Here is a 56821-nt window from a genome sequence, read left to right as displayed (position 1 = left end):
TCCGACAACTACGCCGGCACCCACCCCGAGGTGCTCGCGGCCGTCGCCGCGGCCAACGACGGGTTCGCCGTCGCCTACGGGGACGACCCGTGGACCGCGCGCCTCGACGCGCGGGTGGCCGAGGTGTTCGGCCCCGGGGCGCTGGCGTTCCCGCTGGTCAACGGCACCGGGGCGAACGTGGTCTCCCTCATGGCGCTGTCCGAGCGGTGGGGCGGCGTCGTCGCCTCCGACCTCGCGCACGCCAACACCGACGAGAACGGGGCGCCCGAGCGGGTCGGCGGGCTGAAGATCCTCGCCTGCCCGTCGCGCGACGGACGGATCGTGCCCGACGACGTCGCCCGCTGGGCCGGGCAGCGCCACGACGTGCACCGCGCCCACCCCGGCGTGCTGACGCTGACGCAGTCGACCGAGCTCGGCACCGTCTACTCGATCGACGCCACCCGCGCCCTCGTCGAGGCCGCGCACGGGCTCGGCATGGCCGTGCACGTCGACGGCTCCCGCCTGGCCAACGCCGCCGCCTCCCTCGGCTGCTCCCTGGGCGCCCTGACCCGCGACCTCGGCGTCGACGTCGTCTCCCTCGGTGCTGCGAAGAACGGCGGGATGCTCGGCGAGGCCGTCGTCGTCCTGGACCCCGACGACGCCCCGCACGTGCCGGGGTCCGGGTACGACGGCGCCCGGCTGCGGCACGCCGCGGCCGCGGCGGTGCCGTACCTGCGCAAGGCGACGATGCAGCTCGTGTCGAAGACGCGGTACGTCTCGGCCCAGCTCCTGGCCCTGCTCGGCGAGCCGGGAGGCCCGGTGGACGCCGCGAGCGCCGAGGCCGCGAGCGCCGACGGTGCGACGGCGCCGCTGTGGCACCGCAACGCCGCCCACGCCAACGCGATGGCCCGCCGGCTCCGCGACGGGCTCGAGGCCGCCGACGCCCTGGACGTCACCACGCACGGACCGGACGCGGGCGAACCCGGCGAGCTCGTCGTCCCCCAGGGGGTCCGGGTGACCCGGCCCGTGGAGGCCAACGCCGTCTTCGCCACGCTGCCGCGCGAGGCCGCCGACCGGCTGCGGGCGCGGGCGCGGTTCTACGACTGGGCGCCTGGGGAGACCCCCGACCGGGTCGAGGTGCGGTGGATGTGCTCGTGGGACACCCCGGCCGACGCCGTCGACGCGTTCGTCGCGGCCGTCGCCGCCGAGGTGGCGTGACCCCGGGGCCCGCAGCCGACCCGCGCCTCCCCGGTCTTGTCCGCGCTGACCGGGGCCGGCTGATTCGGCGCTCTCAGCCGAGCAGGGTTAACGTCGTGCCGACGGGTCGCGACGGTGCGGTCCGGACCGCACCACCGGCCGAGGAGGCGCCATGACCGACGCAGGCACCACCGGACACACCGCCACCGCGTCCACGCACATCGCCGAGCCCCCGGAGCGGGTCTGGGCCGAGCTCATGCACCCCGGGGCCCGCTGGATGCTGGGCGCCAACATCGAGACCGACTTCCGGCCCGGCAGCCCGGTCACCTTCGAGGGGCACTTCTTCGGCCGGCAGTTCGCCGACAAGGGCCAGGTGATCGCCGTCGAGCGGCCCCGCCTGCTGCACTTCACGCACTTCTCCCCGCTCGGCGACCTGCCGGACGTGCCGGAGAACTACCACGAGATCCGCATCACCCTCGAGCCCGACGACGGCGGCACCCGGGTCTCGGTGGTCCAGCAGAACATCGACACCGCCGAGCACGCCACGCGGTCCGAGCAGCACTGGTGCGAGGCGCTCGCGACACTCGCCCACCGCGACGCCGCCCCGACAGCGGGGTCATGACGGGCGCGCGCCGGCGCGCGACGGTCCTGCTCACGACGGCCGTGCTCGCGCTGGCGGCCTGCAGCACCCCGGGCACGACGCCGGAACCCAGCGCGGGCCCGTCGCGCACGCCCGGACCGTCGGCGTCGCCGTCCGCCTCGCCGAGCCCGTCACCGAGCCCGGCGCCGTCGCCCACGCCCGGTCCGTCCAACGGCGCCGCCCCGGAACCCGACGACCCCGCCGCAGCCCTGTCGCTGGAGGAGAAGGTCGGCCAGCTGCTCGTCGCGGGCACGCCCGCCGCGGACGACGCCGTCAGCCCGGCGACACGGACCGCCGTCGTCGACCACCACGTCGGCAACGTGTTCCTGCACGGCCGCAGCGAGGCGGGTCTCGACGCCACGCGCGAGCTGGTGGACGCCGCCACGGCGCTCGCTCCGCCGTCGGCCCCGCCGATGCTGGTCGCGACCGACCAGGAGGGCGGCCTGGTCCAGGTGCTGCGCGGGCCGGGGTTCTCCGAGCTCCCCCGCGCGACCGAGCAGGCGACGTGGACGCCGGCGCGGCTCGAGCGGGAGGCGACCGCCTGGGGCACCGAGCTCGCCGACGCGGGCATCAACCTCAACCTCGCCCCCGTGATGGACCTCGTCCCGGCGGCCAACCAGTCCGCGAACGCGCCGATCGGCTACTTCTCGCGCAACTACGGCACCACGGCCCGCTCGGTGGTCGACTCCGCGACGGCGTTCTCGGCCGGCATGCAGGCCGCCGGTGTCGAACCGGTGATCAAGCACTTCCCCGGGCTCGGCCGGGTCACCGAGAACACCGACACCACCGAGGACGTCGTCGACGACACCATCACCGCAGGATCGGCGGACGTCGAGGTGTTCGGCGCCGGGATCGACGCCGGAGCCCGGTTCGTCATGCTGTCCAACGCCGTCTACACGCAGATCGACCCGGACCGCCCCGCGACGTTCTCCCCCGCGGTGGTGCGGATCCTGCGCGACGACCTCGGGTTCGACGGCGTCATCATCACCGACGACGTCTCGGCGGCCGCCGCGGTCGACGACCGGCAGCCGGCCGACCGTGCGGTCTCGGCCGTCGAGGCCGGGGTCGACCTCGTGCTGGCCTCCGCCGACCCGTCCGTCGTCCCGGAGATGGCCGACGCGCTGGTGGCTCGGGCGCAGGACGACCCGGAGTTCGCGGCACAGGTCGACGCCGCCGTCGAGCGCGTCCTCGCCGTCAAGGCCGACCTCGACGGCTGAGCACCGGGAGGGTCAGTCCTCCTGCGCCAGCCCCAGCACGTCCAGCGTCCAGGCGTGCTCGAACGCGATCTCCTCCCAGCGCGCGTACCGTCCCGAGACGCCGCCGTGGCCGGCCGACATCTCGATCTTCAGCAGCGCGGGGGCGCCCGCGGCCCGCAGCCGCGCGACCCACTTCGCCGGTTCGACGTACAGCACGCGCGTGTCGTGCAGCGAGGTCACCGCGAGGATGCGTGGGTAGTGCGAGGCGTCGTCGGGCACGTTCTCGTACGGGCTGTACGAGCGCATGTACGCGTACACCTCGGGATCTGCCAGCGGGTTCCCCCACTCCTCCCACTCGACGACCGTCAGCGGCAGGGAGGGGTCGAGGATGGACGTCAGCGCGTCGACGAACGGCACGCCGGCGAGCACCCCGGCGAACATCTCCGGCGCCAGGTTCGTCACCGCGCCCATGAGCAGCCCGCCCGCGCTGCCGCCGTCGGCCACCATGCGCTGCGGCGTGGTCCAGCCGGCGTCGACCAGGTGGTGCGCGCACGCGACGAAGTCGGTGAACGTGTTGCGCTTGTGCTCCAGCCGGCCGCCCTCGTACCAGGCCCGGCCCATCTCGCCGCCGCCGCGGACGTGCGCGACGGCGAAGACGACGCCACGGTCCAGCAGCGACAGCCGCGGCACCGTGAAGTACGGGTCGACGCTGATCTCGTAGGCGCCGTACCCGTACAGCAGCAGCGGCGCGGGGTCGGCGCCGGTCCCGGCCGAGTCCAGCGTCACGGCGTCGCGCTTCCACACCAGCGAGACCGGGATGCGGGTGCCGTCCTCGGCCGTCGCCCATTCCCGCTGCTGCACGTAGTCGGCGGGGTCGTAGCCGCCCAGCACGGGCTGCTGGCGGCGCACGGTGCGCTCCCCGGTGGCGACCTCCACGTCCAGGACGGTGGCGGGCGTGACGAACGAGGTGTACTCGACGCGCACCTGCGGGGCCGCGAACTCCGGCGTCTCGCCCGGCACCGCGCTGTAGAGCGCCTCGGGGAAGTCCAGCTCGCGCGGCGTCCAGGGGGCGTCCGGGGCGAGGGTCGCCAGCGTGACGACGGCGACGCGCGGGGTGGCGTCCCGCCGCACACCGAGCACGACGTGGTCGGCGAAGGCGTCCACGGACTCGAGCCGCACCTGCGGGTCGTGAGCCACGGCGACGCGCGCGGCGGCCGGGTCAAGCCCGTCGGCCGCCCCGGCGTCGCCCGCGGCCGGGCGCGGGGGCACGTCGGTCACGGCGAGCTCGAAGTTCTGCGCGCCGTCGTTGTGCAGCACGAGCAACGCGTCGCCGCGCCCGGGCAGGACGGCGTGCTCGACGGTGTACTCGACCCCCTCGCGGCGGCACCACACGGGGCGGAACGCACCGGTCGGGTCGGCGGCCTCCAGCACCCAGCACTCGCTGGTCATCTTCGAGCCGAGCTCGACGTGCAGGTACTGCTGGGAACGGGACAGCCCCACCCCCACCCAGAACCGCTCGTCGGGCTCGTGGAAGACCTGGACGTCGTCGGCCACCGGCGTGCCGACCTCGTGCCGCCAGACGGTGCACGGCCGCCACGCCTCGTCGACGGTCGGGTAGAAGACGTACCGGCCGTCGGGGGTGATCACGGCGCCGGGGAACGTGCCGACGACCTCGTCCGCCAGGTCGGCACCGGTGCTCAGGTCCCGGACGCGCAGCGTGTAGCGCTCGTCGCCCGTGGTGTCGACGGCGTAGGCGAGCCGCTCCCCCTGCGGGGCCACGGAGAACGAACCCAGGGAGAAGAAGTCGTGACCCGCCGCGGCCTCGTTCTGGTCGAGCAGCACCTGCTCGCCGGCGGGGACCTCCCCCGGCTCGAGCGCGGGCGGCGTCCAGTCGTCGGGGTCGGTCACCGGGACGCGGGCGCGCACCGGGTACTGCTGCCCCGCGGTGAACCGCCCGTAGTACCAGTGGTCGCCGAGACGGGTCGGGACCGACAGGTCGGTCTCCTGGGTGCGGTCCTTGATCTCGGTGAAGATCCGCTCGCGCAGCGGTCGCAGCCCGGCGAGCTGGTCCTGCGTCCAGGAGTTCTCGGCCTCCAGGTGCGCCAGCACCTCGGGGTCCTCCTTGGCACGCAGCCACTCGTAGTCGTCGACGACCGTGTGGCCGTGGTGGGTCCGGGAGATCGGTCGGCGGTCGGCGGTCGGCGGGGCGGCGAGCTCGTGCGGGCTCGCGGTGGCGGCGTCGTCGTGCACCCCGCCAGCGTACGGGTCGCGCGCCGGGTGCGGACCGCCGTCGGACCGCCGTCGGACCGGCCGGTGGACGACCGCGGCTGTGCGTGGCGTCACAGCGGTGCTGTGCCGCGCCGACGCCCCGCGGCCCGGCTTGATTACGGCTCAGCAACGGTTTCGACGCCCGGAGAGCCGCAGAAGGCCCGTCGCGACCGTTCTGTCCGGCCCGTCGGCCCTGTCCGACTCCCCGGTGTGATCTGGACGTGTCATCCAGGTCACAACTCGCCGCTACACTGCCCGGCACGTTGACACCACGACTTCGTCAACAGGGCCTTCAGCGGCGCTGTATGGCAGACGTCGGTGCAGCGCAGACCCGGGTTGCCCCCGGGCGCACGACCTGACCCACCGGAGGACTCGTCCGATGACAGCGGACCGACTCGACCTCGCGAGGAGGACGCGGCGCGCCATCACCGCCGTCGCCCTCGCGTTGCTACCGGCGATGCTCGTCGCACCACCTGCGACGGCGAGCACCGACGACGCCACCTGCCAGCCCGACGCCGACACGGCCTGCGTGGCCGGCATGGTGCTCAACGAGGACAACGACCAGGTCGGGGGTGTGGACCTCACCGTCACCGGCGAGGGCTTCACCGCGGACCTGGTCACCACGGACGAACGCCCCGTCGCGGTCGCCGTGCCCGACGTCGGCAGGTACGTCGTCGCCATCGACGCCTCGACGCTCCCGGACGACCAGCCGCTGCCGGAGGGCGCCGAGACCGAGATCGAGGTCGTCGCCCAGACCGGCGCCACGGCCCGCGCGGCCTTCCGCGTCGGTGCCGGCGTCGAGGCACCGGCCGCTCCGTCGGAGACGGCCGAGGACGGCGAGACCGCCGGAGCCGGCACCACGGGTGGCGACGACGGCGTGGGAGCCGCCCCCGAGGGCGACGCCTCCCTGGTGGACGTCAACTGGGGCCAGGTGTGGCAGCAGATGGGCTCCGGACTCCGGTTCGGGCTCCTGCTGGCGCTGGCCTCCATCGGACTGAACCTCGTGTTCGGCACGACCGGGTTGTCGAACTTCGCCCACGGCGAGCAGTTCGCGCTCGGCGCCGCGCTCGGGTTCATCACCGTCAACCAGATGGGCATGCCGCTGTGGCTCGGCGGGATCGTCACGATCGCCGTGTGCGGGCTGAGCGGCTACGCCCAGGACGCCGGCATCTGGCGGCCGCTGCGCAAGCGCAACGTGCCGGTGATGCAGCTGATGATCGTCTCGATCGGTCTGTCGATCACGCTGCAGTACGTGATCCAGCTGCTGATCGGCGGCGGGTCGGAGCGGATCCTCTCGTCGAACCCGCGGCCGCTCACCATCGCGGGCGTCACGCTGAGCGCCGCGTCATGGATCTCCATGGTCGTCGCGCTGGTGTGCGTGCTCGGCATCGCCTGGTTCCTCACCCGGACCCGCATCGGCCGCGCCACGCGCGCCGTGTCGGACAACCCGGCGCTGGCCTCCGCGACCGGCATCGACCCCGACAAGATCATCCGCATCGTGTGGGTCATGGCGACCGGCTTCGCCGCCCTGGCCGGCCTGATGTGGGGCGCCTCGTTCGGGTCCTTCAACTGGCAGCTCGGCGTCCAGCTCCTGCTGCTCATGTTCGCCGCCGTCACCCTGGGCGGCCTCGGCACCGCGCTCGGCGCGTTCGTCGGGTCGCTGCTCATCGGGCAGGTCGTCGAGCTGTCGAACCTCTTCATCCCCAGCGACCTGCGGTACGCCTCGGCGCTGGTGATCCTCATCCTGGTGCTCCTGTTCCGGCCCCAGGGCATCCTCGGCCGCCGCGAGCGGATCGGCTGAAGGGAGACACATCATGGACGAGTTCCTGCGCATCCTCACCCAGTCGCTCGGCGAGATCCTCGCCCCGACGACGGCCGCGATGGCCATCGCCGCGATCGGGCTCAACCTGCACTTCGGGTACACCGGACTGCTCAACATGGGTCAGGCCGGGTTCATGCTGCTCGGCGCCTACGGCTTCGGCATCACGCTGACCCTCGGCGGACCGATCTGGCTCGCCTTCCTCATCGCCGTCGCCGCCGGCGTCATGTTCGCGCTGCTGCTGGGCATGCCCACGCTGCAGCTGCGCGGCGACTACCTGGCGATCGTGACGATCTCCGCGGCGGAGATCGTCCGATGGTTCGGCCGCTCCACCCTCTGGCAGGAGTGGACCGGCGGCGCGTCGGGCCTCCAGGGTCGCTACTTCAAGGACCCGTTCCACGCCCTGTCGTTCCTGCCGGAGGGGCGGTTCGCCCTCGGGCCGTTCGAGTACATCAACACCGGCTCGGACTCCTGGTTCACCCGGATCTTCGCCTGGGGCCTGGTCGCGCTGCTGCTGCTGTTCGTCTGGCTCATCACGCGCAGCCCGTGGGGCCGCGTCCTCAAGGGCATCCGTGAGGACGAGGACGCCGTGCGCGCGCTCGGCAAGAACGTCTACTCGTACAAGCTGCAGGCCCTGGTCATCGGTGGCGCGATCGGCGCCCTCGGCGGCGTCGTCTACGCCATCCCGACGGCGATCTCGCCGGACGCGATGGGCGGCCGCACGATGACCTTCTTCGTGTGGACGATCCTGCTGCTCGGTGGCGCCGCGACCGTGTTCGGTCCGGTCCTCGGGTCGATGATCTTCTTCACCGCCTACATGTTCATGCGCACCGGCATGCGCACCCTGTCCGAGGACACGGCGCTCGGGAACTTCATCTCGACCACCCAGGTGGAGTTCATCGGCGGCATGCTGGTCGGCATCACCCTGATGTGCCTGGTGATCTTCCGACCTCAGGGCATCCTCGGGAACAAGAAGGAGCTGGCGTTCAATGTCCGTTGACGAGACGACGACGGCGGCCCGGAGCGAGGCTCTGGCGCACGTCGCCCACAAGCCCGGCGCCGCCAAGAACGACCCCATCCTCAAGGCCGACCACGTCGTGCGCCGGTTCGGCGGCATGACCGCGGTCGACGTCGACCACCTGGAGGTCCAGGAGGGCGTCATCACCGCCCTCATCGGGCCGAACGGCGCCGGCAAGACCACGCTGTTCAACCTGCTCACCGGGTTCGACACCCCGAACACCGGCGAGTGGAGCTTCCAGGGCCACTCGCTGAGCGGCAAGAGCGGCGCGGCCGTGGCCAAGGCCGGCGTGGTGCGCACCTTCCAGCTCACCAAGGCGCTGGGCCGCCTGACGGTGCTGCAGAACATGCTGCTGGCCTCGCCGAACAACCCGGGCGAGAAGCTCGGGCTGTCGTGGCTGCCGTTCCTGTGGAAGAGGCACGAGGCCGAGGCCACCGAGAAGGCCATGGAGATCCTGGCCCGGTTCAAGCTGGACGCGAAGGCGGCCGACTACGCCGGCTCGCTCTCCGGGGGTCAGCGCAAGCTCCTCGAGATGGCCCGCGCCCTGATGACCGACCCCACGATGATCATGCTGGACGAGCCGATGGCGGGGGTGAACCCCGCCCTGGTGCAGTCCCTGCTGGGACACGTCCAGGCGCTGCGCGACGAGGGCATGACCGTGCTCTTCGTCGAGCACGACATGCACGCCGTGCGGCACATCTCGGACTGGGTCGTGGTGATGGCCGAGGGCCGCATCGTGGCCGAGGGCCCGCCCAGCACCGTGATGAAGGACCAGGCCGTGGTGGACGCCTACCTCGGCGCGCACCACGACACCGACCTCGGGGACGACGCCCTGCTCGATCCCGAGGTCCTCGCCCGGCTCGAGGCCGAGGAGGAGAAGCGATGAGCCAGACCACCACCGCGCCGCAGGAGACGTCGATCGACGACGTGCCCGCGGACGAGCTGCTGCTCCACGCCGACAACCTCGTGGCCGGCTACCTGCCCGGGGTGAACATCCTCAACGAGTGCTCGCTCAAGGTCCGCCAGGGCGAGCTCGTGGGGATCATCGGCCCCAACGGCGCCGGCAAGTCGACCCTGCTCAAGGCGCTCTTCGGGCTGGTGAAGATCCACTCCGGCACCGTGACGCTGCAGGGCAAGGACATCACCGGGATGAAGGCCAACAAGCTGGTCGCCCAGGGTGTCGGGTTCGTGCCGCAGAACAACAACGTGTTCCCCTCGCTGACCGTCGAGGAGAACATGCGGATGGGCACGTTCCTCAAGCCGAAGATCTTCGCCGAGCGCTGGCAGTTCATCGGGGACCTGTTCCCGGTGCTGCACGACCGCCGGTCGCAGCGGGCGGGCGCCATGTCGGGCGGTGAGCGTCAGATGGTCGCCATGGCCCGGGCGCTCATGATGAACCCGTCGGTCCTGCTGCTCGACGAGCCGTCGGCCGGTCTGTCCCCGGTGCGTCAGGACGAGACGTTCCTGCGCACGCGGATGATCAACAAGGCCGGCGTCTCGGTGATCATGGTCGAGCAGAACGCGCGCCGCTGCCTGCAGATCTGCGACCGGGGGTACGTGCTCGACCAGGGCACGGACGCCTACTCCGGTCCGGGTCGCGAGCTGCTCAACGACCCGAAGGTCATCTCGCTCTACCTGGGCACGCTGGCCGAGGACGTCGAGGAGGCCGAGGCCGCGGAGTCGGCGGCCGCCGACTCCCGCGAGGCGGGTGACACCCCCGCGAAGTAGGCAACCCTCCGGCCAGGTAGGCAACCTTCTGGCGAGGTAGGCAGCTCTCCGGCGAGGTAGTACGACGGCGGCCCGCGGTTTCGACCGCGGGCCGCCGTCGTCGTCCCGGGGCCCGCGCGCTGACCAGGAACGCCCCGCCATCGCCGAGGTAGGCAACCTCGGCGCGAGGTAGGCGAGCTCCCGGCGAGGTAGGCGACCTCGGCGCGAGGTAGGCACCTTCCGCACCCCTTCGCCCGAGGCGAGTGGTCACGTGGTCCGACGGCGGCGCTCGCGCGTGCGGAACAGCGCCGTGTCGTACAGGCTCCGGAGCCGCAGGCCGAGCTGCTCGGTGTCGCGCAGTGCCGGCCAGCTGACGCGCACGAGGTCGACGCCGGCGGCCTCGATGTCCTCGTGCCGCTGCTGCTGCCGACGAAGCACATCGTCGGGCAGGCCGTACTCGCCGCCGGAGTACTTCACGTCGCCGTCGAACTCCACCCCGGCCCCGACCTCCGGCCACCCGAAGTCCACGTACCGGGTCCCCGAGCGCGTCTCCACCGGCATCTGGCACACCGGGCGGGGCAGACCGTCGTCGATGGCAGCCAGGCGGGCCACCGTCTCGCCGGGGGACCCGGAGCGCGGGTCGCACAGCTCGAGGAGCCGGCGAGCCTGCACCATCCCACGCTTGCCGACCGAGTCGGCCATGATCCGGCCCACCTCGGCCGGGTCGGCCCGCAGCCGGAACAGGGAGTCGGCGACGACCAGTGCCGCCGGGGGCCGCATCGTCCGGAGGCAGTCGACGAGCGTCCGCTCCTTCGACGTGACGGGGATCCCGTCGACGACGTCGCGATCGCGGGGCAGGAGCCGCGTGTGGTGACGCCGCACGTCGGGCTCGAGCCGCCGTCGGACGTGCGGGTTGGCCTCGTGCGTGACGTGCACGAGCGGCGGAGTCGCGTAGGTCCAGGCGCCGTGCAGCAGGGCCGCCGTGGAGTGGCTGAACCAGTGCTCGCCGCGCGCCGAGGCGGCGAGGCCACGCACCTCGCGCAGGATGAGCTCCTCGTGACCGTCGTCAGGCGACGCCGCGACGAGCGACCCGCGGACGGCCGACAGGTGACCGGTCTCGAGACGTCGTCGGATCGCGGCCACGTCCGCCAGCGCCGGCTCGACGGTCAACGGCACCTGCGGCGGCAGCCGGTCGGCTGCGAGCATCCCGCGCAACGGCGAGTCCGGTGCTCGCATCTGCGCGAGGATCGTCGTCAGACGGCGGACGGCGGGTGCGTGGGCGGGTTCGCGAGGGGCCATGAGGCGACTCTGGCCGAACCGCGCCGGGCAGGGACCGCCGTCGGGCGGCGCCTGTGGACAACACCACCCTGTGGACGAGCGCCGTACGGCCCGACGCCGTCGTACCGACCTCGCCTACCTGGCAAGAAAGTTGCCTACCTCGGCGGAGGGGCGCCTACCTCGGCCCGGACCGGCCTACCTCGTGGAAGATTTGCCTACCTCGGCGGAAGGTTGCCTACCTCGCGGGACGACGACGGCCCGGCCCCCTCCGCGGAGGGGACCGGGCCGTCGTGGGTCAGACCGAGAGGCGATGCCTCTCAGCGGGCTCGACCGGCGTCAGCCGCCGATCTGGCCCTCGATCTGCCGCACGTAGGAGTACGCGTTGCTGCCGTCGTACTCGTAGATGCCGATGAACGCGGACGACGGGTCGTTGTCCTCGTTCAGCGGGCCCGTGCCGGACGGACCGGTGTAGTTGATCTCCTCGCCGGCCTCGAGCGCCTCGACGCCCTCGGCGAACGTGGTGACCTCGGTGCCACCCTCCGAGCCGGAGACGGCGCGGATGTTCTCGGAGATGGTCACACCGTCGGTGCCCTCGCCACGCACGGCGGCCAGAGCCGCGAGGATCGTGGCGTCGTACGACTCGGCGGAGTAGGAGAACCCGTCGAGCTCCGCGCCCTCGTTCTCGGAGTGCCAGGTGTTCAGGCGCTCCTTGAAGTCGTCGTCGGCCTGAGCGCCCGGCAGGGTGCCCTGGATGCCGGCGAGGGTGCCCTCGTCGAAGTCCTCGGAGTAGTCGGACAGGTTGCCGTCCGTGAAGTACGTGGTGCCGTCGAAGTCCCAGCCCTGGGCGACGAGCTCGTTCACCGCGGCCACCGTCTCCTCGAAGGCGATGATGACGAGGGCGTCGGGCTCGGTCGCCAGAGCGGCCGAGACCTGCGAGCCGAAGTTCGTCTCACCGGGAGGGAACTCCTCGCCGGCGCCGTTGGCGCCGTAGACGACCTCGCCGCCGCCGGCCTCGATCGCGTCCTGCGTGTGGTCGCGCAGGCCGGTGCCGTAGGCGTCGTTGAGGACGATCATCGCGACGCTCTGGTGACCGCCGTCGAGGATCAGCGAGCCGAGGGCGGCGCCCTGGACGGTGTCCGGCGGCGCGGTGCGGGTGTAGAAGTCTCCGTAGCCCGACAGGTCCGCGGCGGTGTTCGCCGGGGAGATCTGCATGATCTGGGCCTCGGCGAAGGCGTCGACGACACCGAGCGACACGGACGAGGAGGCCGCACCGATGACCGCATCGGCACCCTTGTTCACGAGGTCCGTCACGGTCGAGTTGGCCACCGTCATGTCGGTGTTGTCACCCGAGTCGCCCCACTCGACCACGACGTCGTTGCCGAGCACGCCCCCGGCCTCGTTGATGTCGTCGATCGCCAGACCGACGCCGGCGATCTCGGGGGGCCCGAGGAAGGACAGCGTGCCGGTGACCGGCAGGATCGTGCCGATGGTCAGAGGCTCGGCTGAGCCTTCGTCCATCGACTCCTCGGTCGACTCGTCCGAGGAGGTCTCCTCGGCCGGTTCGTCGGAGCCGCAGGCCGTGAGGCCCAGGCTGAGAGCCGCAGCGAGGGCGAGGCCCTTGGCGGCCGTCATGCGTCGAGTCATCAGTTTCCCTTTCGGGGTCGGACGTGCCACGGCACTCAATGCCGCATGTAGTGGCGCTGAAACTAGTCCGGTTGTGTGACGTTCATGTGTCAGATGCGTCACTCCGGAAAGATCGTGACGAACCTGTGATCTGTCTCATCTCGAGAGACAGATCATGAGACGGACTCGCGGACCGACGCCGAGCTACACGGCCTCCATCGTCGCGGGGTCGGCTCCGGTGCGGCCCTCCGTGCCCGCCTCGAGAGCCGTCAGGGCGGCCATCTGCTCGTCGCTCAGCTCGAACGAGAACAGGTCGAGGTTGGTCTCCTGGCGGTGCGCCGAGACCGACTTGGGGATGACGACGATCCCCTGCTGCACCTCCCACCGCAGCACCACCTGGGCCGGCGTGACGCCCAGCTCGGCGGCGATCGAGGTCACCGCCGGCGCCTCGAGGTCGGCGCCGCGGCCGAGCGGCGAGTACGCCTCGACGGCGATCCCGTGCTCGCGGCACGCGGCCTGCACCGCGGCCTGCTGGAACCGCGGGTGGATCTCGATCTGGTTGACCGCCGGGACCACGGCCGTCTCGCTGACCAGGCGTTCGAGGTGCTCGGGCAGGAAGTTCGACACGCCGATCGACCGGACCGCGCCGTCGGCGAGCAGCTTCTCGAAGGCCTTCCACGTCTCCACGTAGCGGTCGAGGCTCGGCACCGGCCAGTGCACGAGGTACAGGTCGACCTGGTCGAGCCCGAGCTCGCGGCGGGAGTGCTCGAACGCCTGCAGGGCGTTGTCGTACCCCTGGTCGCCGTTGCGGAGCTTCGTGGTCACGAAGACCTCCTCGCGCGGCAGGCCCGAGGCGCGCAGCGCCGCACCGACGCCGGCCTCGTTGCCGTAGCCGGCCGCCGTGTCGATGTGCCGGTACCCGAGCTCCAGGGCGCTCTCGACGCACCGCTGGGTGCCGTCGTCGGGCACCTGGAAGACGCCGAGACCGACCTGAGGGATCTTCACATCGTTGTCGAGGGTGATGTTGGGGACACTCATGCCAGCAATCTTGCCGTTGTGCTGGTGCGACGTCATCCGCTCGCGTACCGTAAGGGCGTTGCAGTGTCTTGCTCGTACCGGACGGACCCCCGTCCTGCGTCGGGAGGCGGGGTCGTTCAGGATTGACCACGCACACCGGCGGACCTTGGTTCCACAAGAGTTTGACGACGAACACCGTGATGCGCGGTCCCCGACAGGCGGGGCCCGCGAGCTCTTGAAGGAGTACCCATGGCCACCGGTACCGTGAAGTGGTTCAACAGCGAGAAGGGCTACGGCTTCATCGCCCCCGAGGACGGCACCGCTGACGTGTTCGTCCACTTCTCCGCCATCCAGACGCAGGGCTACCGCACCCTGGACGAGGAGCAGAAGGTCGAGTTCGACGTCACGCAGGGCCCGAAGGGCCCGCAGGCGGAGAACGTCCGCCCGCTCTGATCTCGTCGGCGGGCCGCCTGACGGCGGCCCGCACCTGAGACTCGCACGGCCCGCACTCGCTGCCTCACGGCAGGGAGTGCGGGCCGTCGTCGTCTCCGCACGGGTCCGGGTCGACGCCGGGCATGCCGTCGGACGGGCCGCCGGGCGTGCCGCCGGGAACCCGCGGGCACGGCAGATCGTTCCTCCACCATGGGATTCCTCGACCGACTCCTCGGCAGGTCACGTGACGAGCGCTCCATCCCCGGCATGACCGGCGGAGGCACTCCGCGCGGGTACGGCCCGCCCACGCCCTCCGGCTCCGGCTCCGGGCCGGGCGCCGCACCCGCGGCGTCGTCGCACCGCTCGCCGGACGACGTGGCGATCGACCGCTACCGCTACCTGCTGCGCACCGCTCCCCCGGACGCCGTCGAACAGGCGCACGCCGAGGCGTTCGCCCAGCTCACCCCGGAGCAGCGGCGCCAGGTCCTCTCGGAGGTCGGCGCCACGGTGCCCGCGTCCGAGCGCGCCACCTCCGACGACCCGCAGTCGCTGGCCCGGATGGCCACGCGTGCCGAGACGCGCAGCCCCGGCACCCTGGAGAACACGTTCCGCTCCGGCGGCCCCGGTGCGATGGCGGGCGCCGGCGGCCCGAGCTTCGGGTCGATGATGGGGTCCAGCCTGCTCGGGACCGTCGCCGGTGTCGTCATCGGGTCCGCCGTGGCCAACGCGATGTTCGGCCCGGCGTTCGGCGACCCGACGACGCCGGTGGCGGAGGACGCGGCGGCCGGCGGTGACGCCGGCGGCGAGGGCGATCCCGGCGCCGGGGATCCTGGAGCCGACGGCGGGGACGGCGGAGCCTTCGCGGACGGCGGGGCCGACGCCGGTGGAGCCGACGCGGCCGGCGACGGCGGCATGTTCGGTGGCCTCTTCGGCGGCGACGACGGCGGCGGCGGTGGCCTCGGGGACTTCTTCGGGGGCGACGGCGGAGGCGGGTTCGACTTCTGAGCCCGTGCTACCTCGCAGGGAAGTTGCCTACCTCGGCTGAGCGTTGCCTACCTCGGCCGGAAGTTGCCTACCTCGCGGGAGAGTTGCCTACCTCGGCGGGGGAGGTGAGGCGCAGGAACGCGCCCAGCTGCTCCAGGTCCGTGACCGACGTCGGCAGGTAGTCCGTCAGCCGCGGTGAGCGGACGACGACGGCGCACCACTGGCCCCGCGAGACCGCCACGTTGAGCCGGTTCCGGCTGAGCAGGAAGCCCATGCCGCGCGGCACCTCGTCCGGTGACGACGCCGCCATGGACAGCACCGCGACCGGCGCCTCCTGCCCCTGGAACTTGTCGACCGTGCCGACCCGGACGTCCTCCAGCCCGGCCGCAGCCAGCGCACGCCGGATCGTGTGGACCTGCGCGTTGTAGGCCGCCACGACGATGACGTCCGCGGGCCCGAGCGCGCGCGGCTCCGCCCCGGCGGACCGGACCCACGGGCGCCCGAGCACCGCCCGGACCTGCCGGACCACCTCGTCCGCCTCCTCGAGAGACGACACCGCGCGACCCGCGTGGTCGACCAGCACCTCGTGCACGCCGGGCGCCACCGGGTCCAGCGTCCGGCCGTGGACCGTGGCGTGGGCGTGCAGCTTCCCGGAGTAGGCGAGCTCGGAGACCGCGGAGCACAGGTCGGGGTGCATGCGCCGCGACGCCGGCAGGAAGTAGCCGAACTCCTCGGGCAGCGTCTCGTGGCCGTCGGCCAGCCACCCGAGCGCCGACCCGGCGACCCCGGGGTCGGGGTGCGCGCCCTGGGAGACCTGCGGGAGCTGCTGCGGGTCGCCGAGCAGCAGCAGCCTCGACGCGGCCCGCGCGACGGCGACGGTGTTGGCGATCGCGAACTGGCCCGCCTCGTCGATGACGAGCAGGTCGAGCCCGTCGGGCGCCCAGCGCTCGTGCGCGAAGTCCCAGGCCGTACCCCCGACGACGCAGCCGCGCCCGGCGTCGTCGGCCTCGGCCGCGAACGTCTCGAGCCCGTCGGCGGTGACGTCCTGCCAGGGGGAGTCGGCCCGGGCCGACGAGACGGTCGACGGCCGCTTCTTGGCGACCTGCTCGGGCGGGACCCCTGCCCCGAGCACGCCGTGCAGGAGGTTCTCCACCACGGCGTGCGACTGGGCCACGACCCCGACCCGCCAGCCGTCGGCGACCAGCGCCGCGATGACGTGCGAGGCCAGGTACGTCTTGCCGGTCCCGGGCGGTCCCTGCACGGCGAGGTAGGACCGGTCGAGCGCCCGCACCGCCCGCTCGACGGCGGCGACGACGTCGGGTTCGCCGTCGGGACCGACGGGTGCCGCGGGCAGGCCACCGGCCACCCGGGCGGGACGTCGCTGCAGCAGGTCCGTCATCGGCCCGGCGGGCAGCCGGTCCGCCAACGGCGCGCCGGCCGTCTCCCCGGCACGCCAGGCCTCCAACGCGGCCCGGCCGGCCTCGGCCGTCGCCGTCTCCAACGGGCCGGGCGGCACGTGGCTGTTGACGCTCAGCGCGCACGGCAGGTCGTCGTGCGTCTCCTGGCCGCTGCCCACGTGCTCGCGCACCGTGAACACCTCCCACTCCTGCTCACCGTCGGCGACCCGCTCGACGTCGGTGATCGCCATCTTGCTGTGGAACCAGCGTTCCGCCAGCGGTCCGACGCCGGTCACCACCGGCGGGCACGGCACGTCGTAGAGCAGGAAGGCGTTCGCCCCGGCGCGCAGCTCGCTGCCCTCGACGGCCGCGCACCGCAGGGCCAGCATCCGCGACGGCGCCCGGCGTCCGGGCTCCTTCTCCCAGTCGCTCAGGACCCGACCGCTCTCGACGACGACGGCGGCGCGGCGACCCGGCCACTCGGCGGGCGGGAGCTGCATGCGGGAGAAGTGCGCCTGCCAGAACTGCTTGCTCTCGCGCCGGTGGTACCCAACGGCGGCACCGAGCAGGCTCAGTGCGCGTGCGGCCGCGCGGTCGGCGGGCTCGTGGGGATGGGCGTGCGCGACGGCGTCACGGATCTCGGCCTCGAGCGCCTCGCGGGCGGCCTTCTCCGGGTTCTCTGGCGGCTCCTCCAGGGGCAGCGGCTCGGCGACGGGACGTTCGACGGGTCCGACGACCTCGTCGTGCGCCCAGCGCAGCCAGTCCAGCAGCCGCAGCGTGGACAGGCAGTCGTAGCGGTTGTAGTCGAGGATCTCCTCGCGACGCTGGGCCGCCTCCTCCTGGTCCCCCGCGGCGAGCAGGTCGCAGTACTCCGCGTACTCGACCACCGACGTCGCCGCGTCGGTCACCCCGGAGCGCGCCGCCTCGTCGCCCATGTACAACGGCTCGAGCTTCTTGATCGAGCGGGACCGGTCCGAGATCCGGATGGCCGACCGGACCGTCGCGTACAGGTCGACGAGCACCCCGGAGCGCAGGAGCTCGTCGACCTCGTCCTCGTAGACCCCGTGCCGGGCGGCGATGGACAGCAGGTGCGTCCGCTCGTAGGCGGCGTAGTGGTAGACGTGCATGTCCGGCCACCGACGACGGCGCTCGGCCATGTCGTCGACGAACCGCACCAGCGCCTCGGCCTCCTCGGCCCAGGTGTCCGCCCACAGGGCGTGGAAGGCTGGCCGACCCTCGGCGTCGAGGTCGCGGGTGACCCAGCCGAACAGGTAGTCGATCCCCGACTCCCCCGGCGTCAGGGCGTCGTCGGGCGTCCACAGCGGGTCGCCCTCGAAGTCGAAGAACACGTCACCCTCGCTCGGCGGCGGCAGCCGCTCCACCGGCGCGGGGTCGGTCAGCGCCCAGCGCAGCTCGCGGGGGCCCTCGGGCGTCTCCAGCAGCACCGAGCCGTCACCCGGGTCGGTGCCCAGCTGCAGCGCGGCCTGCCGCTGCAGGCCGGCGAACCGGTCCGCCGTCATCCCCGCCGGCGGCTGCTCCGCGCCGGCCAGGTCCTTCATCGTCGTCAGACCGGACGCCGCCAGTCGCGCCCGCTGCGGGGCGTACACCCCGGCCACGAGCAGCACGTCGTCGTGCGCCGCCGCGGACTCGGCGCAGTCCGGGCAGGCCCCGAGCCGCTGGCAGGCCGCGTGCCCCGGGGCGTCCCACGCCACCGGTGCCTCGGCGTCGACGTGCCGGGCGACGACGTCGAGCAGCCGGTCGCGCCGAGCCCGGAACACCGGCAGCACCTCGGCCAGGGCGTGCTCGGTCAGCTCGCCCGTGCCGAGCACCAGGTGGGCGTGCTCGGTCGGGTCGATCCCGGCAGCGAGGAGCTGGTCGGCGTACGCCGCGAGCTGCAGCACCGCGCGCACCTTCTCCCGCTTGGCGAGCTTGGTGTCCCACACGGCGTAGCGCGGCCGCCCGTCCCGGGCCGCACCGGCGTCGCGCACCAGGAAGTCCGCCCGGCCGTGGAACCGCCCGTCGAAGAACGCCGCCTGGTAGACGACGTCGGCCCCCTGCTCGAGCGCGGCGAGCGTCGCCGAGTGCGCCGCGACCAGCCCGTCGTACGTCAGGTGCTGCGGCGGCGGGACCTCCAGCACCCCGCCCGGGCCGCCGTCGTCGGACGCCGTGCCGTACCGCGACCGGAAGTCCTCCAGGACGGCCTGCTCGTGCGCCTCACCGAGAGCGACGGTGCGCGCCAGCATCTCGTCGGTCTCGCGCGGCCGCTGCGGGACCCGCCCCAGGACCTCGTCGAGCCGCCGCAGCAACGCGTGCTCGCACTCGGCGGCGACCACCAGGTCGCTGGCCGAGTGCACGAGCCGGGACCCGTCCGGACCGTCCAGGAGGAACATGACCCAGGTCTACCAGCGGCCGCCGACATGGACCTGAGGGGGATGTTTCGGCCATAGTGGGGCCGCACGACGCCGAAGGAGACCCATGACCGTGCGATTCAACCCCCCGCCCGGCTGGCAGGTCCCCCCGGGATTCCGGCCCGACGCCGGCTGGACGCCCGACCCTGCGTGGCCGCCGGCGCCCCCGGGATGGCAGTACTGGGTGGAGGACGCCGCCCCCGCGCCGCAGCCTGCCCGCACCTCGACGATCCGCCCCGCGGGTGCCCCGCCCGCCGGTCGCGCACCCGACCCGTCGGCGACGACCGTCATGGCGCCCGTGCCCTCCGGGCCGACGCCGGCCGCGGCCGCCCCGCCGCCGCCCGGTCCTCCGTCGGGCGGAGACCCGCACCCGACGCTCCGCGGGACGGCTCCCGTCCCCCCGCCGCATCAGGCCGCCCGACCCGCACCCGCGGCCGCCCCGCAGCAGCCTGCGGCGACCCGCACCGAGTCGCGCGGCACCCGGTCGCGGCGTCCGACCAACGTTCTCGTCGCCGGGGTGGCGGTCGCCTGCCTCGCGCTGGGCGTCATCGTCGGGGTGATGTTCTCGATGGTGCAGACCTCCGACGCACGGCAGGCCATCGCCGACGCCGAGCGCGAGGTGGAGGCCGCCGCGGCGCTGGAGGCCGAGGTCACCGAGGACAAGGCGGCGCTCGACGAGCGGGCCGCCTCCCTGGACGAGCGGGAGAACCAGCTCAAGGACCGCGAGTCCGCGGTCGCCGAGAAGGAGTCCCAGCTCGTCAGCCGCCAGAACGAGCTCGACGAGCAGGCGGCCCAGGCCGAAGAGGATCGGCAGCAGCGCGAGCAGCAGGAGCAGCGCGACGACGACGGTGGCGGCGGCCAGTGGTGGTACTGGAGCTGCGACGACGCGCGGAAGGACGGTGCGGCCCCGATCCGGCAGGGCGAGCCCGGCTACCGCGGCGGTCTCGACCCGAACGGCAACGGCATCGCCTGCGAGGGCGGGGAGTAGCGGGCGCGCCGCCCGGTCGGTGATCCGGTCGGCAGTTCGTCGCCGGGTCGGCATGTCAAAGTGCCGCCCCGACGACGAACCGCCGACCGGAGACGCCGAGGCGCCGGCCCCGGCTCAGCGCCCGCCGGGGAACGGGATGACCGGGCAGGTGAACGACGCGACGACGCCGCCGTCGGACGCCACCCCGGCGTCGATCGCGGCGTGGACCTCCTCGACGGATCCGAGGATGCCGTCCCCGTCGGTGTCCCCGGCGGCCAGCACGGCGTCGAAGTCGTCGTACACCAGGGCGTGGACCTGCCACCGGCCGCCGTTGTAGTCGGTGTCGCCCGGCGCGGCCTCGGCGACGTTGGCCTGGGTGTCGGTGCCCAGGGCGTAGATGACGTCGAACGAGTGGTCCGGCGCCCCCGTGCCGGACAGGTCGTTCGGCGTCGCGACGGTGCGGTACGCCACCCCGTCGACGTAGAACGCAGTGCCCTCGCTGACCCCGGCCTGGGCGGCCGCGGCCGGCACCAGGACGGCTCCGGCGGCGAGCGCCACGGACCCGGCGACGGCGAGCGTGCGGTTGCGGTGCATGATCGTCCTCCTCGTGAGGGGCCGAGCCCCGGTGGCCGACCCGCTGCCTCCAGCCCACCGCGCAGGGTGGCCCAGGTCCATGACGGGGGTCTTACGGGGTCCTCACGGGGTCCTGACGCGGCCGGTCACGAGCCCCTGGGGCCGGGTGCGCGGCCTAGGCTGAACGCATGGTCCGGGTCCTCGTGGTCGACGACGACACCACCGTCGCCGACGTGGTGGTCGCCTACCTGGAGCGCGCCGGGATGACGGCCGAGCACGTGGCCGACGGCGTCGACGCCCTCGTCGCCGCCCGCGAGCGCCCGCCGGACGCCGTCGTCCTGGACCTCATGCTGCCGGGCCTGGACGGCATCGAGGTGTGCCGGCGGCTGCGCGCGGACCGCCCCCGGCTGCCGGTGCTCATGCTCACCGCCCGCGGCGAGGAGGACGACCGCATCACCGGCCTGGAGGTCGGCGCCGACGACTACGTGACCAAACCGTTCAGCCCCCGCGAGCTGACCCTGCGGGTGCAGTCGGTGCTGCGGCGCGCGGGCACCCCGGCCGACGGCGGCACGCGGCCCGACGACGGCACCCCGGCGGGCGGCACCCCGGCCACCGCCGGACCGGGCGCCACCCACCCGGCGCCCGCCGCGCCGTCGGGCACCCTGAGCGACGGCGACCTGACCCTGGACGTCGCCGCCCACCGGGTGCTGCGCGGCGGCGACGAGCTGGCGCTCACGGCCCGCGAGTTCGACCTGCTGGCCTGGTTCCTCGCCCACCCCGGCCAGGTGCACGACCGCGAGGCGCTGCTGCGCGAGGTGTGGGGCTGGGAGTACGGCGACCGGTCCACGGTGACGGTGCACGTGCGGCGCCTGCGCGAGAAGGTCGAGGCCGACCCGTCGGCCCCGACGCGGCTGGTGACCGTGTTCGGGGTCGGCTACCGCTGGGACGCCCGCGAACCGTCCGTCCAGGCGCAGCCCGGGAGCGCCCCGTGACCCCGCTGGAGGGTGTCGTCCTCTCGGCCGGGGTCGCCGCCGCCGTCGGGCTCGCCGGGGCGGCCGGGGTGCTGGCGCTGGGACGACGGCGCCCCTCGGCGGCCGCCGTGCTGGCCCCGCTCGTGGTGGTCGCCTCGGTCGCGGCCGGCGTCTACGCCAGCGCGCGGGCGATGTTCCTGTCCGAGCAGGACTCCACCACCGTGCTGTGGCTGCTGCTGGCCACGGTGCCGGTCGCGCTCGTCATCGGCCTCGCGCTCGCACGGCGCACGCACCATCTCGCCACGGAGCGGGCCGCGGCGGTCGCCGCCCGCGACCGGGACCGGGAGGTGGAGGCCCGACGCCGCGAGCTGGTGGCGTGGGTGTCCCACGACCTGCGCACCCCGCTGGCCGCCGTGCGCGCGCTGGCCGAGGCGATGGAGGACGAGGTGACCCGCCCCGCCGACGCCGCGACCGGCATCCTGGCGGAGAACCGCCGCATGAGCGACATGGTCGACGACCTGCTCGCCCTGTCCCGGCTGCAGTCGCCCGGGTTCGAGCTGACCCGCACCCCGACCGACGTCGGCGACCTCGCCTCCGACGCGCTCGCGGCCGCCGGACCGGCCGCCGAGGCCGCCGGGGTGCGCCTCACCGGGGAGGTGGCTGCCCCCGTCGTCGTACCCGTGGACGCCCGCGAGGTCGCCCGGGCGCTCGGCAACCTGCTGTCCAACGCGGTGCGGCACACCCCGGCCGGCGGCACCGTCCACGTGCGGGTGTCCACCCGCGACACCGACGGCCCCGCCGCCGTCGTCGAGGTCACCGACGGCTGCGGCGGCATCCCCGCCGACGACCTGCCGCGCGTGTTCGAGGCCGGCTGGCGCGGCACCGCCGCCCGCACCCCCGGCTCGGGCGGGGCGGGCATCGGGCTGTCCATCGTGCGGTCGGTCGCCGCGACGCACGGCGGCGGCGTCGAGGTCCACAACGTCGAGCTGGCCGACGGCGGAGGCGGCTGCCGCTTCACCCTCACCCTGCCGGCCTGACCTCCAGCGGGACCTCCTCCGTCGTGCCGTCGGCGTAGGTGACCTGCGCGAGCGCGGAGAAGGTCTCCTCCCCCGGCGCCCACAGCGCGAACCAGCCGTCGTCCACCGACGCCGCGACCTGCTCGCCGTCGGCCGTGGCGACCGTGACCGCCTCGATCTCGTCGCCGACGCGGCCGAACGCGGCGGTCACCGCGCCCTCCCCGTTGGGACCGTCCGACCAGGACGCCGTCCCGGACTCCGCCACGACCAGCTCGCGCGGTCCCGGCTGCGGGACGGGCGTACCGCCGACGGACTCCGAGGAGTACACCTGGGAGGAGCCGTCCGTCGTCGTCACGAAGCACTCCGCCAGCGCCCCGTCCCCGGACAGCAGCACGTAGGTGTAGTCGCCGCGCACCTCGGCCAGCACCGGGTCCACCGGGATCTCGGTGATCGGCGACCCCTGGTCGGCGGCGTCCTCGTCGACGGCGTGGGCCGCCGTCGGGCACGAGGCCGCGTCCTGCACCGCGGCGGCAGGGTCGACGACCTGCGGGGTCGGCGTCCACGACGCGTACGCCTCGGGGCCCCCGAACGTCGTCGTCACCACGACCCCCGCGGCCACGGCCACCGCGACCCCCGCGACGGCGCCGGTGGCCACCGCGGTCCGCGAGCGCCGCACCGGGGCGCGGTACCGGTCCGGCACGGTCCGGTCGGCGGCCAGCACCCGTGCCAGGGCGGGGTCGTCGGGGTGTCCCGGGGCACGCAGGTGCCGTGCCGGGTCCAGGCCGCTCAGGTCGTCCAGCAGCGGTGACCTCATGGCCTCTCCTCCTGCAGTCTGCGCAGCACGGTCGCGGTGTCGCGGCGCACCTCGGAGTACGCCAGCAGCCGCTTGCGGGCGCGGGTGAGCCGCACCGAGAACGTGGAGGGGCGGCACTCCAGCACCTGGGCGGCCTCCCGCGCGGAGAGTCCGTCCCAGGCCACCAGCGCCAGGACCTCCCGGTCGGCGTCGCTGAGCAGGTCCCAGGCGCGGCGCAGGTCGGCGCGCTCGGCCGCGGTGTCGTCCGCCCCCGGCACCTGCGCCGTCGGCTCCCGCTCCAGCCGCACCCCGAGGGCCTGCCAGCGGCCCCGCGTGCGGACCTGGGTGGACAGGACCTTGCGCGCGACGCCGAACAGCCACGCGCGCGCTTCGGTCGGCACGTCCTCCACCCTCCGCCAGGCGACCAGGTAGGTCTCCGAGACGACGTCGTCGACGATCTCCGGCGCGGCCCGGCGCGCGACGAACCGCACCACCTGCTCGCGATGGTCCACCCACAGGCGCGTCAGGCGCTCGCGGGCCGAGGCGTCGTCCACGGTCGTCCTCTCGATCCCTCGTCCCGTTCATGGCCGGCAGGGCCGGTGCTGCTACACCGTACTGGGAAACGGTTGCCCCTCTCGACGCCCTCGCTACCCTCGTGCAGGACGGCGGACGCCGACGCGCGTCCTCGACGACGACGTGAGGAGCGTCAGGATGCGCACGAGACTTTCCCGGACCGTGGCTGCCGGCGTCGGCGCGACGGTGCTGGCCCTGGGGACGGGCCTGGTCGCCACGGCACCGGCGATGGCGGACATCGGCGAACCGATCGGCACGATCGGCGAGGGGTCGTCCGACGGCGAGAACCTGCCCGACGGGAACCTGCCCGGCGTGCCCGAGCCCGGCAGCGCCGCGGACGAGTGGGTCGCCTGGGCCGCCGCGGAGCGCGCCGAGGCCGAGGCCACCGACTGGGAGGCCGACTCGGCCGCCCGCGGGTGCGAGCTGGTGGAGGTCTCGATCGTCGACGAGGTCGACGCCGCCTACAACGAGGCGATGGGCGCCCCGGCCGACCTGGCCACGCACCGGGTCGAGATGGTGGAGAGCTGCGAGGGCCCGGCCGAGTCGGGCGGGATGACGCTCGAGACCGGGGACGGTACGGCGAGCACGACCGCGATCGGGTCCGGCAGCGACTGCGACAGCACCAAGGGCCCGGGCACCATCTGTATCTACAAGTCCAGCGGGCGGATCTACTCCTCGTGGAAGTACCGCGGGTCGGGCAGCGTCTCGGGGTTCCTGCGGATCTACCAGATCTCGACGTCGGCCTCGAGCTGCTACCGCGGCAGCACGTGGCTCACGGGCCCGTCGCGGACGTGGAGCAGCGGCATGACGCGCAGCATCTCCAAGACGCGCACGACGTACTCGGGCTACTCGGCGCACATCTGGAAGAAGGTGTGGCACGGGCACACCGACTGGGGCAGCACCTGCTCGAAGCTCTGAGCGGCCCTCCCCGGCGCCGCGGTCGTGGAGCACCGCGGCGCCGGGGTCGGCTCACAGGACGTGGGCGAGGAACTCCTGCAGCCGCGGCTCGGTCGGGTTCTCCAGCACGGCACCCGGCGGCCCCTGCTCGACCACGACGCCGTCGTCCATGAACACGACGTGGTCCGCGACCTCGCGGGCGAACCCGATCTCGTGGGTCACCACGACCATCGTCATCCCGGACCGGGCGAGGTCCTGCATGACGGCCAGCACCTCGCCGACGAGCTCGGGGTCCAGCGCCGAGGTGGGCTCGTCGAAGAGCATCAGCTCGGGCTCCATCGCCAGCGCCCGGGCGATGGCGACCCGCTGCTGCTGGCCGCCGGAGAGCTGGGCCGGGTAGTGGTCGACCCGGTCGGACAGTCCCACCCGGTCGAGCAGCTCGGCCGCCCGCTCGCGCGCCGCGGCCTTCGACAGCCCGCGGACCTGCACCGGCGCCTCGGCCACGTTCTCCAGCGCGGTCATGTGCCCGAACAGGTGGAACCGCTGGAACACCATCCCGATCCGCGAGCGCTGCGCGGCGATGCGGTGGGGGTGCAGCCGGTGCAGGACGCCCTGGGCGTCGTGGCGGTAGCCGAGCAGCTCGCCGTCGACGTGCACGGAGCCGGCGGTGATCTGCTCCAGCTCGTTGAGGCAGCGCAGCAGGGTGGACTTGCCGGAGCCCGACGGGCCGAGCACCACGGTCACCGACCCCGGCGGCACCACGAGGTCGACGCCCCGCAGCACGTGCAGCGCGTCGGCGCCCTGGCCGAACACCTTGTGGACGCCGCGTGCCTCGACCATCGGCGTCTCGGCCATCGGCGTCGCGTCCGACGGCGAAGCGGTCGTCGCGCTCATGGGGTCACCTCCGCGAACGGGTCGTCCTTCGTGGTGCCGGCACCGCGGATCGTCGCCTGCCGGCTCAGTCGCCCGGCCCGCCGACCGGAGCTGCCGGAGCCGCCGGCGCTGCCGGGGCCGCGCCGTCCGGCACCGCGCCGCGGTCCGGTGGCGCCGCCGTCGAACCCGCGCCCGTAGTACCGCTCGACGTAGTACTGGCCGACCATGAGCACCGACGTGATGAGCAGGTACCACAGCGCTGCCACGATGAGCAGCGGGATGGGCTGGAAGGTGCGGGTGCCGATCGCGGACGTGGCGTAGGTGATCTCCAGCGTGAACGGCACGGCGACCACCAGGGACGTCGTCTTGAGCATGGAGATCGTCTCGTTGCCGGTGGGCGGCACGATGACGCGCATCGCCTGCGGCAGCACGATGCGGCGCAGGATGCGCGGCTCCTTCATCCCCAGGGCGCGGGCCGCCTCGGCCTGGCCGGGGTCGACCGAGCCGAGCCCCGCGCGCACGATCTCGGCGAGGTAGGCGGCCTCGTTGAGGGCCAGCCCGATCAGCGCCGCCCAGAAGGCGGTGATGACGTCGCGGGTGTCGAACACGAAGAACTCGGGCCCGAACGGGATGCCGAGGCTGAGGCGCGGGTACAGCACCGAGACCAGTCCCCAGAACACGAGCTGGGTGTAGATCGGGGTGCCGCGGAAGAACCAGATGTAGGCCCAGGAGACCGAGCGCATCACCGGGTTGTCGCTGCGCCGCATGATCGCGAGCAGCACCGCGAGCACGACGGCGATCGCCATGGAGCCGAAGGTCAGCACGAGCGTCCAGCCCACCCCGCGCACGACGTTGACGTCGCGCAGGTACAGCCAGACGGTGTCCCAGCGGAAGTTCGGGTTGGTGACCAGCGCGTGCACCACCATCGCGGCGAGCACGAGCAGCACGGCGGCCGACAGCCAGCGCCCGGGGCGCGGGACGGGCCGGGCGCGCAGGGGCGCGGGCAGGTCCGACGACGGCGCCCCGGTGTGCGGGGAGCCGGTGACGTGCGTGGTCATCGTCAGACGCCGGGGTCGAGCTCGGCGGTGGCCAGCGCGCCCTCGGCGTTGCCCCAGCCGGCGAGGATCTCGGTCAGGGTGCCGTCGTCCATGAGCTGCTGCAGCGCGCCCTGGATCGCCTCGGCGAGCGCGTCGTCGTCCTGGGCCACGACGACCCCGTACGGCGCGGCGTCGGCGATCTCGCCGAGCGTCTCGATCGAGCCCTCGGTCTGCTCCACGGCGTAGGCCGTCACCGGGGAGTCGGCGTACATGGCCTGGACCTTGCCGCCGACGAGGTTGGTGGTGACGTCGGCCTGGGAGTCGTAGGGCAGCACCTCGACGGGCTCGGCGCCGTCGGCCTCGCAGCTCGCCGAGACGTCCTCGAGCGCGCCCTGCTGGACGGTGCCGGTCTGGACGCCCACGGTGACGCCGCACAGGTCGGCGGGGTCCACGCCGTCCGGGTTGCCGGTGGCGACGGCGAGCTGGGAGCCGGCGTCGAAGTAGCTGACCATGTGGGCGACCTGCAGCCGCTCGGCGTCGATGGTGAAGCCGGAGATGCCGACGTCGTACTTGGTGCCGACGGCCGGGATGATCGCGTCGAACGTGGACGGCTCGATCTCGGCCTCCAGGCCGAGGGTGGCGGCGACCGCGTGGGCGATGTCGACGTCGAACCCGACCGGGGTGACGCCGTCGGACGCGAGGAACTCGGCCGGGGCGTACGAGAGCTCGGCGCCGACGGTGAGCACGCCGTCCTCGGCCACCGCGGCGGGGACCAGCGCGGCCAGCTCGTCGTCGGCCTCGACGGTCGAGGCGTCGAACGCCGCGGCCGGCGCGGCCGAGGAGCCGTCCGACGCGGCGTCGCCGGTGGCGGAGCCGAGGTCCTCCGAGGCGGTGGTGCAGCCGGCGAGCAGGGCGACGACGGCGACGGCGGACAGGGGCAGGACGGTACGGGCGCGCATGACGGCTCCAGGGATCGCGTGGAGGGGGACGACGCCCGCGCCCGGTCAGGGCCTCGGAGCGTCTATGCGGCAGTATGCATACCTATACATAGCGTTCCCAAACCCGAGCCCCATGACATCGATCACGCACCCCCGTCACCTCCCGCCCCGCGTGGCCGTCTCGAAAGCCCGGCCGTCGCCGCACCGCGTCGAGCGAGACACGCCCCGGCCCGGCAGCCGCGACAAGCAGGCCGGGGACGGACGACAAAGGTCCGGGTCCTTCCGTGGCGCCGTCGTCAGACGGGAAGCGCAGGGCGCGCAGCGCCCGTGAGCGCGGCGGCGCCACGGAAGGACCCGGACCTCGAACGGACCTCGGAACCGGAGCGAGACCTACGTGTCGTGCTCGATGATCCCCATGTCCTCGCGGTGGTCGTCCTCGCCGCCGGGCGGGAACTCCGTCCGCTCCGGCCGGCTGCGCAGGGCCACGATCGCGAGGATCAGGCCGCCCCAGACGACGATCAGGGCGACCGCCATCATGATGATCGCGGTGGTGCTCATCGCGACGCCTCCTTCCGCACGGCGGGGTCCTCGACCGGCGGGTACGGCGGCCAGGCGCGGTACAGACCCGGTCCGCGCCAACGGAACGCCCAGAAGGCGAGCGACCCGACCACCAGCAGCGCCACGGTGCCCCAGCCTGCATAGAGCAGGTACGTCTCATCGTATCCCTCGTAGGGCTCACTGATGCGCACCCGGACCGTCTGGACCAGCATGATCGTGAGCATCACGGGGATGATGACGCCGACGCAGGCGTACCACCACGCGCCGAGCTGCGTCGTCGAGACGGCGTTGAGGTGGTAGCGCAGCTCGGGCGCCCGGCGGTAGACCCACACGACGAAGACGCACATGAGGATCGCCGAGGCCACGATGCCCATGTTGTTGACCCAGTGGTCGACGGTGTCGAGCAGGAAGAGTCCCGTCGTGGTGCTGAAGCCGACCACCGAGACCACGCCCAGGACACCGCCGAGCCACAGCACGGCAGCGGTCCGGGACAGGGCGAACTTCTCCTGCAGGGCCGCGGAGACGACCTGGAGGATCGAGACCAGCGACGTGAACCCGGCCATCACCAGCGAGCCGAAGAAGAGCGCACCGAACAGGGCGCCGGCCGGCATCTCGGAGACGATCGCCGGGAACGTGATGAACGCGAGGGTGACTCCAGTGAGGTTCAGTTCCTCCAGTGCGACTCCCTGCTCCAGGGCGAGGAAACCGAGAGCGGAGAACACGCCGAGGCCGGCCAGCATCTCGAAGCCGGAGTTGGAGAACGCCACCACCAGGCCGGGGCCCGTCATGTTCGACCGACGGCGCCGGTACGAGGCGTAGGTGATCATGATGCCGAACGCCACGGACAGCGAGAAGAAGATCTGCCCGTAGGCGGCGATCCACACCTCAGGGTCGGCCAGCGCGTCCCACTGCGGGGTGAACAGCGCGTTCAGGCCGTCGCCGGCGCCGTCGAGGAACAGAGCCCGGACCACCAGGGCGCCGAACGAGACGAGCAGCAGCGGGATGAAGACGATGTTGGCGCGCTGGACCCCCTTGACCACGCCCGCGGCGAGCACCGCGACGACGACCAGCCAGACGAGTGCCAGCGGGATCAGCACGGCGGCCACGAAGTCGAAGGTCAGCCACGGGTCGGCCCCCCCTGCGTCGGCGAGCTGCAGGTGCTCCCCGATGAAGAACGTGGCGGGGTCGTCGCCCCAGTCGAGGCCGAAGGAGTAGACGAAGAAGCTCGCCGCCCACGCCACGACCGCGGCGTAGTAGACGGCGATGACGATGCAGATCATCACCTGGAACCAGCCCAGGGTCTCCAGCCAGCCCTTGATCCGGCGGAACGCCTGGGGGGCGCCACCGCGGAACCGGTGACCGATCGCGTAGTCGAGGAAGAGGATCGGGATGCCCGCCGTCAGCAGCGCGATGAGGTAGGGCACGAGGAACGCGCCGCCACCGTTCTCGTAGGCCACGCCGGGGAACCGCCAGATGTTGCCGAGACCCACGGCCGAGCCGATCGCCGACAGGATGAACCCCACCTGCCCGGTGAACTGCTCCCGCGGGGCGGACTTGTGTTGTGCACTCACGGGTCACACACCTTCCGCGCTGGTCGCCGCTTCGTCAAACCGTTCTCTCCTGGTGATCATGCGCGACATCGCGGTCCTCGGCATGTCGAGGCGACAGGTGCGTCGGCGCCGGTCAGCCGAGCAGTCGCGCGACGTACCCGCCGCGCAGCCGGCCCTGCGGGTCGAACCGGTCGGCCAGCGCGCGGAAGTCCTCGAACCGCGGGTACGCCGCGCGCAGGGCGACGGGGTCCGCGGCGAACACCTTGCCCCAGTGCGGCCGGGCGCCGAACGGCGCCAGGGCGTCCTCGATCACCGGCAGCAGCCCCGCGACCTCGGCACCCCGGGGGTGCCAGGTGAAGTGCAGGCCGATCGAGTCCTCGCCGAAGGGGCTGAGCCAGAGATCGTCGGCGGCGACGGTGCGGATCTCCCCGGTCAGCAGCAGCGGCCCGACCCGGGGCCCGAGGGCGCGCATCGCCTCGATCGCCTCGGCGGCGTACCGCCGCGGCAGCAGGTACTCGCTCTGCAGCTCCTCCCCGGCCGACGGCGTGTGGTCGAGCCGGAAGTGGCTGAGCCGCTCGTGCGAGGGCCCCGGTACGCCGTGCTGCGCGGTGCAGGCGGCCGGGTCGACGCCCGGGACCGGGTGCACGTCCTCGTCGGCCCACCGCAGCCCGGGCACGGGCTCGGGGCGACGGCCCGCGCCGTCGGCCACGACGGACTTGAACCAGGCCGCCCGGACGGCGGGCTCGTCCCAGCTCGTGAAGAGGCTGACGGAGTAGGCCGACCCGGTCACGGCGTCGAAGTGCTCGAGCACCGTCTGCCACGGCAGGTCGAGGGCGACGTCCTGGCGCACCTGGAACGCGGGCACCGTGGCGAGCTCCAGGCGCGTGACGATACCGAGCGCACCGAGGGACACGACCGTGCCGGCGAAGACCTCCGGGTCGGTGTCCCGGGTGATCCGGCGCAGCTCCCCGGCGGTGGTCATCAGCTCGAGCCCCACGACGGCGCTCGCCAGCGACCGGTTGGCGTCCCCGGACCCGTGCGTGGCCGTGGCGACCGCCCCGGCCACGGAGATGTGCGGCAGGGAGGCCAGCTGGGTCACCGCGCGCCCCTCGACCTCCAGGGCGCGCGACAGCTCGCCGTACCGCAGTCCCGCGTTGACGGAGACGACGCCGGTACCGGTGTCCAGGTCCACGGCCGGACGGCCGTCGTCCAGCCCGTCGACCTGCACGTGCGTCCCGGTCGTGTCGGCCAGGTCGTTGAACGAGTGGCGCGACCCCAGCGCGCGCACGGGCCCGCCGACCGCCAGTACGTCAGCGAGCTCCTCCAGGGATGTCGGGCGCACGAGGTCGTGCGCGGCGTAGGCGAGGTTCCCGGCCCAGTTCCGCATGGGCCCCAGGGTGCCATGGCTGGTCAGGGCGCGCGCAGGAAGTCCGCCAGTCCGACCGCCGTACGAGGTGCCAGGCGGACCGGCCACCCCCGCCCCGCCCTGTGGGCAGGAAATCTGCAGGTCCTCAGGGGTGTGAGGGTGCAGATTTCCTGCCCACAGCGCCGGGGAGCGCCGGGGCGGGGAGGGGCTGGGCTGGGCTGGGCTTGCCTGGGTCAGGCGAGCGTGAGCGACACCGTGGCGTAGGAGTGCGCCGGGAGCGTCACCTCGAGCCCGCGCTCGTGCGGGCGGACCGACTCCAGGGCCACCGGGGCGACGGCGTCGGGCGCGTCCGGGCTGTTGTGCGTGGCCAGCTCCGGCGCGGTCAGGACCCGACCCTCGTGCCCCGTGACCTCACGACCGCGCAGGTCGAGCACGATCGTGCGCTCGGCCTCGGCGTCCAGGTTGGTCAGCGACACGGTTGCACGGTCCCCCGAGACCGAGGCCGACGCCGAGACCAGCGGCAGCTCCGCGCCGTCCGTCGTCCGCGTGGGCGCCCCCTGCAGGTGGACGGCGAGCGAGTCCGCGTCGTGGTGCGGGGTGTTCATCGCGAAGACGTGGTAGCTCGGGGTCCGCACGAGGGCGCCCGTCTCGGGGTCGGTGAGCAGCATCGCCTGCAGCACGTTGACCGTCTGGGCGATGTTGGTCATCACCACACGGTCGGCGTGCCGGTGGAAGGCGTCGAAGTGCACCGACGCGACCAGCGCGTCGCGCAGGGTGTTCTGCTGGTACAGGAACCCGGGGTTGGTCCCCGGCTCCACGTTCCACCAGGTGCCCCACTCGTCCACGACCAGCCCGATGCGCCGGTGCGGGTCGTAGCGGTCCATCACCTGGCCGTGGCGGGTGAGCAGGCGCTCCATGAACGCGGCGCGCTGCAGGGCGAGGTACCACTCGTCCTCGCTGAACTCGGTCGCGCTGCCCTTGTCCTGCCACGGCCCGGTCATCGTGTAGTAGTGCAGCGAGATCGCCTGGAACGGGTCGCCGGGCTTGTCCGCGTCCGCGGGGTCGTCCAGGGCGTCGAACGACCGCATGAGGACCTCGGTCCAGTGCAGGTCGGCGTCGGAGGCGCCCGCGGCGATCCGGTACGTCGTGTTCTCGCCGTGGTTGCGCACGTAGGTGGAGTACTGGCGGGCCAGCGAGGCGAACTGCTCGACCCGCAGGTTGCCGCCGCAGCCCCACGCCTCGTTGCCGATGCCGAAGAACGGCACCTTCCACGGCTCGTCGCGCCCGTTCTCGCGGCGCAGGGCCGCCATCGGCGAGTCGTCGGCGCGGGTGAGGTACTCGATCCACTCGCTCATCTCCGCGACGGACCCGGACCCGACGTTCCCGCTGATGTAGGCGTCGGCGCCGAGCAGCTCGCACAGGTCCATGAACTCGTGGGTCCCGAACGAGTTGTCCTCGACGACGTCGCCCCAGTGGGAGTTGACCATGCGGGGGCGCTGGTCGCGCGGGCCGATGCCGTCGCGCCAGTGGTAGTCGTCGGCGAAGCAGCCGCCGGGCCACCGCAGGTTGGGGATCTGCAGGGCCCGCAGCGCCTCGACGACGTCGGTCCGGATCCCCCGGACGTGCGGGACGTCGGCGTCCTCCCCGACGTAGAAGCCGTCGTAGATGCAGCGGCCGAGGTGCTCGGCGAAGTGGCCGTAGACGTGCCGGGAGATGCGCGGGCCCGGGACGTCGAGGTCGATGATGGCGGTGGACTGGTCCTGCGGCATGGTGCTCCTGGAGTTCTGGGGTGGGTGGTGCGTGCTCGTCAGCCCTTGACGCTTCCCGCGAGCAGTCCGCTGACGATGTGTCGCTGGGTGAAGACGAAGAAGATCACCATCGGGATCAGGGCGATCACCGTGATCGTCATGAAGGCCGGCCAGTCGGTCGTGAACTCCGAGACGGCGCTGTACACCTGGAGCACGATGGTCTCCTTCTGCGGCGAGGACAGGAAGACCGTCGGCAGGAGGAAGTCGTTCCAGACCCACATGGTCTGGAACACGCCCACGGTCACCAGGATCGGCTTGATGAGGGGCAGGACGATCCGCCAGAAGATCTGGTTGGTCCCGGCCCCGTCGATCCGCGCGGCCTCGATCACCTCGTACGGCAGGGTGCGCATGTAGCCCTGGATGAGGAAGAAGCAGAAGATCGCCCCGCCCATGTACATGATGACCAGGCCGTTCAGGCTGTCGACCAGCTCGAAGCCGACGAGGGTCCGGTAGAGCGGGATCATCGTGGACTGCGGCGGGATGATGAACCCGACGAGCAGCAGGCTGCCGAGGATCCTGGTCGTCCGGTTGCGCGCGATGATCATGGCGTACGCGGCCATCGCCCCCACGAGGAGCTGCGCCAGCACCGCCAGGACCGTCACGTACAGCGTGTTGCCGAAGGCCTGGTAGATCGACATGTCGCCCAGGGCGGACGACCAGTTCGCGAACGACCAGGTCTCCGGCAGACCGAGCGGCGAGGACACCATGTCGGCCTGGGTCTTGAACGTGTTGATGACGATGTAGTAGAGCGGCACACCGATGATCAGCGCGAGCGCGATCATCCCGATGCTCAGCAGCGTGCGCCGCCAGAGGGCCGTGGTCATGCGAATCGCCTCCCGATGCGGCTCGTGATGCGGAGCTGGGTGAACCCGATGACGCCGACCGCCACGGTGAACATCACGGCGAGCGCCGACGACAGCCCGTACTCCCCCTGGCCGACGCCGGTGACGACGAGCGACTGGGTGATGGTGTACGTCGCGAACCCGGGTCCGCCGTTGGTCAGCGTGTACGGCAGGTCGAACACCTTCAGACCGTTGGTGAGCAGCAGGAAGGAGCTGACCACCATCGCCGGCATCAGCAGCGGCAGGGTGATGGCGAAGAACTGCTGGCGCGGCGACGCACCGTCGATCTTCGCGACCTCGTAGTACTCCTGCGGGATCGACTGGAGGTAGGCGAGGTAGAGCACGGCGTGCCAGCCGGTCTGCGCCCACACGCCGACCATGATCACCGAGAACCGCGCCAGGGTGTTGTCCGACAGCCACGAGACCGCCTCGATGCCGAACCAGTTGGACAGCAGGGTGTTGAGCACCCCGGACGGCAGCGGGGACAGGATGTAGCTCCAGACCAGGCCCAGGATGGCCATGCTGGGCACCGCCGGGAAGAACCAGAGCGAGCGCACGACGTTGCGCCCGACGAAGGCCTTGTTGAGCTGCACCGCGAGGGGGATGGCCAGGCAGGTGACCAGCAGGGTGGTGCCGACGGCGAACAGCAGCGTGAAGGTCAGCCCCGAGAGCATCGAGGGGTCGTTGAGGATCTGGACGTAGTTGTCCCAGCCGATGAAGTTCGCCTCGGGGCTGTAGCCGGTGAAGTCCGTGAAGCTCCAGTACAGGCCCTGGAGCAGCGGGACCACGAACAGGAAGACGAAGACGACGATCGCAGGGATCAGGAACGCCCTGTTGATCGTGATCTGCTTCCAGCCGCCCTCGACGGATCGGCGTCGGCGCTTCCTGGCGGTGGGCGCGGACGCGCCACTCGACGTCGGAGTCGTCAGTGTCGTCATGGGGTGACCTCTCTCGGCGAGCGCCCGGGGCCGTCGGCCCCGGGCGCTCGTGGACCCGATCGGCTCAGCTCGAGAGCTTCGCGTCGAGCGCAGCCGCGACGTCCTCGGGGCCGATCTGCCCCTGGATCATGCGCTGGACCTGCGCCACGGCCTCGACGTTCAGGACGTCCTCGTCACGCTGCCAGGCGATCATCGGCAGGTAGAGGTCGCCGTCCCGGATCGGCTCCACCATGGGCTCGAAGACCGGGTCGACCTCCGGGGTGAAGTTCTCGGTCACCGTCACGTCGTTCGTCGCCTCGTGGAACATCTCCACGCCCTGCTCGGAGGCGAGCCAGGTCAGGAAGGTCTTGGCCGCCTCCTGCGTCTCCTCGTCCGAGCTCGCGCTGATCGCGTAGCCGGGGGCCGCCGCTCCCGCCTGGAACGGCATCCCGTCGGGCAGCCCGGGGACCTGGCCGAACTCCCAGTCCAGCTCGGGGTTGGCCTCCTGGACGGCGTTGATGATCCAGGGACCGGCGTTGATGACGGCGACCCGCTCGTTGGCGAACTCGTCGCGCACCTGGTCGCCGTCGAGCGCGACGACGTCCGCGGAGACGAGCCCCTCGGTGTAGAGGCGGTTGTACTCCTCGAGGATCGGCGTCCACTGCTCCGCGAAGGTCGACGAACCGTCGAAGATCTGGTCGTCCACGCTCGGGTCGCTCTGCGAGGTCTTCGCGCCGAGCATGGCCGAGACGGTGGTCGGCATCTGGTCGACGCTCTCGAGGAACGGCGTGTAGCCGGCGTCCTGGAGGTCCTGGAGCATGACGAGGAACTCGTCCCAGGTCTCGGGGATGCCGTCGTACCCGACGTCGGCGAGCATCTCCTTGTTGTAGGCGTAGCCCGCCGCCCAGGAGGACAGGGACAGCCCGTACTCGGCCCCGTCCCTGCCGTAGGTGTCGAGGTTGAACTGCTGGATGCCCTCCATGAAGGGCTCGCCGCTCAGGTCCACCACGGCGCCGGCCTCGATGAGGTTGGTCTTGTTCTCGGCCGCCACGACGAACACGTCCGGCGCGGTGCCCGACAGCACCCGCGTCTGGAGGGTCTGGATGTACTCGGCCACCGGGGGCGAGTAGGAGGCTTCGATCGTGACGTCGGGGTTCTCCGCCTCGAACGCCTCGATCATCGGCTCCATCTGCTCCTGGCCGGTCCAGGAGAGGAACGAGACCGTGGTGGTGCCGTCGGCCTCGCCGGAGTCGCCGCTGCAGGCACCGAGCGAGCCTGCGAGCGCCGTCACGGCGATACCTGCGACCACCATCCGCATGGGTGACTTCATCTTCGAACTCCTTCGATCGGGCGGCTGTGCCCTGAACGGCTGAGGTTTATCGTTATACCCCAGTGATGAGACACTGTAACCCCACAGCGCCCAAGGCGCCAACACCCGCTGGAGAAGGGGAGCCATGCCCACGATGAGCGACGTCGCCCGTGCCGCCGGCGTCTCCGTCATGACCGTCTCGAACGTGCTGAACGGCAAGCCGCGGGTGGGAGCCGAGACGCGTCTGCGCGTGCTGGAGGTGGTCGACGAGCTGGGCTACGAGATCAACCTCAGCGCGCGGCGGCTGCGCTCAGGACGCACGGGGGCGATCGGGCTCGTCGTCCCGCGGTTCGACCACCCGTACTTCGGCGATCTCGCCGCGCGGCTGTCGTCGGCGCTCGCGTCCACAGGACGCCACCTCGCCGTCGAGCAGAGCGACGCGAGCAAGGAGGGCGAGCTCGCCGCGCTCTCGCTCGCGCGCCTGCAGACCTACGACGGCGTCATCCTCAGCGTCGTCGGCCTGGGCTACGACGACATCGACCGGATCCGCCCGTCGTTCCCGGTGGTGCTCCTGGGCGAGCAGCACATGCCGCCGCGCTTCGACCAGATCCACATCGACAACATCACGGGCGCCCGGCTGGCGACGGAGCACCTGCTCGACCGCGGCGCACGACGGATCGTCATGGTCGGCGGCGGCGACGAGGGCCACGCCTCGATGGTCACGCTCAGGACGCGGGGCTGGGAGCTCGCGCAGCAGGAGCGGGGCGTACCCGTGGACGACGCCGCGGTCCTCCCCCTCGACCGCTTCGAGATGTCGAGCGCCCGGATCGCGGTGCGGGCGCTCCTCGCCCGCGACCCGTCGATCGACGCGTTCTTCGCCATCACGGACCAGGTCGCGATGGGCGTGCTGGCCGGCATCCACGACGCGGGCCTCCGCGTCCCGGACGACGTCCAGGTCGTCGGCTTCGACAACCTCGCGCTCGGGGAGTTCACGATGCCGGGCCTGACGACGATCGACCCCAGCAACGCCTGGATCGTCGAGAACGCGGTGGCAGCGCTCGACCGTCGGATCGCCGACCGGGACAGCGCGCCCCAGCATCTCGTCAGCCCGGTGCACCTGGTCGAGCGGGGGACGTCGCGTGCATCGCGGGCGGCCCCGTCGCCGTGAACCGCCGGCCGCGCGTCAGGTGCCGGCGGGCTGCTCCTCGGGGATCACGGGGATCCGCCCCGCCATCCCGACCATCTCGAGCACCTCGGTCACGGCCTCCGACGGTGCGAGGAGCTGGACCGGAGCACCCATCTCCTGGCCGAACATGTAGATCTGCAGGACGAAGGCGACGCCCGAGGAGTCGATGAAGCTCACGTCGCGGGCGTCGAGCACGATCGGGGCCGCCCCGGGCCGGGCCGCCACCGAGGCCATGGCGTCGCTGGCCGACTCGCGCAGGGCAGCGTCGACCTCGCCCCACAGCGTCAGCAGGGTCCCGTTCTCATCGTGCTGGCAGGAGATACCGGACCCTGCGTCAGGGTCCAGATCCGTCGCGCTGTCGATATCCATCGGGGTGTCGTACTCCTGTCGTGCCAACGGTGGCCACGTGACCGGGGTGCCCCCACCGCCCGGACCACGGATCGAGTGTTCACCCCCCGCGCCGATGCGTCCAGTGGAACACGGTCAGGAAGTGGAAGAAGTTCACGCGGGTGATGCCTCGGGGTCGGTCACGTCCGCCACCCGTGCGTCGAGCACCCGTAGCAGGACATCCGCGTCCAGCGTCGCCCCGACACCGTGACCGCCGGCCCCGACAGACACGGTACCCCCTGCCGGGATGCTCGCATCGGCCACGACCGGCCAGCGGTGCCACGACCCGAACGGCGTGATCGTGCCGCGTTCGTAGCCCGTCACCTCGCGGGCCACCTCGGCGTCCGGCAGGGAGAGCCGGTTCACCCCCAGCAGCGCCCGCAGCCGCGGCCAGGAGATCGTCCGGCCCCCGGGGACGAGGACGAAGAGGTAGTCGTCGGCGGCCCGGCGCACCACGATCGTCTTGAGCAGGCGGTCCGGTGCGACGCCGCGCGCGGCCGCCGCCTCGGCCAGGGAACCCACGCGTCCGTGGCGCGTGATGACGAACTCCGCGCCGGACGCCTCGAGGGCTTCCCGCGCGCGGCGTTCCGGCTCCGGCTCGCCCCCGGTCACGGGGACTCGCCGAGCGCGCGGTCGGCGATCTCCACCGCGTCGGGTTCCGGGTCGTGCTCGGTCCGCTCCGTGCGCCAGTACTCGGCACCGTCCCGGGTCCGGCTCACGAGCCCCAGGTCGACCATGGCACGGCGCAGCGCGACCGGGTCGCGCGCCAGCTCGGCGAGGCGATCGGTCAGGTCCCGCTCGGAGATCGGCTCGAGCAGCCGCGGCATCGCCACGGTCGCCAGGTACCGGGTCACCGCCACCTTGTCGCGCCACCGGCGCGGGCTGCGGTCGAGGCGTCCGTCGACGAGGAACCGCCGCGGGTCGTCGGCATGGCCCATCCGGCTCACTCGGTCCCGTCGGCCCCGTACGCCACGGCACCGTCGTCGGTGCTGTCCACGGACCCGTCGCCGGACGAGTCGTCGCCGTCCCCGGAGGGAAGCGCGTCGCCCTCGTCACCGCTGCCGTCGGTCCGCGAGCCGAGCATCTCGTCCTCGCGCTGCGCCACCTCGCTGTCGCCGGTCGGCGCCGTCGCGTCCTCACCCGAGGTCGAGGACTCCGTGCTCGAGGTCGCCGTGCTCGACTCGGTGCTCGACGACTCGGTGCTCGACGTGGTCGAGCTCGACGACTCGGTGCCCGAGGTCTCCGTGCTCGACGACTCCGGGTCCGACAGCTCGGTGCTGCCCTCGTCACCGGCCCCCGCCGTCGGCGACGGCTCCGAGGACGGCTCCGGCGAGGAGTCCGTCCCCGGGGACGGACTGGCCGAGGGCTCCGGGCTCGGGCTCGTGGACGGCTCCGGCTCGGCCGACGGCTTCGGCGACGGCGACGGGCTCGCCGAGGGCTTCGGGCTCGGGCTCGTGGACGGCTCCGGCTCGGCCGACGGCTTCGGCGACGGCGACGGGCTCGCCGAGGGCTTCGGGCTCGGGCTCGTGGACGGCTTCGGAGTCGGCTTCGGCTTCGGCTTCTCACCGTCGGCCTTGTCGCCCTTCGAGCCCTTGCCCGTCGTGTCGCCCTGCGAGGTTCCCTTCGCGCCGCCGTCGCCCTTCCCGCTCGGGGCCTTCGCACCGGAACCCTTCGACGAGCCGGACCCGGTCGACGAGCCGCCGGACGATCCGGACCCGCCGGCGGTGGTGACGTCGGCGTGCGACGTGGCGCGGTCGGGGACCGGGCCCGCGGCGAAGAACTCCCAGTGCCACGGCTCGGGCTTGCTGCCGTTCGGACGGGCCCAGACGGGGTTGTCCCACCCGAAGTCCGGGGCGTGCACCCGCAGCCAGACGTACTCGGCGGAGTGCCCGCCGGAGATCGGCGTGCTCAGGTCCAGGGCCAGGCCCCAGCCGTGGTTCGACGTGCCGGGCACGGCCGCCAGGTGCGGCTTCGCGGCGCGGACCGCGACCTGCGCGTCGTACGACCGGTAGGAGTCGGTGAGCGGGATGTCCACGCCGAAGCGGTCCCGGTACTCCGCGTTGAGCGCGGCGAACTGGGCCGCGGCGTCGCACCGGAGCATGTGCCCGGGGGCCGTGGTGATGCTGCACAGCACCGAGGTCGGGATCCGTCCGTTGCTGTAGCCGGCGGTCGAGGAGGCGTGCTGGCCCACGACCGCCTGCAGGGTCGCGGACAGCGAGCCGCTGCCGGCGGCACCGCTCGCCAGCGGCAGGCCGTTCGAGGCCACGGCCACGCCGTCGTCGGAGACGAAGCTGCCGTCGGGCAGCTGGGTGACCGCGGGTCGGACGTCGACGACGACGGAGGCGGTGGCGGGGTTCAGCAGCGAGGCCAGGTGGGTCGCCGCCACGACGATGTCGTCGAAGGTGATGCGCTCGTCGCCGTGCGCGTGGTCGTGCTCCTCGCCGTCCTCGGCGTGCGCGAGCTCCAGCCCGGCGTCGGACGTCGTCTCGTCGTCGGTGGCGACGTCCTGGTCGAACCCGTTGCCGACCTGGAACGTGCCGTCGCCCCCGACGAGACCCTCCCAGGTGGGCAGCTGCAGCCCGGCGCCCTGGAACGTCCCGACCTCCTGCGGCAGCGGGGCCAGGTCGTCCACCTCGGCGGGTGCGTCGTCGACCGGTCCGCGCGGGCCGCCGGCCTGCAGCACGTCAGCGTCGTCGTCGGGCGCGGCCGACGGCTCCGGGGCGACGGACGGCTCCGCCGACGGGGCCGCAGATGCTGAGGGTGCCGGTGCGTGCGAGGGTGACGGGGACGGCGTCGGCATGGCCTCGGCCGGCGGGCGCAGCGGGTCTCCGGGCGTGCTCTCCGGCGGGTCGAGGTGCTGGTCGTCCGACGACGGCGGTCCGGCCGGCGGGATCTCGTCCGGTACCGCGGGGGTCGCCGGGTCGGGAGCCTGCGGCAGGTCCAGGTCGCCGAGACCCGGGACGTGGTCGGCCTGCTGCTGGGCGACGTAGGTGGTCAGGAGGGCCCCCAGCTCGGCGGCCGCCTGCTGCACCTCGGGGCCGAGCTCACGGCCGCTCTCGAGAGCGGCGAGCTCGGCGTCCTCGATCACGCCGAGGAGCTGGTCGATCGACGTCGGACCCGTCGGAGAGGCACCGCCGACCACGCCGAGCTCGAGCGGTTCCGTCTCGACCGGCGCGGTAAAGGTGGGGTGCTGGGAGAAGTCGTTCCAGGGCGTGCTCGCCACGGAGCCGACCATGAAACCGGCTGCGAGGACGAGGGCGCCGGCACCGGCGCCGACGACACGCCAGCCCCGGCGCGGGGCACCTCGACGCGAGGCGACGGCGCGGGCGTCGCGGGGCGCTTCCGCCCGCACCGCGTGCCCGCCGTCGATCTCCGTCGATTCGCCCTCGTCCGCCACGTCTACCCTTCTCGCCCGCCGCCCGTTCTGGCTGGTCGCATCCTCGCACAGGATCTCGAGGATACGTGGCCGCTGTCACATTCCACCACCCACTCTTGTGGACGGCTGTGACGTACGCCACCCGGTCGCGCCCGGGGAGCGGGCGAAGTCTGTCCTCGCGCCGGACGGGGCACACTGGCGATATGAGGACGTCCGACGCGACCGCCCCGCGGAGCATCGACCTGAACAGCGACCTCGGCGAGGGCACCGACCCCGCGGAGCACGCCGGCGACGCCCGCATGCTCGAGATCGTCTCGAGCGCGAACGTCGCCTGCGCCTTCCACGCCGGCGACCCGGCGACGATCCACCGCACGGTGCACGCCGCCGTCCGGCGCGGGGTGTCCGTGGGCGCGCACGTCGCCTACAACGACCGCGAGGGGTTCGGGCGCCGGGACCTCGCCGTCCCCAGCGACGAGCTGCGCGCGGACCTCGTCTACCAGCTCGGCGCGATCCGCGAGATCGCCCGCACCGCCGGCACCTCGGTCCGCTACGTGAAACCGCACGGCGCCCTCTACAACACGGCGGCCGTCGACCCGCAGGTCGCCGAGGACGTCGCCGCCGCGATCGTCACGGTGGATCCCGAGCTCGTCCTGCTGGGCCTGCCCGGCAGCGTCGCGCTCGACGCCGCCCGCGCGGCCGGCCTGGTCACGGCGAGCGAGGCGTTCGCCGACCGGGCCTACACCGCCGAGGGCCGGCTCGTGCCCCGCGGCGTCGAGGGCGCCGTCCTGCACGACCCCGAGGAGGTCGCCGCCCGCATGCTGCGGCTCGTCCACGAGGGTGTCGTCCGCTCGATCGAGGGCACCGACGTGCAGGTCGTCGCCGACTCCATCTGCGTGCACGGCGACACGCTCGGCGCCGCCGCGATGGCGGCCCGCCTGCGCGAGGTGCTGACCGGGGCCGGGGTGAGCCTGCGGCCCTTCGTCACGCCATGACGTCGCAGGTCCGCCCCGCCGGCGACGACGCGCTGCTGGTCACGCTGGACACCGCCGAGGCCGCCGTGGCGCTGCACCGGTCCCTGCGCGCCCGTCCGGTGCCCGGCGTCGGCCCCACGGTGCCGGGGGCGCGCACGCTGCTCGTCCCGTTCACCCCGGGACGCACCGACCCCGCCCGGCTCGCCCGGGAGCTGCGGGCCCGCATCGCGGAGCCCGCCTCCGCGGGGGCCGCGCAGGTCCGCCGGCACGAGATCGCGGTGGTGTACGACGGCGAGGACCTCGCCGTCGCGGCCGAGCTGCTCGGCTGGTCGGCGGACGAGCTCGTCCGTCGGCACACCGCGGCCACCTGGCGGGTGGCGTTCATGGGGTTCGCCCCGGGGTTCGGCTACCTGAGCGGGGACGACCCGGCACTGGAGCTCCCGCGCCGCTCCTCGCCGCGCACGCGGGTCCCCGTCGGGGCGGTCGCGATGGCGGGCGGCTACAGCGGCGTCTACCCGCGCGAGAGCCCGGGCGGGTGGCAGCTCCTGGGCCGGACCGACGCCGTCGTCTGGGACGTCGCCCGCGAGGCACCGGCGCTGTGGGCACCCGGCGACGCCGTCCGCTTCCGGCCGGCCCGCGAGCTCGTCACGGTGGCCCGGCCCGCGGCGTCCGCCCCGCCGTCGACCCCCTCGCCCGCCGACCCGGTGCTCGAGGTGGTGTCCCCGGGCCTGCAGACCCTGGTGCAGGACCTCGGCCGCCCCGGGAGCGTCGACGTGGGCGTGTCCGCCTCCGGGGCGGCCGACCCCCGCAGCGCCCGGGCCGCGCAGCGGGCCGTCGGCAACCGCACCGACGCCGCCGCGCTGGAGACGCTCGGCGGGCTCCGCCTGCGGGCCCTGCGGACCGTCGTCGTCGCGGTCACGGGCGCCCCGGCCGACCTCGAGGTGGTGTCCGACGACGCGCCCCCGCGGATGCCGCCCCTCGGCCGGCCGTTCGTGCTGGGCGCCGGTCAGGAGCTGTTGCTGGGATCCCCCCGCCGGGGCCTGCGCACCTACGTGGCGGTGCGCGGCGGCCTGGACGTGGCGCCGGTGCTGGGATCGCGCTCGGCGGACGTCCTCGCCGGTCTGGGTCCGGCCGCCCTGGCCACCGGGGACGTCCTGGGCGCGGCACCGGACGACGTCGGCGCCGTCGCGACCGCAGACCCGGGGGCCCCGGACCCGGACCGCCTGCCGGCCCCCGGCGAGGTCGTCACCCTGCCCGTCGTGCCGGGCCCGCGCGCCGACTGGTTCCCGGCCGACGCCCTCGCCCTGCTCACGAGCCAGGAGTGGGAGGTCACGCCCCGGTCGGACCGCATCGGGCTGCGGCTGCACGGGGAGCGCCCGCTGACGCGGACGGCCGCCACGCGGGACGCCGAGCTGCCCAGCGAGGCCGCCGTGACCGGGGCGTTCCAGGTCCCGCCCGACGGGCAGCCGGTGCTGTTCGGTCCCGACCACCCCCTGACCGGCGGCTACCCGGTGATCGCCACGGTCGCGGCGTCGCACCGGTGGCTGCTCGGGCAGATCCCGCCGGGGGCACGGATCCGCTGCCGGGTGGTCGAGGCGTGACGACCTCCGCCTGACCTGTGCGCAGGATCTCCACGAATCGCACCGCAGAACGGCTGGGGATCCCGACGCTGACCAGGCAGAATCGGTCCATGACGTCAGTGCCGACCACTCAGACCGCCCCGACGAGGCAGCGCGGGGCCACCACCCGGTTCGCCGCCGCCAGTCTCGTCGCCCTGGCGATGATGCTCGGCGCCTGCTCCGCCCCGACGGACGTACAGCAGTTCATCGACGACGCGCAGGGCCAGGCCGAGGCCATCGAGGGTGACCTGCGCGAGCTCGAGGAGCAGGTGACCGGTGTCCCCGACGAGCTGCAGGGGTCCGTGACCGACGCCGTCGCCTCGGCGCAGGCCGCGACGGACGAGGCGCGCGGCGCTCTCGAGCAGGCCGCCGAGTCCGAGGACGGCGCGATGGTGGCGCTGCAGGACGCCCAGGTGGCGCTCGAGGCCGCCTCGGCCGAGGTCAAGCACGTCACCGAGGAGGCCCGCACCGCCGGCGCCGACCAGGTGGCGGACCTGCTGGCGCAGCTGCAGACCCAGATCGACGAGCTGCGCGGCGAGACCGAGGACGCCGCGGCCTGACGGCTCCGGCGGCCGGGCTCAGTCCAGCCACTCGGTCGCCGCGGCGACCAGCAGCGCGACGCCGAGCCCGAGCGTCGGTCCCGCCACAGGCGCGAACCGCGGGGAGTGGTTCGGGGCGACGCCGTCGGGCAGGGATCCCATCCCGGTCGCCGCCCCGGGGTCGAAGCCGGCGAACAGGGCCGGGTCGAACCCGCCCAGGTGCCAGTAGACGAGCGGCGCCCCCGCGGCGGTGGCCAGGTCGCCGACGTCCTCCGACCCCGCCAGCGGCGGCAGCGCGACGACGGTGGGCACGTTGCCGGCCTCCTGGATCGCCTCGCGGTGCGCACCGAGGGCGGAGGCCAGGACCGCTCCCGTGCGCTCGGAGGCCGCCGGGTCGTTGACCAGCAGGTGGAACGTGGCGATCTCCTCGTACTCCGGGGCACGCGGGGCGCCGGAGGCCGCGGCCTCGGCGTCGACGATCCGGCGGACCGCCGCGAGCACCCGCTCGCGCACGCCCTCGTCGAAGGAGCGGACGTTGACCAGCAGCTCGGCCCGGTCGGGGATGATGTTCGCCCGGGTCCCCGCCCGCAGCGACCCGACGGTGACCACCGCCTTCTCCCCCGCCCCGACCTCGCGGGACACGATGCCCTGCAGCCGCTGCACCGTCGCGGCGGCCATCAGCACCGGGTCGACGGTGCCCTCCGGGGACGAGCCGTGCCCGCCCTTGCCGTGCAACGTGATGCGCAGCGAGTCCGCGGCGGCCATCGCGGGCCCCGGCGTGAGGCTCACCGTGCCCACGGGGAACGGCATGACGTGCTGGCCGAGCACGACGTCGGGGGTCCCGACGCGGTCGTACAGGCCGTCGGCGAGCATCGCCCGGGCGCCGGCCCCGACCTCCTCGGCGGGCTGGAACAGCACCTGCAGCGTGCCCGACCACTCCGCCCGGCGCCCGGCCAGCTCGGTGGCCGCGCCCAGCAGGCAGGTGACGTGCACGTCGTGGCCGCAGGCGTGCATGGTGCCGGCCTCGCGCGAGGCGTACGGCAGCCCGGTGTCCTCGGTGACCGGCAGCCCGTCCATGTCGGCGCGCAGCAGCACCGTCGGGCCGTCGCCGTTGGCCAGCACGCCCACGACACCCGTGCCGCCGATCCCGGTGTGCACCGTGAAGCCGTCGCGGCGCAGCCGGTCCGCGACGATGCCCGCGGTGCGGTGCTCGGCGAAGGCGAGCTCGGGGTGGGCGTGCAGGTCGGTGTAGACGGCCGTCAGCTCGGCGGTGGTCAGCGCAGTCATGGGCGCATGATGCCGTGCCACGGGTGCGACCGCCGACCGCCGGGGCCACCATGGCACCGTGCCCCAGGACGACGACCTCACCCTGCGCATCGGCCACGAGGAGCTCGTGGTGCGCCAGCGCTACGAGACCCTCAGCATCGTCAACGACATCCTCATCGGCCTGTGGTTCGTGGTCGGCTCGGCCCTGTTCTTCTCCGAGTCCACCGCGACCGCCGGCACGTGGCTGTTCCTCCTCGGCAGCGTGCAGATGCTGCTGCGGCCCGGCATCCGGCTGCGGCGCCGCCTGCACCTGCAACGGCTCGGGTCGCCGCACGCCGAGACCGCCCGGGACTTCTGACCCTCCCGTCCGGCCCCGGAGGGTGCCCGGCGCTCAGTCGGGGTCGGCGGGGTCCAGGGGCTGCTCGTGGTCGTGGTTGACCGTGCCGCGCCGCCAGTAGCCCGCGACCGACATCCGGTCCGCGTCCAGACCGAGCTCGCGCCGCAGGTGCCGCCGCACGGGCACCAGGTCGCCGGCCTCGCCCAGCGCGACGACGAACTCGCCGTCCTCCGGCATCCCCAGGGAGCGGACCGCTTCGGCGAGCTGGCCCGGCCCGTCGGTCCGGTACAGGATCTCGACGTCGGCGTGGCCGAGCTCGGACTCGACCACGTCCTCGGCGACGTCGTCGCCGATCTCGACGATCGCGGTCACCCGGACGTCGGGGCCGACGGCGGCGGTCCAGCGGGCGGCGGCGGGCAGGCCGGTCTCGTCCACGGCGACGGTGAGCCGCCCGACGCCGTCGGGGACGCCGACGCTGTGCCGCGGCCCGGCGAGCACGATCTCGTCGCCGGCGGCGGCGCGGGACGCCCACGCCGCGGCCTGCCCGCCGCCGTCGTGCACCACCCAGTCCAGGTCGACCTCGGCGACGCCGTCGACGGTGCGCACGTCCCGGACCGTGAGGTCCCGCGAGATCGACACGCCCGTGCTGGTGCGCTGCAGCCCGCCGTCGGGGGCGAGCGTCGGTGCGTGCAGCTCCCCGGTGGCCGGGTCCGGCAGGAAGACGGTGACGTGGTCCTCCGGGCCGGGGGCCCGCAGCGCGGCGAGGGACGACGGCGCGTCGGGGTCCGCGCCGGGCACGTCGCGGAAGGTGGTGCGGACCAGCGAGCCGGTCAGCTCACGCACGGCGTGCACGCGGACCCGTCGGGGGACGAGGTCGAACGATGTCCGAGGGCGGGAGAACATCTCTCGATTCCATCACGCCCGCCCGTGGCAGCGCCGCCGGTGCCCGGTGGGCCGGGATCTGGCGTGCCGCAGCCCCGTCGGCCAGACTGGCCTGGTGAGCGACCCGTACCAGGTGAACCAGCCCGAGGACCCGACACCGCCGCCGGGAGGCACCCCGCCGCCCGGGCACGGTCAGCAGCCCGGCCCGCAGCAGCCGGGTTATCCCCAGCAGCCGGGTTATCCCCAGCAGGGCTATCCGCAGCAGCAGGGCTATCCCCAGCAGCCGGGCTACCCGCCGCAGCAGCCCGGCTACCCGCAGGGCGCCTACCCGCCGGCGTACGCGCCGGACCCGCCCGGCAAGATCATGGGCATCATCGGGTTCGTGCTCGCCTTCGTCTTCGCTCCGGCCGGCATCATCGTGTCCGCCCTGGCGCTGTCCGACTCGAAGAAGGTCGGCTACGACAACGTGCTCGGCAAGTGGGGCCTGTGGCTGTCGATCATCTTCACCGCGATCGGCCTGCTGATCCTCGTGGCCTACCTGGTGTTCTTCATCTCGATGTTCGGCGTGATGAGCACGTCGACGGAGTGGTCGACCTCTGTCTGAACTATCAGCTTGCGTCTCTTGCGACAATGAGAGGTCGTGAGCACCGAGTCCTCCTCCGCCCCGCAGCCCGTCGACGACCCCGCTCGTCCCACGGGCTCCTCGGGCGGTAGCCGACGACGGCGGCGCGGACGCGGGAAGGGACGCGGTCCCGGCGCCCAGCGCACCGGCCCGTCGCGGGTGAGCCGTGCGGAGCTGGACCGTGCCGCGGAGCTCCGGGCCGCCGTCGTCGTGCCCGAGATCACCTACCCCGAGCAGCTGCCCGTCTCTGCGCGGCGCGAGGACATCGCCGAGGCGATCCGCGAGCACCAGGTCGTCGTCGTCGCCGGCGAGACCGGCTCGGGCAAGACGACGCAGCTGCCGAAGATCCTCCTCGAGCTCGGCCGGGGCCGTGCCGGGCAGATCGGGCACACGCAGCCGCGCCGGATCGCGGCGCGGTCGGTGGCCGAGCGCGTGCACGAAGAACTCTGTGGAGCAGGACCGCTGACCCCCGGCGGCGTCGTCGGCTACCAGGTGCGGTTCACCGACACCTCCTCCGACTCCACGCTCGTCAAGGTGATGACCGACGGCATCCTGCTGGCCCAGATCCAGCGGGACCCGGACCTGCTCGCCTACGACACGATCGTCATCGACGAGGCGCACGAGCGGTCGCTGAACATCGACTTCCTGCTGGGCTACCTGTCCCGGCTGCTGCCGCGGCGCCCGGACCTCAAGCTCGTCATCACCTCGGCGACGATCGACTCCGAGCGGTTCGCCGCCCACTTCTCCCCCGCCCACCTGGCCGAGGTCGGCGGCGCACCGGACGCCGTCGTCGACGTGCTGCCCGACGCCGCCCCCGTCGTCGAGGTCTCCGGGCGCACCTACCCGGTGGAGATCCGGTACCGCCCGCTGGCCCCGGACGCCGACGCCGGGTCCGGGAAGAAGAAGAGCGGTGACGAGAAGGACCTCGTGACCGGCATCGTCGAGGCGTGCGACGAGCTGATGCGCGAGGGGTCCGGCGACATCCTCGTGTTCCTCTCCGGCGAGCGCGAGATCCACGACGCCGCCGACGCCCTCGAAGGACATCTCAAGGAACGGGTCCGCGACCCGAAGCGCCCCGACCACGTCGAGATCCTGCCCCTGTACTCGCGGCTGTCGTCCGCCGAGCAGCACCGCGTGTTCCAGTCCCACCCGGGCCGGCGCATCGTGCTGTCCACGAACGTCGCCGAGACGTCGCTGACGGTGCCCGGCATCCACTACGTCGTCGACCCCGGCACCGCCCGCATCTCGCGGTACTCCAAGGCGACCAAGGTGCAGCGCCTGCCGATCGAGGCGATCAGCCAGGCCTCGGCGAACCAGCGTGCCGGGCGCTCCGGACGTGTCGCGGACGGCGTCGCGATCCGGCTGTACTCCCCGGAGGACTTCGAGGGACGGCCGGAGTTCACCGAGCCCGAGATCCTGCGCACCTCGCTGGCCTCGGTGCTGCTGCAGATGATCTCCGTCGGCGTGGTCGGCTCCCCCGACGACGTCGCGCGGTTCCCCTTCGTCGAGCCGCCGGACACCCGGGCCGTGCGCGACGGCGTGAACCTGCTGTCCGAGCTCGGCGCGCTGACGCTGCGGGACGGCACGACCCGTCTCACCGACGTCGGACGGACGCTCGCCCGGCTGCCCATGGACCCGCGACTGGCCCGCATGGTCGTCGAGGGCTCCCGGCTCGGCGTCGCCCGCGAGGTCGCCATCGTGGCCGCCGCCCTGTCCATCCAGGACCCGCGCGAACGCCCCGCCGAGTCGCGTGCGCAGGCCGACCAGTCGCACGCCCGCTTCACCGACCCGACGTCGGACTTCCTCACCTACCTCAACCTGTGGGAGTACCTGCGCGAGCAGCAGCACCAGATGGGCTCCTCGGCCTTCCGGCGGCTGTGCAAGAGCGAGTACATCAACTTCCTGCGCGTGCGCGAGTGGCAGGACGTCGTCGCCCAGCTGCGGCAGATGGCCAAGCCGCTCGGCGTGGACATGCGCTACCGGCCCGCGACCACGGGATCGGCCGACGACGACGCACCGGACGAGACGGACTGGCGGCGCCCCTGGGACGGCGACACCATCCACCGCGCCCTGCTGTCCGGGATGCTGTCCCAGATCGGCATGCAGGACACCGGCGAGATCAAGGCGTCCTCCGTGGCGCACCTGCGCGGCGAGGCCCGGGCACGTGCCCTGCGCCAGGCCGCCAAGCGGGCCCGCAACGAGTACCTCGGGGCACGCGGTGCCCGGTTCGCGATTTTCCCCGGCTCCCCGCTGAGCAAGAAGCCGCCGGCGTGGATCATGGCCGGCGAGCTCGTCGAGACCTCCCGGCTGTGGGCGCGCGACGTCGCGAAGATCCAGCCCGAGTGGGCCGAGGACCTCGCCGGAGACCTGGCCAAGCGCACCTACTCCGACCCGCACTGGTCCACCAAGCAGGGTGCGGCCATGGCGGTCGAGAAGGTGCTGCTCTACGGCGTGCCGATCGTCGCCGACCGGCCCGTCCTCTTCGGGAAGATCGACCCGGAGGGCGCGCGCGACCTGTTCATCCGGCACGCCCTCGTCGAGGGGCAGTGGACCACGCACCACGCGTTCTTCGCCGAGAACCGCCGGCTGCTCGCCGAGGCGGAGGAGCTCGAGGCACGGTCGCGCCAACGGGGTCTCGTGGCGTCCGAGGACGACCTCTTCGCGTTCTACGACGAGCGCGTCCCCGAGCACGTCGTCAGCGCGCGCCACTTCGACTCCTGGTGGAAGAAAGCCCGCCGCGACGACCCGGACCTGCTCACCTTCACGCTCGACCAGCTCGTCGACGCCGAGTCGGTGGACACCTCCGAGTTCCCGGAGACCTGGACCCAGGGCGAGGTCACGCTGCCCCTGACCTACCAGTTCCAGCCCGGGACCGACGCCGACGGCGTCACCGTCCACGTGCCGCTGTCGATCCTCAACCGCGTCACCCCCGACGGGTTCGACTGGATGGTCCCCGGCCTGCTCGACGAGCTGTGCGTCGCCACCATCCGGTCGCTGCCCAAGACGGTGCGCCGCGAGCTCGTCCCCGCGCCCGACGTCGGCGCCGCCGTCGCCGAGTGGATGCGGGCGAACGTGCCGGCGTGGGAGGACCTCACGCGCGCCGGTGACATGGCCACGCCGTTCCACGTCGAGTTCACCCGCGCCGTGCGCGCGCTGCGCGACGTCGTCATCCCGGACGACGTGTGGGACGCCGAGCGCGTCGAACGGCTGCCCGCGCACCTGCGCATGACGTTCCGGGTCGAGGACGCCTCCGGTGCCGCGGACAGCTCCGGGTCCGCCGGTCGCGGCGGACCCGCCGGGGGTGGACGACGGCGGAAGTCCGGTCCGACGAAGGGGCGCGGCCGGGGTGCGGCGCAGCCGGCCGGTCCCGTCGTGCTCGACGAGTCCAAGGACCTGCTGTCGCTGCAGAAGAAGCTGGCGCCGCAGGCGGAGGCCGCGGTGCGGTCGGCCGTCAAGGGGGCGGTCGGTGTGGCGCTCGAGGAGGCTGCGCGGTCGGCGTCCGGCTCGGGCGCGTCGTCGGGCTCGGACGGTGCTGCGCCGCCTCGCTCACGGGCCCCGGAGGGCCCTCCGCTACGGCTGGACGGCGGCGCATCCCCCTCCGCGTCCGACGACCGTGCCGGGTCCGGACGGTCTGACGGCGGTCCCGGCGTCGGGACGTCCGTTGCCGGAGCCGTCGTGGCCGAGCAGACGGGGCTGACGACGTGGCCCGAGCTGCCGGGCGGGGTGCTGCCGGAGGCGGTGTCGACGGATCTCGGTGGGGGCGTCGTGGTGCAGGGGTACCCGGCGCTGGTCGAGGAAGGCGGTGCCAAGGGTGCCGCTCGGTCGGTGGCGCTGCGGGTGCTGGCCGACGCCGCGGGCCGGGACGCCGTTCATGCGGCCGGTGTGCGGCGGCTGCTGCTGTCGCAGACGGCACTGCAGACCGGCCGGATCACCTCGCGGTGGTCGGCGAAGCAGTCGCTGACGCTGGCGGCCGCGCCGTACCGGAACACCGACGCGCTGGTCGCCGACCTGCAGCTCGCCGCCGTCATCGCCTTGACCAGCACTGACGCCGACAAGGCCCCGGGGACGCCGACCGGCGGACCGGTCGCCGTACAGATTCGTGATGCCGATTCGTACGAGTCGGCGCTCGGGTTCGTGCGCCGGCACCTGGAGGACGAGGTCCACCGGATCGTCGGGCACGTCGTCGCGGCGCTGACGGCCTGGCGGACCGTCGAGACCGCGGTGAAGGCGTCGTCCTCGCTGGCCCTGCTCAACACGCTGCAGGACATCCGCGAGCACGTCGCCGGCCTGGTCCACGAGGGGTTCGTCGCGGCGACGCCACCGCGGCGGGTGCCTCACCTCGTGCGCTACCTGCGGGCGGCGTCGTACCGGCTGGAGAAGGCCGAGTCGAACCCGCACCGCGACGCCGAGCTCGCCTGGAAGATCCACGACGTCACCGGGGTCTACGACCAGGCGCGGGAGGCCTACGCCAGCGGGGCGCCCGACCCGGCGCGCGCGGCCGAGCTCGCCGAGGTCCGATGGCTGCTCGAGGAGCTGCGGGTGTCGCTGTTCGCCCAGCAGCTCGGCACCGACGGGTCGGTCAGCGAGAAGCGGATCCGCAAGGTGCTCCGGCCCGGCGGCTGGTAGGCGTCGTTCCTCGGATCAGGAGGCCCACAGCGACCCGACGGACATCGCCCATACCCGGGAGCACGAGTTCCGGCACGTCTGTGATGCATCGTCAGCAGCATCGCTCATGCATCCCTAGCAGGCCTTGTCATGTCGTTCTAGCAGGTCCTGTTCTGTCTCTCTAGCAGGATGCGCGACGTCGCCCCAGCGGACAGTCGTGGCATTCTCGGTGGGAAGCCCCCGCCGAGAAGAGGAAAGCGTCTGCCATGTTCGACCAGTCCCTGAGCGACCTGCTCTGGCTCTCCCCGACCGAGGCGGTCGCCGTCGTGCTCGCGACCACCGGCATGTACCTGGCGATGATGCTGCTGGTGCGGGTGATCGGGCAGCGGATGCTCGGCGCGATGTCGAACTACGACCTCGTCGCGATCATCGCGTTCGGCGCGATCCTGGGGCGCGCGGCCCTCGGTGACGTCGCCGTCCTCGGCGGCGGGCTGGTCGCCATGCTGACGCTCATCGCGCTGCAGTCGATCGCGGGGGCGCTCATCGTGCGGCCGTTCGGCGCGCGGGCGATCACGTCCCAGCCCGTCCTGCTCATGGCCGACGGCACGGTGCTGCCCGAGCAGCTCCGCCGCGCCCACGTCACGCTGGCCGAGCTGCGTTCGACCCTCCGCCTCGCCGGGGTCCACCGGTACGACGACGTCGCGGTGGCCCTGCTCGAGTCCACCGGATCGATCAGCGTGCTCCGCCGCGGCACGCCGATCGACGCCGCGCTGCTGGAGGGGATCCACGGCGAGGAGCTGGTCCCGGAGCACCTGGTGTCCCGCGCTCGGTGAACCAGGGTCGGACCCGGGGGTTCCCGGATACCGGGGCGCGAGCGTCGTGCCTATCGTCGAGGCATGAGCACCCCTCAAGCAGTCCCCGCAGCCCGACCCCGCAAGCTGTACCGCCCGAGCCAGGGCCGCGTGTTCGGCGGCGTGTGCGCCGGCATCGCGGACTACCTCGGCTGGGACCGGACGCTGGTCCGCGTCCTGACCGTCGCGTCCGTGTTCATTCCCGGCCCGCAGGTGCTGGCGTACATCGTCTTCTGGATCCTCATGCCGGACGAGCGCAAGGCGTTCGCCGCCTGAGTCCTCAGAGGTTCATGAAGGCGCCGATGATGTCGAGCACCACCGGCGTCATGATGACGAGGAACAGCACCGGCAGGATGCACAGCATCAGCGGCATGAGCACGAGCACGGGCACGCGCTGCGCCTTCTCCTCGGCCCGCTGACGTCGACGTACCCGCATCTCCGCCGCCTGGGTGCGCAGCACGTCACCGATCGAGATGCCGTGGGCGTCCGCCTGCAGCAGCGAGCGCACGAACCGGCGCAGGTCGACGACGGCGGTGCGTTCGGCCAGGTCCTCCAGCGCCTGCCGCCGCGAGAGCCCCATCCGCATGTCCTGCAGGGTGCGCGTCAGCTCCTCGGCGAGCACCCCGCGGCCGTTCTGCGCCACGCGGGACAGGGCCGACTCGAACCCGACGCCGGCCTCGACGACGATCGTCAGCTGGTCGAGGGTGTCGGCCAGCTCGATCTGGATCAACTGCTCCCGCTTCTGGGCGCTGCTGAGCAGCAGCAGCTCCGGCAGGAAGTACGTGACGATGGCGACCACGAGGATGGTCCCGGTGACCAGCGGTGACGCGTTGCTCACCACCGCCCAGAGCACGAGCAGGATGCCGACCGGCGCCCACAGCAGCTTGACCGTCAGCAGGCGGTCGACCGGCCAGTCCGGCGGCCGACCGGCCCGGACGTACTGCCGTTCGAGCAGGCCGACCAGCGGCGCGGCGGTCAACCGGCGGCCGAGGGACGCCTGCGCGGGACGGGTCGCGGTGGGCGCGGTCAGCGACCGGGCCACAGGTGTCGCCACGTGGCCGCGGTGCAGGTTCTCCACCGCACGGCGCCGCTCGGGAGCGAACGCGCCGAAGACGAGCCAGATGCCCAGCCCGACAGCCAGGGAGACGGTAAGGACGGCGAGGATCACGGGTGTCGTCATGTCAGAACCTGATCGTCACGACCTTGCGCATCCAGAGCGTCCCGATGACGAGCAGGATCGCGCAGACGACGAGTGCGGCGATCCCGATCGGATTCTGGATGAACGGGGCCAGGTAGGTGGGGTTCGTCAGCAGCAGGAAGCCGGCGACGAGGAAGGGGAGGGCGACGAGGATGATGCCGGAGAGCCGCCCATCAGCCGAGAGAGAGTCGACGTGCCGGCGGATTTGGTTCCGTTCCCGGATGGTGACGCCCACATTCTCGAGCACGTCGGCGAGGTTGCCGCCGACCTCCCGGTTGATGGTGATGGCCTGGGCGACCCAGCTGAAGTCCTCGTTCGCCATGCGGATCGCCGCTTCCTCCAACGCCAGAGACAGCGGGCGGCCGACGCGCGTCTCGTTGACGATCCGCGCGAGCTCGGAGCTGGTGGGGTCGTCTGCCTGTTGCGCGACGCCCGCCAGCGCCTGGAGCAGGCTGTGCCCCGCCCGCAGGCTGCCCGCGATGAGCTGCAGCGTGTCGTCGAGCTGGTCGGCGAAGGCCGCCCGCCGACGGCTGGTCCGCACGCGGACCCACAGCACCGTGGCGATCGGCGCCACGAGCGCGAAGAGCACCATCAGCCACGGGCCGCCGATCAGCAGACCCAAGGCGCCGAGCACGACGAAGCCCACCAGCACGAGGAACACCACGTCCTGGGGCCGACGGCGCACACCGGCCAGGTCGAGCGCGATGGCCACGCTGCCCTCGCGACGGCGCATCGCCTTGGCGACGAGCCGGGTCGCGGTCGCGGCGGCCTCGGCGAGCGCGCCGTCCTCGGGAGCGGCCTCGGGACGACGTCGCGACCGGGGCAGGTGCGCCCGATGCGGGGCGACCAGCACGAACCCGCCGAGGACGAGGGCGAGGCCGACGGCGAGCGGCCCCCACAGCGCCGGGTTCACAGCGCCCTGACCGCGTCGGCGCCGAAGAGCGTGGGCGACAGCGGGATGCCCAACTCCTGGAGGTGGTCGGAGAACCTCGGCCGCACGCCGGTGGGCCGGGCGCGGCCGAGGAACCGGCCCGTCGCCGGGTCGGTCCCGGCGGCGTAGTCGAAAGTGAAGATGTCCTGCAGCGTCACGGTCTGGCCCTCCATACCGTACACCTCGGTGACCGACGTGATGCGGCGGGTGCCGTCGCGCAGCCGGCTGAGCTGGACGACGACGTCGACGGCCGACGAGATCTGCTCGCGGACGGCCCGCAATGGCAGGTCCATCCCGGCCATGAGCACGAGCGTCTCGAGGCGGGACACCGCGTCGCGCGGCGAGTTGGCATGCACGGTGGACAGCGAACCGTCGTGGCCGGTGTTCATGGCCTGCAGCATGTCCAGGGTCTCCCCGCCACGGACCTCACCGACGACGATGCGGTCGGGGCGCATGCGCAGGGAGTTGCGCACGAGGTCGCGGATCGTGATCTCGCCCCGGCCCTCGAGGTTCGGCGGGCGGGACTCGAGCCGCACCACGTGCTCCTGCTGGAGCTGCAGCTCGATCGCGTCCTCGATGGTGATGATGCGCTCGTCGCCCGGGATGAACGCGGACAGCACGTTGAGCAGCGTCGTCTTTCCCGTGCCGGTCCCGCCGGAGACGATGACGTTGAGCTTGGCCTCGACGCAGGCGCGCAGCAGGTCGGCCATCTCGGAGGTCATCGTGCCGAACCGCAGCAGGTCCTCGACCGTGTAGGGGTTCTGCGCGAACTTGCGGATGGTCAGTGCGGAGCCGTGGAAGGCCAGCGGCGGGATGATCGCGTTGACGCGCGAGCCGTCGTCGAGGCGGGCGTCCACGAGCGGCGAGGCCTCGTCGACGCGCCGTCCCATGCGGGACACGATGCGCTCGATGATCTGCCGCAGGTGCTCCTCCGAGCTGAACCGGGCCGTCGACCGATGCAGTCGGCCGGACCGCTCGACGTACACCGAGTCGTGGCCGTTGACCATGATCTCGCTGATCTCCGGGTCGTCGAGCAGCACCTGCAGCGGGCCGAGCCCGAGGACGTCGTTGCGCACCTCCTCGATGAGGCGCTGGCGCTCATCGTTCGACAGCGGGGACCGCTGCGCCTCGACGACGGAGGCTAGCTCGGAGCGGACGAGCTGGTGGAGCTGTTCCTCGTCGAGGCGCGGGTCGGTCAGCCGGGAGCCCAGCCGGGAGTAGAGCTCCTTGGTGGCCCGTTCCTTGAGCTGCGTCAGCGGGTCCCGCTCGTCCGGGGTCGCCGGACGGGGCGGCCGGGCGCCGTTCTCGGCGGCGGAACGCTCGGGACGTTCTGGGGTCGCCGGCTGCGGGGCCTCCTGCGGGGGCAGCGGGACGGTCAGCTCGGCGTCGGCGGGCGGCTGCTCGTCGAGCCGGTGACGGCCGGCGGGGTCGACGGGCGTCTGGCCGGAGACGCGCTTGGCGGCGGCCAGTCGGGATGCCAGATCCATCAGGACCTCACCTTCTTGCCGGACTTGCGGCCCCGCGGGGCGTTGGCACCCTGGTAAGTCGCCTGAAGCTTGCGGAGCACCTTGGCCGCGGCGTCGCGGGGCTGGCGAGTCGTCAGCGGTTCGCCCATGTTCATCGAGACGACCGCGGCCCGAGTGTGCGGCATCGACAGGTCGACCCGGACCCCGAGCGTCGCCTCGACGTCGCCGAGGCTCAGGCCGGCCCGCGGGTCGGCGAAGTTGAGCAGCACGCGACGCGAGTCGGTCATCATCCCCAGGTCGTTGAGGGCGTCGAGCTCCTTGCGCAGTCCCCGCACGCCCGGTACGTCCATGCTCGTCACGAGCAGCGGGTCGGTCGTGCGGTCCCCGGCGGCGAGCGTGTGGGCACCGAGACCGGCGGCGGTGTCGATGACGACGTAGGGGAACAGCTCGGTGAGCTGGTCCAGCAGCGCCCCGACGTGCTCCGGCGTGACGACGTCGGCCGAGGCCGGGTCGCTCGGCGCCCCGGCGACGAGGAGGCCCGATGAGTGCTGGGTGAGCCGGGTCTTCAGCGCGATCGGGTCCTGGTGGCCGCCGTGGGTGACGATGTCCCCGAGGGTCGACTCCGGTTCGAGCC

General features: G+C 73.0%; 50 protein-coding genes (2 of these 50 only partly in view). 22 read left to right on the top strand and 28 right to left on the bottom strand.

Going from position 1 to position 56821, the window contains the following annotated elements:
- The 3 genes from PO879_RS00770 to PO879_RS00760 form a co-directional block, all read left to right on the top strand.
- Positions 1 to 1197 carry the 3' portion of a beta-eliminating lyase-related protein gene (locus PO879_RS00770; RefSeq protein WP_278236044.1) on the top strand. 36 nt of this gene lie to the left of the window's left edge, so only the last 1197 of its 1233 coding nucleotides appear in the window; its start codon lies off the left edge, out of view; its stop codon occupies positions 1195 to 1197.
- Between the two features lie 151 nt (positions 1198 to 1348).
- Positions 1349 to 1798, top strand: a complete 450-nt coding sequence (locus PO879_RS00765; RefSeq protein ID WP_278236043.1) for an SRPBCC family protein — start codon at positions 1349 to 1351, stop codon at positions 1796 to 1798.
- Complete coding sequence (locus PO879_RS00760; protein ID WP_278236042.1) at positions 1795 to 3033, top strand: glycoside hydrolase family 3 N-terminal domain-containing protein; 1239 nt, start codon at positions 1795 to 1797, stop codon at positions 3031 to 3033. The genes PO879_RS00765 and PO879_RS00760 overlap by 4 nt, the downstream gene beginning before the upstream one ends.
- A gap of 12 nt (positions 3034 to 3045) precedes the next feature.
- Here PO879_RS00760 and PO879_RS00755 read toward each other — a convergent pair whose 3' ends face one another.
- A complete protein-coding gene (locus PO879_RS00755) occupies positions 3046 to 5262 on the bottom strand; it encodes a S9 family peptidase (RefSeq protein ID WP_278236041.1) in 2217 nt (738 codons plus the stop codon).
- 397 nt (positions 5263 to 5659) lie between these two features.
- Between PO879_RS00755 and PO879_RS00750 the strand changes: the two genes are divergently transcribed.
- From PO879_RS00750 to PO879_RS00735, 4 genes are read left to right on the top strand one after another with little or no spacing between them, the layout of a single operon-like run.
- Entirely contained in the window at positions 5660 to 7081 is a 1422-nt protein-coding gene (locus PO879_RS00750) for a branched-chain amino acid ABC transporter permease (protein ID WP_278236040.1), read from the top strand.
- Between the two features lie 13 nt (positions 7082 to 7094).
- A complete protein-coding gene (locus PO879_RS00745) occupies positions 7095 to 8099 on the top strand; it encodes a branched-chain amino acid ABC transporter permease (RefSeq protein ID WP_278236039.1) in 1005 nt (334 codons plus the stop codon).
- A complete protein-coding gene (locus PO879_RS00740) occupies positions 8089 to 9003 on the top strand; it encodes an ABC transporter ATP-binding protein (protein ID WP_278236038.1) in 915 nt (304 codons plus the stop codon). The genes PO879_RS00745 and PO879_RS00740 overlap by 11 nt, the downstream gene beginning before the upstream one ends.
- Positions 9000 to 9845, top strand: coding sequence for an ABC transporter ATP-binding protein (locus tag PO879_RS00735; RefSeq protein ID WP_278236037.1), 846 nt, complete (start codon positions 9000 to 9002; stop codon positions 9843 to 9845). Before PO879_RS00740 ends, PO879_RS00735 begins: the two co-directional genes overlap by 4 nt.
- Positions 9846 to 10091: 246 nt before the next feature.
- On the opposite strand, the gene PO879_RS00730 is transcribed toward PO879_RS00735, so the two are convergent.
- From PO879_RS00730 to PO879_RS00720, 3 genes are all read right to left on the bottom strand, one after another.
- Positions 10092 to 11123: a hypothetical protein gene (locus PO879_RS00730; protein ID WP_278236036.1), complete on the bottom strand. Its 1032-nt coding sequence runs from the start codon at positions 11121 to 11123 to the stop codon at positions 10092 to 10094.
- 315 nt (positions 11124 to 11438) lie between these two features.
- On the bottom strand, positions 11439 to 12746 hold the full coding sequence (locus PO879_RS00725; RefSeq protein ID WP_278236035.1) for an ABC transporter substrate-binding protein: 1308 nt from the start codon (positions 12744 to 12746) through the stop codon (positions 11439 to 11441).
- A 183-nt stretch (positions 12747 to 12929) separates the two neighbouring features.
- Positions 12930 to 13763 carry an aldo/keto reductase gene (locus PO879_RS00720; RefSeq protein WP_278236034.1) on the bottom strand — a complete coding sequence of 278 codons (834 nt, stop codon included), beginning with the start codon at positions 13761 to 13763 and terminating at the stop codon, positions 12930 to 12932.
- A 228-nt stretch (positions 13764 to 13991) separates the two neighbouring features.
- Here PO879_RS00720 and PO879_RS00715 point away from each other — a divergent pair, with 228 nt between their 5' ends.
- Positions 13992 to 14195 carry a cold-shock protein gene (locus PO879_RS00715; RefSeq protein WP_278236033.1) on the top strand — a complete coding sequence of 68 codons (204 nt, stop codon included), beginning with the start codon at positions 13992 to 13994 and terminating at the stop codon, positions 14193 to 14195.
- A gap of 189 nt (positions 14196 to 14384) precedes the next feature.
- The gene (locus tag PO879_RS00710; RefSeq protein ID WP_278236032.1) at positions 14385 to 15179 is read left to right on the top strand and encodes a hypothetical protein; all 795 of its coding nucleotides are present in this window, start codon (positions 14385 to 14387) and stop codon (positions 15177 to 15179) included.
- Positions 15180 to 15246: 67 nt separating this feature from the next.
- Here PO879_RS00710 and PO879_RS00705 read toward each other — a convergent pair whose 3' ends face one another.
- Positions 15247 to 18945: a bifunctional RecB family nuclease/DEAD/DEAH box helicase gene (locus tag PO879_RS00705; RefSeq protein ID WP_278236031.1), complete on the bottom strand. Its 3699-nt coding sequence runs from the start codon at positions 18943 to 18945 to the stop codon at positions 15247 to 15249.
- A gap of 85 nt (positions 18946 to 19030) precedes the next feature.
- On the opposite strand from PO879_RS00705, the gene PO879_RS00700 reads away from it, so the two are divergent.
- Positions 19031 to 19951 carry an excalibur calcium-binding domain-containing protein gene (locus PO879_RS00700; protein WP_278236030.1) on the top strand — a complete coding sequence of 307 codons (921 nt, stop codon included), beginning with the start codon at positions 19031 to 19033 and terminating at the stop codon, positions 19949 to 19951.
- A gap of 114 nt (positions 19952 to 20065) precedes the next feature.
- Here PO879_RS00700 and PO879_RS00695 read toward each other — a convergent pair whose 3' ends face one another.
- On the bottom strand, positions 20066 to 20524 hold the full coding sequence (locus PO879_RS00695; RefSeq protein WP_278236029.1) for a hypothetical protein: 459 nt from the start codon (positions 20522 to 20524) through the stop codon (positions 20066 to 20068).
- Positions 20525 to 20691: 167 nt separating this feature from the next.
- On the opposite strand from PO879_RS00695, the gene PO879_RS00690 reads away from it, so the two are divergent.
- A complete protein-coding gene (locus PO879_RS00690) occupies positions 20692 to 21495 on the top strand; it encodes a response regulator transcription factor (protein WP_278236028.1) in 804 nt (267 codons plus the stop codon).
- Positions 21492 to 22511, top strand: coding sequence for a HAMP domain-containing sensor histidine kinase (locus PO879_RS00685; RefSeq protein WP_278236027.1), 1020 nt, complete (start codon positions 21492 to 21494; stop codon positions 22509 to 22511). The genes PO879_RS00690 and PO879_RS00685 overlap by 4 nt, the downstream gene beginning before the upstream one ends.
- Here PO879_RS00685 and PO879_RS00680 read toward each other — a convergent pair.
- Positions 22495 to 23304, bottom strand: coding sequence for a hypothetical protein (locus PO879_RS00680; RefSeq protein ID WP_278236026.1), 810 nt, complete (start codon positions 23302 to 23304; stop codon positions 22495 to 22497). The two genes, PO879_RS00685 and PO879_RS00680, sit on opposite strands and share 17 nt — an antisense overlap.
- Entirely contained in the window at positions 23301 to 23837 is a 537-nt protein-coding gene (locus tag PO879_RS00675) for a sigma-70 family RNA polymerase sigma factor (protein ID WP_278236025.1), read from the bottom strand. The genes PO879_RS00680 and PO879_RS00675 overlap by 4 nt, the downstream gene beginning before the upstream one ends.
- A 157-nt stretch (positions 23838 to 23994) precedes the next feature.
- Here PO879_RS00675 and PO879_RS00670 point away from each other — a divergent pair, with 157 nt between their 5' ends.
- A complete protein-coding gene (locus PO879_RS00670) occupies positions 23995 to 24774 on the top strand; it encodes a hypothetical protein (protein ID WP_278236024.1) in 780 nt (259 codons plus the stop codon).
- A 51-nt stretch (positions 24775 to 24825) separates the two neighbouring features.
- Here PO879_RS00670 and PO879_RS00665 read toward each other — a convergent pair whose 3' ends face one another.
- The 10 genes from PO879_RS00665 to PO879_RS00620 form a co-directional block, all read right to left on the bottom strand.
- A complete protein-coding gene (locus PO879_RS00665) occupies positions 24826 to 25647 on the bottom strand; it encodes an amino acid ABC transporter ATP-binding protein (RefSeq protein ID WP_278236023.1) in 822 nt (273 codons plus the stop codon).
- Entirely contained in the window at positions 25644 to 26684 is a 1041-nt protein-coding gene (locus PO879_RS00660; RefSeq protein WP_278236022.1) for an amino acid ABC transporter permease, read from the bottom strand. Before PO879_RS00660 ends, PO879_RS00665 begins: the two co-directional genes overlap by 4 nt.
- 2 nt (positions 26685 to 26686) lie before the next feature.
- Positions 26687 to 27622: an ABC transporter substrate-binding protein gene (locus tag PO879_RS00655; protein WP_278236021.1), complete on the bottom strand. Its 936-nt coding sequence runs from the start codon at positions 27620 to 27622 to the stop codon at positions 26687 to 26689.
- A 369-nt stretch (positions 27623 to 27991) separates the two neighbouring features.
- Positions 27992 to 28159, bottom strand: a complete 168-nt coding sequence (locus PO879_RS00650; protein WP_278236020.1) for a methionine/alanine import family NSS transporter small subunit — start codon at positions 28157 to 28159, stop codon at positions 27992 to 27994.
- On the bottom strand, positions 28156 to 29730 hold the full coding sequence (locus tag PO879_RS00645) for a sodium-dependent transporter (protein ID WP_278236019.1): 1575 nt from the start codon (positions 29728 to 29730) through the stop codon (positions 28156 to 28158). The genes PO879_RS00650 and PO879_RS00645 overlap by 4 nt, the downstream gene beginning before the upstream one ends.
- Before the next feature lie 112 nt (positions 29731 to 29842).
- Positions 29843 to 31096 carry an FAD-binding protein gene (locus PO879_RS00640; protein ID WP_278236018.1) on the bottom strand — a complete coding sequence of 418 codons (1254 nt, stop codon included), beginning with the start codon at positions 31094 to 31096 and terminating at the stop codon, positions 29843 to 29845.
- Between the two features lie 212 nt (positions 31097 to 31308).
- Positions 31309 to 32844: an alpha-L-arabinofuranosidase C-terminal domain-containing protein gene (locus tag PO879_RS00635; protein WP_278236017.1), complete on the bottom strand. Its 1536-nt coding sequence runs from the start codon at positions 32842 to 32844 to the stop codon at positions 31309 to 31311.
- A 38-nt stretch (positions 32845 to 32882) separates the two neighbouring features.
- On the bottom strand, positions 32883 to 33707 hold the full coding sequence (locus PO879_RS00630; RefSeq protein WP_278236016.1) for a carbohydrate ABC transporter permease: 825 nt from the start codon (positions 33705 to 33707) through the stop codon (positions 32883 to 32885).
- Complete coding sequence (locus tag PO879_RS00625) at positions 33704 to 34663, bottom strand: sugar ABC transporter permease (RefSeq protein WP_278236015.1); 960 nt, start codon at positions 34661 to 34663, stop codon at positions 33704 to 33706. Before PO879_RS00625 ends, PO879_RS00630 begins: the two co-directional genes overlap by 4 nt.
- Before the next feature lie 64 nt (positions 34664 to 34727).
- A complete protein-coding gene (locus tag PO879_RS00620; protein WP_278236014.1) occupies positions 34728 to 35972 on the bottom strand; it encodes an ABC transporter substrate-binding protein in 1245 nt (414 codons plus the stop codon).
- A 124-nt stretch (positions 35973 to 36096) separates the two neighbouring features.
- On the opposite strand from PO879_RS00620, the gene PO879_RS00615 reads away from it, so the two are divergent.
- Positions 36097 to 37119 carry a LacI family DNA-binding transcriptional regulator gene (locus PO879_RS00615; protein ID WP_278236013.1) on the top strand — a complete coding sequence of 341 codons (1023 nt, stop codon included), beginning with the start codon at positions 36097 to 36099 and terminating at the stop codon, positions 37117 to 37119.
- A gap of 15 nt (positions 37120 to 37134) precedes the next feature.
- Here the strand turns inward: PO879_RS00615 and PO879_RS00610 are convergent, their stop codons facing one another.
- From PO879_RS00610 to PO879_RS00595, 4 genes are all read right to left on the bottom strand, one after another.
- Positions 37135 to 37506 carry an STAS domain-containing protein gene (locus PO879_RS00610; RefSeq protein WP_278236012.1) on the bottom strand — a complete coding sequence of 124 codons (372 nt, stop codon included), beginning with the start codon at positions 37504 to 37506 and terminating at the stop codon, positions 37135 to 37137.
- Between the two features lie 132 nt (positions 37507 to 37638).
- Positions 37639 to 38136, bottom strand: a complete 498-nt coding sequence (locus PO879_RS00605; RefSeq protein WP_278236011.1) for a YbaK/EbsC family protein — start codon at positions 38134 to 38136, stop codon at positions 37639 to 37641.
- Positions 38133 to 38462 carry a DUF2087 domain-containing protein gene (locus tag PO879_RS00600; protein ID WP_278236010.1) on the bottom strand — a complete coding sequence of 110 codons (330 nt, stop codon included), beginning with the start codon at positions 38460 to 38462 and terminating at the stop codon, positions 38133 to 38135. The genes PO879_RS00605 and PO879_RS00600 overlap by 4 nt, the downstream gene beginning before the upstream one ends.
- Before the next feature lie 5 nt (positions 38463 to 38467).
- Positions 38468 to 40921, bottom strand: a complete 2454-nt coding sequence (locus PO879_RS00595; protein WP_278236009.1) for a M15 family metallopeptidase — start codon at positions 40919 to 40921, stop codon at positions 38468 to 38470.
- A gap of 182 nt (positions 40922 to 41103) precedes the next feature.
- Between PO879_RS00595 and PO879_RS00590 the strand changes: the two genes are divergently transcribed.
- The 3 genes from PO879_RS00590 to PO879_RS00580 all read left to right on the top strand — a co-directional run bounded on the left by PO879_RS00590 (position 41104) and on the right by PO879_RS00580 (position 44050).
- Positions 41104 to 41892 (top strand): 5-oxoprolinase subunit PxpA, encoded by a 789-nt coding sequence (locus PO879_RS00590; RefSeq protein ID WP_278236008.1) that lies wholly within the window; start codon positions 41104 to 41106, stop codon positions 41890 to 41892.
- Entirely contained in the window at positions 41889 to 43472 is a 1584-nt protein-coding gene (locus tag PO879_RS00585) for an urea amidolyase family protein (protein WP_278236007.1), read from the top strand. Before PO879_RS00590 ends, PO879_RS00585 begins: the two co-directional genes overlap by 4 nt.
- 89 nt (positions 43473 to 43561) lie before the next feature.
- Positions 43562 to 44050: a hypothetical protein gene (locus tag PO879_RS00580; RefSeq protein ID WP_278236006.1), complete on the top strand. Its 489-nt coding sequence runs from the start codon at positions 43562 to 43564 to the stop codon at positions 44048 to 44050.
- 18 nt (positions 44051 to 44068) lie between these two features.
- Here the strand turns inward: PO879_RS00580 and PO879_RS00575 are convergent, their stop codons facing one another.
- A complete protein-coding gene (locus tag PO879_RS00575) occupies positions 44069 to 45316 on the bottom strand; it encodes an amidohydrolase (RefSeq protein ID WP_278236005.1) in 1248 nt (415 codons plus the stop codon).
- Between the two features lie 58 nt (positions 45317 to 45374).
- Between PO879_RS00575 and PO879_RS00570 the strand changes: the two genes are divergently transcribed.
- Entirely contained in the window at positions 45375 to 45653 is a 279-nt protein-coding gene (locus PO879_RS00570) for a YrhK family protein (protein ID WP_278236004.1), read from the top strand.
- A 33-nt stretch (positions 45654 to 45686) separates the two neighbouring features.
- Here PO879_RS00570 and PO879_RS00565 read toward each other — a convergent pair whose 3' ends face one another.
- Positions 45687 to 46535 carry a siderophore-interacting protein gene (locus PO879_RS00565; RefSeq protein ID WP_278236003.1) on the bottom strand — a complete coding sequence of 283 codons (849 nt, stop codon included), beginning with the start codon at positions 46533 to 46535 and terminating at the stop codon, positions 45687 to 45689.
- A gap of 94 nt (positions 46536 to 46629) precedes the next feature.
- On the opposite strand from PO879_RS00565, the gene PO879_RS00560 reads away from it, so the two are divergent.
- The 4 genes from PO879_RS00560 to PO879_RS00545 all read left to right on the top strand — a co-directional run bounded on the left by PO879_RS00560 (position 46630) and on the right by PO879_RS00545 (position 52868).
- Entirely contained in the window at positions 46630 to 47118 is a 489-nt protein-coding gene (locus tag PO879_RS00560; protein WP_278236002.1) for a hypothetical protein, read from the top strand.
- 177 nt (positions 47119 to 47295) lie between these two features.
- Positions 47296 to 51762 (top strand): ATP-dependent RNA helicase HrpA, encoded by a 4467-nt coding sequence (gene hrpA, locus PO879_RS00555; RefSeq protein WP_278237419.1) that lies wholly within the window; start codon positions 47296 to 47298, stop codon positions 51760 to 51762.
- Positions 51763 to 52007: 245 nt separating this feature from the next.
- The gene (locus PO879_RS00550; protein ID WP_278236001.1) at positions 52008 to 52574 is read left to right on the top strand and encodes a YetF domain-containing protein; all 567 of its coding nucleotides are present in this window, start codon (positions 52008 to 52010) and stop codon (positions 52572 to 52574) included.
- Between the two features lie 63 nt (positions 52575 to 52637).
- Complete coding sequence (locus PO879_RS00545; RefSeq protein WP_278236000.1) at positions 52638 to 52868, top strand: PspC domain-containing protein; 231 nt, start codon at positions 52638 to 52640, stop codon at positions 52866 to 52868.
- A 4-nt stretch (positions 52869 to 52872) separates the two neighbouring features.
- Here the strand turns inward: PO879_RS00545 and PO879_RS00540 are convergent, their stop codons facing one another.
- The 4 genes in view from PO879_RS00540 to PO879_RS00525 are tightly spaced (at most 1 nt apart) and all read right to left on the bottom strand, a layout consistent with a single transcriptional unit that may run on beyond the window.
- Positions 52873 to 53772 carry a type II secretion system F family protein gene (locus tag PO879_RS00540; RefSeq protein WP_278235999.1) on the bottom strand — a complete coding sequence of 300 codons (900 nt, stop codon included), beginning with the start codon at positions 53770 to 53772 and terminating at the stop codon, positions 52873 to 52875.
- A gap of 1 nt (position 53773) precedes the next feature.
- Complete coding sequence (locus PO879_RS00535) at positions 53774 to 54703, bottom strand: type II secretion system F family protein (protein WP_278235998.1); 930 nt, start codon at positions 54701 to 54703, stop codon at positions 53774 to 53776.
- Positions 54700 to 56208 carry a CpaF family protein gene (locus PO879_RS00530; protein WP_278235997.1) on the bottom strand — a complete coding sequence of 503 codons (1509 nt, stop codon included), beginning with the start codon at positions 56206 to 56208 and terminating at the stop codon, positions 54700 to 54702. Before PO879_RS00530 ends, PO879_RS00535 begins: the two co-directional genes overlap by 4 nt.
- Positions 56208 to 56821, bottom strand: the 3' portion of a protein-coding gene (locus PO879_RS00525; RefSeq protein ID WP_278235996.1) for an AAA family ATPase. It continues 604 nt past the right edge of the window; 614 of the gene's 1218 nt are visible here — the last part of the coding sequence; its start codon lies beyond the right edge, outside the window; it ends in the stop codon at positions 56208 to 56210. The genes PO879_RS00530 and PO879_RS00525 overlap by 1 nt, the downstream gene beginning before the upstream one ends.

The sequence above is a fragment of the Isoptericola sp. AK164 genome, from assembly GCF_029643425.1.
GTDB classification, from domain to species: Bacteria; Actinomycetota; Actinomycetes; order Actinomycetales; family Cellulomonadaceae; genus Isoptericola; species Isoptericola haloaureus.
The sequence above is the reverse complement of the archived record's forward strand: the minus strand, read 5'-3'. Positions and strand labels throughout refer to the sequence as shown.

Bases quoted from the DNA above. Each gene is read 5' to 3' on its own strand.
- PO879_RS00765 (WP_278236043.1), top strand. From the start codon at position 1,349: ATGACCGACGCAGGCACCACCGGACACACCGCCACCGCGTCCACGCAC.
- PO879_RS00760 (WP_278236042.1), top strand. From the start codon at position 1,795: ATGACGGGCGCGCGCCGGCGCGCGACGGTCCTGCTCACGACGGCCGTG.
- PO879_RS00750 (WP_278236040.1), top strand. From the start codon at position 5,660: ATGACAGCGGACCGACTCGACCTCGCGAGGAGGACGCGGCGCGCCATC.
- PO879_RS00745 (WP_278236039.1), top strand. From the start codon at position 7,095: ATGGACGAGTTCCTGCGCATCCTCACCCAGTCGCTCGGCGAGATCCTC.
- PO879_RS00740 (WP_278236038.1), top strand. From the start codon at position 8,089: ATGTCCGTTGACGAGACGACGACGGCGGCCCGGAGCGAGGCTCTGGCG.
- PO879_RS00735 (WP_278236037.1), top strand. From the start codon at position 9,000: ATGAGCCAGACCACCACCGCGCCGCAGGAGACGTCGATCGACGACGTG.
- PO879_RS00730 (WP_278236036.1), bottom strand. From the start codon at position 11,123: ATGGCCCCTCGCGAACCCGCCCACGCACCCGCCGTCCGCCGTCTGACG.
- PO879_RS00725 (WP_278236035.1), bottom strand. From the start codon at position 12,746: ATGACTCGACGCATGACGGCCGCCAAGGGCCTCGCCCTCGCTGCGGCT.
- PO879_RS00720 (WP_278236034.1), bottom strand. From the start codon at position 13,763: ATGAGTGTCCCCAACATCACCCTCGACAACGATGTGAAGATCCCTCAG.
- PO879_RS00715 (WP_278236033.1), top strand. From the start codon at position 13,992: ATGGCCACCGGTACCGTGAAGTGGTTCAACAGCGAGAAGGGCTACGGC.
- PO879_RS00710 (WP_278236032.1), top strand. From the start codon at position 14,385: ATGGGATTCCTCGACCGACTCCTCGGCAGGTCACGTGACGAGCGCTCC.
- PO879_RS00705 (WP_278236031.1), bottom strand. From the start codon at position 18,945: ATGTTCCTCCTGGACGGTCCGGACGGGTCCCGGCTCGTGCACTCGGCC.
- PO879_RS00700 (WP_278236030.1), top strand. From the start codon at position 19,031: ATGACCGTGCGATTCAACCCCCCGCCCGGCTGGCAGGTCCCCCCGGGA.
- PO879_RS00695 (WP_278236029.1), bottom strand. From the start codon at position 20,524: ATGCACCGCAACCGCACGCTCGCCGTCGCCGGGTCCGTGGCGCTCGCC.
- PO879_RS00690 (WP_278236028.1), top strand. From the start codon at position 20,692: ATGGTCCGGGTCCTCGTGGTCGACGACGACACCACCGTCGCCGACGTG.
- PO879_RS00680 (WP_278236026.1), bottom strand. From the start codon at position 23,304: ATGAGGTCACCGCTGCTGGACGACCTGAGCGGCCTGGACCCGGCACGG.
- PO879_RS00670 (WP_278236024.1), top strand. From the start codon at position 23,995: ATGCGCACGAGACTTTCCCGGACCGTGGCTGCCGGCGTCGGCGCGACG.
- PO879_RS00665 (WP_278236023.1), bottom strand. From the start codon at position 25,647: ATGAGCGCGACGACCGCTTCGCCGTCGGACGCGACGCCGATGGCCGAG.
- PO879_RS00660 (WP_278236022.1), bottom strand. From the start codon at position 26,684: ATGACCACGCACGTCACCGGCTCCCCGCACACCGGGGCGCCGTCGTCG.
- PO879_RS00655 (WP_278236021.1), bottom strand. From the start codon at position 27,622: ATGCGCGCCCGTACCGTCCTGCCCCTGTCCGCCGTCGCCGTCGTCGCC.
- PO879_RS00650 (WP_278236020.1), bottom strand. From the start codon at position 28,159: ATGAGCACCACCGCGATCATCATGATGGCGGTCGCCCTGATCGTCGTC.
- PO879_RS00640 (WP_278236018.1), bottom strand. From the start codon at position 31,096: ATGCGGAACTGGGCCGGGAACCTCGCCTACGCCGCGCACGACCTCGTG.
- PO879_RS00635 (WP_278236017.1), bottom strand. From the start codon at position 32,844: ATGCCGCAGGACCAGTCCACCGCCATCATCGACCTCGACGTCCCGGGC.
- PO879_RS00630 (WP_278236016.1), bottom strand. From the start codon at position 33,707: ATGACCACGGCCCTCTGGCGGCGCACGCTGCTGAGCATCGGGATGATC.
- PO879_RS00625 (WP_278236015.1), bottom strand. From the start codon at position 34,663: ATGACGACACTGACGACTCCGACGTCGAGTGGCGCGTCCGCGCCCACC.
- PO879_RS00620 (WP_278236014.1), bottom strand. From the start codon at position 35,972: ATGAAGTCACCCATGCGGATGGTGGTCGCAGGTATCGCCGTGACGGCG.
- PO879_RS00615 (WP_278236013.1), top strand. From the start codon at position 36,097: ATGCCCACGATGAGCGACGTCGCCCGTGCCGCCGGCGTCTCCGTCATG.
- PO879_RS00610 (WP_278236012.1), bottom strand. From the start codon at position 37,506: ATGGATATCGACAGCGCGACGGATCTGGACCCTGACGCAGGGTCCGGT.
- PO879_RS00600 (WP_278236010.1), bottom strand. From the start codon at position 38,462: ATGGGCCATGCCGACGACCCGCGGCGGTTCCTCGTCGACGGACGCCTC.
- PO879_RS00590 (WP_278236008.1), top strand. From the start codon at position 41,104: ATGAGGACGTCCGACGCGACCGCCCCGCGGAGCATCGACCTGAACAGC.
- PO879_RS00585 (WP_278236007.1), top strand. From the start codon at position 41,889: ATGACGTCGCAGGTCCGCCCCGCCGGCGACGACGCGCTGCTGGTCACG.
- PO879_RS00580 (WP_278236006.1), top strand. From the start codon at position 43,562: ATGACGTCAGTGCCGACCACTCAGACCGCCCCGACGAGGCAGCGCGGG.
- PO879_RS00575 (WP_278236005.1), bottom strand. From the start codon at position 45,316: ATGACTGCGCTGACCACCGCCGAGCTGACGGCCGTCTACACCGACCTG.
- PO879_RS00565 (WP_278236003.1), bottom strand. From the start codon at position 46,535: ATGTTCTCCCGCCCTCGGACATCGTTCGACCTCGTCCCCCGACGGGTC.
- PO879_RS00550 (WP_278236001.1), top strand. From the start codon at position 52,008: ATGTTCGACCAGTCCCTGAGCGACCTGCTCTGGCTCTCCCCGACCGAG.
- PO879_RS00545 (WP_278236000.1), top strand. From the start codon at position 52,638: ATGAGCACCCCTCAAGCAGTCCCCGCAGCCCGACCCCGCAAGCTGTAC.
- PO879_RS00540 (WP_278235999.1), bottom strand. From the start codon at position 53,772: ATGACGACACCCGTGATCCTCGCCGTCCTTACCGTCTCCCTGGCTGTC.
- PO879_RS00530 (WP_278235997.1), bottom strand. From the start codon at position 56,208: ATGGATCTGGCATCCCGACTGGCCGCCGCCAAGCGCGTCTCCGGCCAG.